We start from the raw sequence: 57,388 nt of genomic DNA, 5'->3' as shown, positions 1-57,388 counted from the left end.
ACCATCGCCTCCTCGGTGCTCATTTTTCGCGAAAAAATCCTGCGCCTGGAACTGACCGGGATTATCCTGGTTGTCGCCGGAATCATCATCTTGCTGCTGTTCTAGACACGCACGGAGGACCCACATGAAAGCGATCCAGATTCAGGCCTATGGCGGTCCCGAAGTCATCGAAGTCGTCGACATCCCCATCCCCGAACCCGGTCCGGGCCAGGTCCTCGTGAAGGCACATTCGCTGGGCGTGGGGTACCCCGATATCCTGCTGCGGACGGGTGTCTACAAGTGGAAACCGGCCCTGCCGACGATCCTGGGAAACGAGATGAGCGGCCATATCGCGTCGCTCGGCGATGGCGTGACGGATTTCGAGGTCGGTCAGCCGGTGCTCGTCTTCGGCACTGGCGGCGGTCGATATGCCGAATACAACGCGGTGGACACAGCGTTGGTCACGGCGTTGCCGGAGACAGTTGACCTCGAGGCCGCCGTCACGATCCCGAACTACCTGGTTGCTTGGGCCATGCTCTATGGCGTCGCGCGATCAGAGGATGTGAAAACAATCTATGTGAACGGCGCGGCCGGCGGGATGGGAACCGCGATCCTCGATTTGTGCCGCAGCGCCGGTATCGCCACCATTGCGGGCGCCAGCAGCGACGAGAAATGCGCATTCGCCTCTCAACTCGGCACATTGGGAACGGTCAATTATTCAACCGAAAACATCGTCGAGAAGGTCCGCGAGATCACGGATGGGCGCGGGGTTGATGTGAGCTTCGATCAGTTGGGGGGTCCTGGACTGGTCCGCGACCTGGATATGCTGGCGCCGTTGGGACTGGTAATTCTCTACAACGCACTCGCCGGTGCGCCGGATGAAGACCTGTTCGAGGGACTTCGGGCAAGACGTGGGCTGAGCATCGGCCTGCAATGTTTCTCGCTGCACGCCTTTGACGAAGATCCGGACCGGAAAGCTGATATTTTCGATGCGCTGGTTGCGGAGTTCGCGGAAGGCACGCTATCCCCGCCGATCTTCGACCGGCTGCCATTGTCCGAGGCGCGGCGGGCGCATGAACTGATGGACAGCCGTGCCATTCTGGGAAAACTGATCCTCAAACCCTGATCGGCGCATGGGCACAGGCTCAGGCGTGTGCCGGCTTAGTCGGCGGCACTGCTTTCGCTGCCATATGCGTCCGGCGTTTTGTGGAGGACCCGCGCTGCGGGGAACTGCACCGTCACGGTCGTTCCTTCGTTGACATTGCTCTCGATGGTCACGTCACCGCCGTGCATCTCCATCATCGACTTGACCAGGGCAAGGCCGAGCCCCGTCCCCTCATATTTGCGGTTCACGCCGCTATCGACCTGAACAAAGGGTTCCATCACGCTATCGAGTTGATCGGGCGAAATTCCAATGCCCTGGTCCACCACCCTCACCAGGCAGCTCCCGTCCTGATCGAGGGAGGCGTTCAATACAACGTCGCTTCCCTCCGCCGAGAATTTCACGGCGTTCGACAGAAGATTGAGCACGACCTGTCGAACCAGTCTTTCGTCGCCGTGAAGCCCGTGGATTTGCTCGGAGACCGTGACGTCGATTCGCACCTTGCCAGCATCCGCACGCTCACCCATCATTCGCGCGCAGCCTGTGAGGGTCTCGCGCAATTCAAAATCACTTTCAATCAATTCGATGCTGCCGGCCTCGATTTTCGACATATCGAGCACGTCATTGATGATTTCCAGCAGATGGCGCCCCGAACCATGGATATCGCCCAGATACTCCATATATTGTTCAGCACCGAGCGGACCATGGATCTCGTTCCGCATGAGTTCCGAGAAACCGATCACCGCATTGAGCGGTGTGCGCAGTTCATGGCTGATATTCGCCAGAAATTCGGACTTTGCGCGGTTCGCGGACTCAGCCTCTTCCTTGGCCGCACGCAAACCCGATTCGCGCTGCTCGAGCTGGTTCACCATCCGATTGAAACTTTTCGACAGTACGCGCAATTCGCGCGGCGCATGGGCGGGCAGCTCACCCACCCGCGTGTGCAGGCCGCCGGCCGCGACCTCGCTCGCGGCTTTGGATACCGCAACAATCGGGGCCGCAAGAAACTTCGAAAGGAGCCAGCCGATAACCGCGGCCGCCAGTATTCCGATCAGGGTCAACGCCACCGCCACGTTCCGGACACCGCTGGCGGCATCTTCAAGTTCACTGAACGGTTGCGGCACCATCACGCCCCAGCCGACATTGGAGACTGCGGTGTGGCCCGCGATCATATCGGCCTGCATTGGCGGTGAATAAAATGTCGCGACGCCCGTTTCTCCGTTCATCATCTTCTGAACGACGGATAGTCCCGATGCATCCTTCGATGTCGCTTCCCAATCACTGTTCGGATGCGCGACGACCTGGCCCTTGGCATCGACGATCATCGAATGTCCGCGGTCGCCGAACTCGATCGATTTCTGGACTTGCCGCAGGAATGTAGGCTCCAGAGCCCCCAACACGAGCTGCCCGTCCTCGCATTCGCGGACCACGAAGAATACCGGCTTGCCGTGGAAGCGCAGCAAATCGGAGATATGGACGTCCTTGTCCGATGTCTGAGCCAGGCTGCGCAGTTCCCCGAGCATCGACATCGGCATCTCGAAATCACCGTGCGGCACGGCAGGGTCAACGAGGAACTGCTCGAACTTGTCTGCCTCGTCCAGCACAACCACATAGTCGAAATTCAGGGATCGAAGCAGACCTTCCAAACCCTCGATTTCCTGATCGTTCGCGATATTCTTCGAGGCGACGCGAAAGGTCTCTCGTACATCCGACACATAGCGCTCCAGCGCGCCACTCAGATTCTGGGCAATCAGCAGATGCTTCTCGGTGACCGACTCGACTTCTTTTTCGAGGGCATTGTTCTGAACCCAGCCCGCGAGCAGGAAAACCGGCACCGCAGACACGAACACCAACGCGGAGAACAGTATGAGCTGAACGCGATAACCTTCGGCAATGCGCTTGGCCAGACGCCGGACCGCGCTGCGCGGGCGCGCAATCACGGTTGTCCGGTTTGCCTCGATTTCAGCGTTCAACATCTGTCCCGGCGGTCTGGCTATGAAATTGCGACGAGATTGTCATGGGTCGGCGTAAACGTCTGATCTACCGAAATAATATTGATACAAAAATGACATTAAGATCGCGTCAACACAAATTGCCGGACCGTGGCAAGGCGGACAAGCGGCTCCATAATCGCATAAACGGAGAATTTTTGAAAAGTGCCATGCCTCCAGAGCACATGTCCTCTGACAAATCACCCGATGCGGTTGATCGCGTCATTGACTAGCCTAGCTTCCACAAACCACATCAACTCCCCCATACTTGGAGAATCAGCATGCACATCCGTGTGATTGGCATTGTATTGGCCGCGCTTGTCCTTTTCGCAGCCCCTGTCAGCATTCCTACCGCTTACTCTCAAGACACCTTTGTCTTTACGGCGATCCCAGATCAGGACGAAGCGCATTTGCGCACTCGTTTCGGAAAGATTGCCGATCATCTCTCTGACGAACTCGGGATCAAAGTTGAGTACATCCCGGTAAAATCCTATGCCGCCGCCGTCACGGCCTTTCGCAACAACCAGGTGCAACTCGCTTGGTTCGGTGGTCTGTCGGGTGTTCAGGCACGCCAGGCAGTTCCTGGCTCTGTCGCGCTAGCCCAAGGCGTTGAAGACGAGAATTTTGTTTCCTACTTCATCGCGCATACCAGCACCGGCCTGACCGAAAGTTCCGATTTTCCTGCGGCAATTGCCGGGAAAACCTTCACATTCGGCTCGAAGGGCTCCACGTCTGGACGCCTGATGCCGGAATATTTCATCCGAAACCAGTTCAAGAAATCGCCCGAGGACGTGTTCTCTCGTGTCGGTTTCAGTGGTGATCATTCGCGCACCATTGCCCTTGTCCAGTCCGGAGCCTATGAAGTCGGCGCATTGAATTTCGCGGTGTGGGACAAGGAACTTAGCGAAGGGCGCATTGATCCGAAGAAAGTGCAGGTCATCTGGCGTACGCCGACCTATCCGGACTATCAGTGGACCATCCGCGGCGATGCAGATAACAAGTTCGGTGCCGATTTCACGAATCGTGTCCGTGCGGCGCTCCTCAACATCACGGACCCTGCCGAACTCAAGGCGTTTCCGCGATCGGGGTTCATTCCAGCCACCAATGACGACTATGAGCCCATCCTGCGCGTCGGCAAGGAAATCGGCATTCTCGACTGATGCACGTTCTTGACGTATCGGGTATCCCCGTCGGCTACAGTGGCCGGCGGGTACTCGAAGACGTACATCTGCGCATCGAGCCCGGCGAGCGTATCGCGATTGTCGGCGAAAGCGGTGCGGGCAAAACCACCCTCCTGCGTCTGATCCGCGAACATTGCCGTATGCCCACGGCAATCATCCCGCAGGACCTTGGTCTCGTGCAGGCGTTGTCCGTATTCCACAACGTCTATATGGGGCAACTCCACAATCATTCGACGCTTCACAATCTTCGGACCTTGTTCTGGCCGGTGACTAAAGATGTCGACGCAGTCCGCGAGACACTCGCGCCCCTGCGCCTGACGGAAGAACTGTTTGCCGCCGTGCGCCGACTGTCCGGCGGCCAGCAACAACGGACCGCCGTCGCCCGCGCGCTTTTCAATGATGCGCCCGTTCTGATCGGCGATGAACCGGTTTCCGCCGTCGACGACCATCAGGCACGGGAAGTACTCCAACTTGCCGGAACCCGGAAGGAAACGGTCGTTGTCGCGCTGCACGACCGGGCACTCGCCCTCTCATTCGCCGACCGGATTGTCGGCGTGCAGGACGGAAAAATCGCCATGGACACACCGTCCGCCGGATTGACCCCGGGCGATCTGGACAGGTTGTACAAGACATGAGCCCCGTCGCGGCGCTGTACCGGCGTTCGCCGCTGGCACGGACGCTGTTTTCATTCTTCACGATCGCGTTGGTGTTTCTGGCCTTCGCTGATATCGAGATCACAACAGTCGATCCGTGGAATGAGTTCAGACGTCTGCTGCTCGGCATCGTGACACCCGATTTTTTCGCTACCGAGAGCCTGTTCTCGGCCCTTGTCAACACGATGGCATTTGCTTTCCTGGGTGTCGCATTCGGAGTTGGTTGCGGTTTCCTTCTCGCCCTCGGATTTCACAGCCGCATTGTGCGAACCTTCTGTGCCGTTATCCGGGCGGTTCACGAACTTTTCTGGGCACTGATTTTTCTCCAGATATTCGGTTTGTCGCCGTTAACCGGCATTCTCGCGATCGGCATTCCCTATGCGGGCATCGTCGCCAAGGTGTTTTACGAAATTCTCGAAGAGGCCGACGACCGCGCCGTCGACGCCACTCCGTCGGGTGCGGGCCTTTTATCGACGCTGCTATATGTCCGGCTCCCCGATGTATGGGCCCATTTCAGCACCTATGCGCTATATCGCCTGGAGTGCGGTCTGCGATCGAGCGCCGTGCTCGGCTTCGTCGGGCTGCCGACGCTCGGATTTCATCTCGAAACGGCTTTCCGACAAGGCGAATATTCCCAAGTCTCCGCACTTCTGATTCTGTTCTATCTCATCATTGCCACCCAGCGGTTCTGGGCGCGCCGCAAGCTTCTGCCGCTCTACCTCATTGCCGCCTGTATGGTGCTGCCCTGGTCGACCGAAATCTCCGGCACGAACATCATCCGCTTCCTGACCGTCGATATCGTGCCTTTTCCGCTTCGCAACGGCGGCGGTATCGAGGGATTGGCGGACTGGTTGTGGACGCTGGCAACGACCCAGGCCTTGCCGGGCTCCATCGCGACGATCCAACTCACGATGATCGCGCTGGTAGCAACAGGACTGCTGTCGGCGCTGATGTTCCCGTTGATTTCACCACAGATGTTCGGCCGCCCTGCCCGCACTTTCGGGCACTTGGTGCTTGTCGTAACCCGCTCCACGCCGGAATACATCCTTGCCTTCGTGTTCCTGCAACTCTGGGGGCCCTCAATGCTGCCGGCGATTGTCGCGTTGGCACTCCACAATGGCGGCATCATCGGGCATCTGATCGGTCGCCATACCGAGACCCTGACATTGCGGGCCGATGCGCCGACCGGACTGAATCGCTATGCGTACGAGTTGCTGCCGCGTGTCTATCGCAACCTGCTTGCCCTGCTCTTCTATCGCTGGGAAGTCATCATGCGGGAAACGGCGATCCTCGGCATTCTCGGGATCGCAACGCTCGGCTTCTACATCGACAGCGCGTTCGCCGAACTGCGCTTCGACCGGGCGATATTCCTCATTGGTCTGACCGCAGCCCTGAATATTGCGATCGACGTGACATCACGCCGGGTCCGCGCCTACCTGCGGCTGCGCACGACGCTGGAGGGGCGCTAGAAGAGTTTTTCGCGCGCAACGCGGGCCGCGTCTTCCATGGTCATGAACTCGGCACCGTCGGCGATCAGCTTGTCCACCAGCTTCTCGAACGAAAACATCCGGAACCCGCGACCGATCACATAGGGGTGCATGGTGTAGGTCAGCACCCCCCATTCCTCGTTCGCCTGCATATAGACAAACTCGTCATACCAGCTGTCCATCACCTCGCGCGCCGGACGCAGGCCGGGCATGAGAAAATTCGGGGTGCGCATATACTCGAAATGCGGATGATCATCGAGAGTCCAGCTGATCGGCATCTCGATCAGGGAGGTGTCCTCGCCATACTGGATCGGCTTGCCGAGTTCCGCGACGTCGCCACGGCGCGCCATCATCGGAATATAGTCGCCCGCCATCAGGCTGCTGTCATACTCGAAACCCTGGGCCTCCAGCAGGTCCAGCGTGTTCTCGCTCAGATCCCAGGACGGCGACCGATAACCGCGCGCCTTTTTGCCCGTCAGCTTCTCGATCGCCTCGTTGGCGCGCAGCATGTCCTCTTCTTCCTCGTCCCGGCTCTGTTCGGCCGGTGGAACATGCGCCCAGCTGTGATGGGCGATCTCATGGCCTCCCTCGACCACCGCATCGCAGGCCGCGCGGTGGCTTTCGATGGTGAATCCCGGAACGAACCATGTCATCGGGATGCCACGTGATTTAGCCAGATCGAGAATACGGCGGGCACCGGTCAGGCCAAACTCGCCACGCGACAGCATGGTCGGGCTCGCGAGGCCGCGGGCGATGAACCCGCTCTCGGTATCAAAATCAAACGTCAGGCAGACGATATGGCGCGGCATGGTATTTCCCCCGAATTTCAAGGTCTTTGGTTAGCGCATTCCCGCCCGAGAGTGTAGATAAGACCGCAAAGAATTTGCGTGAGCGGGGGACATTTCCATGACGACCAGAACACTCGGTATCATTCTCAACGGCGCGACGGGCCGCATCTGCCGAACCCAGCATATTCGCGGCGGACTGGCGCAGATCCGCGCGGAAGGCGGGCTGCCCGTCGGTGATGATGTGATCATGCCCCGGCTGCTGCTTGCGGGCCGCAACGAGGCGCGCCTGGCCGACGTGGCCAAGGAATTCGGCATCGAGGAATGGACCACCGACCTCGACGCTGCCCTGGCCGACGCGGATTTTCCGGTGTTTTTCGACGCCGCCGCGACTCATCTGCGGCTCCACACGCTCAACCGCGCCATCGACGCCGGCAAGCACATCTACACCGAAAAACCCATCGCCCCGAGCGTGGCCGAAGGTCTCGGCCTGATGCGGCGCGCCGACGATAAAGGCCTGCGCCACGGCGCCGTCGAGGACAAACTCTTCCTGCCGGGTTTCCGCAAGCTGGCCCATCTCGTCGAACAGGGGTTCTTCGGTCGTATCGTCGGGTTTCGCCTGGAATTCGGCTGGTGGGTGTTCGATGGTGCCGAGGCCGAATCCCAGCGTCCCAGCTGGAACTACACCAAAGCCGGCGGTGGCGGATTGCTGTCGGATATGCACCCCCATTGGCGTTATGTGATCGAGGGCATCCTCGGCCCGATTTCACGCGTGGCCTGCGCCGCCTGGACTGCGCAGCCCGAACGCATCGACGAAGAGGGAAAGCGATATGACGTCGATGTCGAGGACGCCACCGCAACCCTGCTCGAACTTGAGAACGGCGCCCGGGGTGCAATCCTCAGCTCATGGGCACGGCGCGTGCGGGGCGACGATCTCGTGACCTTCCAGATCGACGGCACCGGGGGCTCCGCCGTTGCGGGCCTGCGCCAGTGCTGGGCTCAGTCCGCCGCGGATACGCCGCGCATCGAGGGATTCAACATGGGCCCCGACGCGGCGACCATGGATTTCTCGATGGACTATGACAGCCAGTGGAAGGAAGTACCCGAGACCGCGCCCTACAAGAACCCGTACCGTTTCGGTTGGGAGGGATTCATCCCCCATGTCGTCACCGGCGCGCCGTTCGCGCACAGCCTTGCCGCGGGCATCCGCGACGTACAACTGGCAGAAGCAAGCGCGAACGCGTCCGATAATCACAGCTGGGTGGACTTGCCGGAGCTGGCTTGACGCCGCCCCTCGCGCAAACTGCTATACTCGACTGCACTGACGATTGCCGGAGCCTACCCATGGCCGACCTACCCATCCTCGAACTTGGTGATGACCCCTATCAACGCGGCCTGACCCATGGACGTTCTCAACGCACCCAGATCGCAGAAAATATCGATACCTACCTGGCGCGCTTCGCCGCCGGGGGACTGGATGCCGAGAACGCCCGGAAGGAAGGCGAGACCTGGATCGGCGTCATGCGCGAGCAGAACGCCGACTACGCCGAAGAAATGCGCGGCATTGCCGACGGCGCCGAGCTCCCGCTGGGCGACATTTCCATGATCAACGCCCGCTACGAGATCACCTTCGGCCTGTTCGGCGACGAGGCGAAGGCCAACGACAACCCGGCCCTGGCCGACGACGCCGACGGCTGCTCCACCTTCGGCGTGATGCCGGAGGCGAGCGCCAACGGGCATACCATTCTGGGCCAGAACTGGGACTGGCTGGCGGGCGTGCACGGACGCTGCGTCGTGCTGCGCATCACGCGGAAAAACGGGCCCAACATGATCTGCTACACCGAGGCCGGCATCGTCGGCGGCAAGATGGGCGTAAACGAACACGGCATCGGGCTGGTCGAGAACGGGCTCGTGTCCGACCATGACGGCCGCAACGCCTATGAAAAACCGTTCCACATGCGCTGCCGGGAAGTCCTCGACGCCGAGACCTACGACATGGCGCTGCTTCCCATCCTTTCGACCAAACGCGTCTGCTCGGCGAATTTCGTGGTCGGCCATGCGGATGGCGAGATCATCGACATCGAGACCAGCCCGGACGCGGTGTCCTATCTCTACCCGCGCGACGGCCTCGTCACCCACTCCAATCACTTCATCGACCCGCGCCACGGTCCCTCCCAGATGGAGCGGCTGTCGACCAGCACGCTCTACCGGGCAAACCGACTCGACCGGCTGTTGCGCGACCATGTAGGAAAAATCGATGATGCGGTCATCCAGTCGGCTTTGGCGGATCATTTCGGCTATCCCAACGCGATCTGCCGGCATCCCGACGAACGCCAGCCCGAGGCCAAGCGGACCATGACCAACGCGGCGTTTATCTTCGACCTGAACGCGCGCAGCATGCGGGTCGCGAACGGCCCGCCCTGCTCTACGCCGTGGGCACTACATATGCTGGACGGCAACGCCGTCGAGCAGGCCGCCGAATAGCACGCGATTAGCCGTCTGCTCTAGACGCCCATCGGCGACGGCCCCAGGCGGTCACGTGGCGTACCCAATACCCGTTCGAACGCCAGCGCGATGCCGAGCGCCGTCTCTTCGTAACCATCGCGACAGACGATCTGCATCCCGACAGGCATGCCCACATCGTCGAGGCCAACCGGGAGCGTGACCGCACATTGGTGCAGCAGGCTGACCGTCACCGTGTTCTGCACGTATCGGGTATTGGCCATGAGATGGGCTTCGGGACTCTCGATTTCGCTCATCTTCGGCGGCGTGATGGGGATCGTCGGGCCGACGATGGCATCGAAGGGTCCGAATCCGGCGTCGGCCGCGGCGGCCATCCGCGCGACGTCGCGGACACGGCGCAGATGCTCCGCGGCCGTGTAGTTTTCCGCCGCCGCCAGGCGAATGGCGACGGCGGGGTCCAGATCGTCCTTGTAGTCGATCATCTCGTTGTTGATGAAGCTGGAGAATTCGCCGATATGCAGACCGCCCAGATCATTGAGCGCTGAGACATCATCCAGGTGAGGCAGCGTTGCGGAAGACAGCCGCGCACCCGCCTTCTCCAGTTCGGCCAGCGCCTCATGCACCCGCTCCGCGACGCCGGGATCGCAATTGGCGAAATACCAGTCGCAGACACCGATCCGGAAGTCCGACACATCCACGTCCGAGAGCACATCCAGGATACCCGAGACATCACCGCCAAGGATGGGGTCGATGGCCGCGAATCCGAACGCCAGATCCGCCGCGCTGCGCGCGATCGGCCCGGGGGTGTCCAGAGATGGGACCAAAGGCACGATTCCATCGACCGACCAGCGCCCCGGGGCGGGTCGAATGCCCGCCGTCCCCGTCACCGACGCCGGCATTCGAACGGACCCGGCCGTATCCGTACCGATGGCCAGCAGTGCGGAGCCTTCGTGCAGGCTGACACCGGCGCCGGAACTCGACCCGGCCGGGGAACGGTGTTCCTTCGCATCCCAGGGATTCCACGGCGCGCCCCAGTGCCGGTTCGCCCCCATGCCCCCGAACGCGAATTGCACGGTGTGCGCCTTGCCGGAGATAACCCCCAGCTGATGACGGATGGTCCGTATGACCGGCCCTTCGGATTGCCATTTCTCGGGCAGCTCCCGGGGGCAACCGGCGAATGTCGGGTAGCCCGAAACCCCGATCAGATCCTTGATCGAGACCGGGATCCCTTGCAACGGGCCGAGATCTATTCCCGCGGCGAGGGCCGCATCCGCCGCGGCCGCCTCGCCACGGATCTTTTCCGGCGACCAGGTCTTGTAGGCATGTAGTTTTTCACCACGCTGATCGTGGTTCTCGATCGCCCATTCGGCAATTCCGGTGGCTGTCCGGCTGCCGCATCGCAGTGCCGAAGCGATCTCCAAAAGTGATGCTGTCGCCAGGTCCGGTGCAGATGCCATGCTGTCCTCCCGTGTTTCGACCGCTATTGTTTCATCAAACGCCCCCGGGCGGCCACTCACCATTGCCGGATCACACCCAGGCCAATGAACGCAGCCGAATACACAGGAGACTATCGCTGCGCCCTTGTCGACCCCGCGCGGCCCGAGGCGGCGATCGAACTGATCGCCCGCGCCTTCAGCCGTGATGAACCGCTCGCCGTAACGGCGGGCCAATCGCATGAGGAACTGACGGCAATGCTTGGCTTGTTTCTGCCGGCGGCAGTGCATGATGGGCTGACGATGGGCGTTTACGACGACCGGAGATTGGTGGGCGCGGCGCTGACCACTGCCTTCACCTTCTCCCCGCCCCCCGAGGCCGAAGGCGCGTCACCCGGCTACCCGCCGATCGGCGCATTGATCGAAACCCTGGAACGGGACTTCGAACGCGCGAATGCCGCGCGCCTCGCCGGCTGCGCGCATATCCACATGCTGGCGGTCGACAATGCGGCACGCGGGCGCGGCATCGCTCAACGGCTGGTGGACGCGACCGCCCGAAATGCACAGGCAAAAGGATTCAGTGCGATTGTCGCAGATGCGACAAATCCCACGTCGCAGCATGTGTTCGCCAATCAAGGTTTCGAAACCCGCAACGAGATTCGCTACGACAGCTTCGTGCATGACGGCACCAGGAGGTTCGCGGCGATCGCGAACCTCGGTGCCATCAAGCTGATGGAAAAACGTCTCTAGAGCGCTTGTCCGTTCAGGCTGACCTTCACATCGGCCACCACGGAATCGGCCAGGGTCGCGTGCAGATAGCAGACGGTCGCGGCGATCTTCATGAGCTTCTCATGGGTCGCGTCGTCCTCGTCACCCGACAGGAACAGATGGGTGTCCGCCGGTTCGATATTGCCTTCCCACGAACCGTCAGCCGGATCGCCCGACAGGGTAAACGGCGTGTACTGCACCAGACGCGCGCCGCGAATGTTGAATTTCTGGTGGATCGTGTACCGCTCGACCTGGGTCAGGTAGCAAAACGCGATCCCCGCCGCGATCAGGGCCAGGCCGCTCGGCGCCTGATCGCCATCCACCCGCTCGTCGGTCTTGAACTTGAAATTACTCATGCCCGGCAGCCCGAGGACGGCATCCGTCTCGACCACGCCCGCGGGATCCAGCAGAACGCTGTTCCCGGCGATGGTACGCACGATGCGTTTGACCTTGTCGTCCGTACCGTTGATCGCAGGCTCGATCTCACCCTCATTGGCCTCTCCGGTCTTCCAGATGAGATCATCGAGTTCGTCCGAACCGTCAAGCGGTGACGGCACCGAGCTGTAGGTCTTGTAGGGATCAGACGCGTCCGGCGCATCGGAGTTCGGCAGCGATGTCACGACCCGGCGACGGCCGTTCACATAGATCGCGAACGTGCTGCTCACCGGGGTCTGCATGGTTGCCATCGCCGGCGATGCCTTGATCGCATCCTGCACCAGCTTCGAGATCGCATCGGCGGGTGCCGGCGAGGAAATCTCGGCATGAATGCGCGAAGGCTCCACATGCCCCTTGGCGTCACCGCGCACGAAGGAGCCGATGACGTAATAGCCGTTCTTGAGATCGAGCTTCAGGTCATCGATCTGAATTCCGCGCACGGCGGCGATTTTCAGAAGCCGGCCGATCAGGTCGGAGTGGAGGCCGGCATTGAAGAAGCCCAGGGGAAACGGCGCGATATCGGCGCCACCGAGATGCAGGCCTTCGTCGGTCGCCATCCGCCACTGGCTGCCGGTCTCGCCCTCATGGACGATGCCTTCCTTCTGATATCCGGAGAGTGCGCGGGCCTCGGTCACATAGACATCGCGGGCCGGTCCGGCACCGAGAATATCCGGCCGGGCCGTGCCCTGCCTGTATTTGAAGCCGATCGGAAATCCCGATCCCTCGATAGTTTCCACCGCTTCGGTTGTTTCCGCCGTGCTCATTGATCGCATCCCCCGTCTGGATAATTCTTTCTGTTCGGTTTGATCGCATGAAATCCGGGTCATGTCGATGTATGGCCGGATTGAACTTTGGGCATATCGCCTCCATCAGGCAACCGGCTCGCGCTTGCGAAACCAGTCCGGCAGGTCATCCTCGGCCGTGCCCGAGAAGATGCACTGGCGGATCGCCTTGGCTTCCTCGGCCGTTACCGACCCGACATCCTTTGCCGCATCCGTGCCCGATGTGAAGGCCGGCGGCGGTGCGAAGCAATCCGCACATCGCCGTTTGAGAAGTTTCAGTGGCGGTTCGCCCTTGAAAGTCTCCACCAGCTCGATCGCCGCGCGGACATCCGCGTCTTCGCCGGTGACCGAGATCACGACGGTGCCTTCCGACCCGGACACGCCACCGCCGCCGACATGCACGGCCGTGAGCCCGAACAGGATATCGAAGGCCTGTATTTCGGTGATCACCTTGGCATTTATCAGCGGCAACATGCCGATCTTGGTGCCGTAGAAGTAGTCGGCCTTGGCATGTCCGAGTTCGTTCGTCGCCGCCTTGATCGACGGGACAAGCTTCTCGAGTCCGACGGGTACGATGAGTGGAATTCCGGTGCCGCAGATCGCACCATAGGCCCAACCAATCGTACCGGCCGCGTGATGGGCGTTGAAGATACCGGCGTTGAACTCATGGTCGACCGCGTTCGCACCCTTGATAAAGAGGGACTTGTCGTCCCAGCCGGCAAGCGTTTCCTCCATCGTCGGGACCGGCGGCACGGGCTTGCCCTTGACGAGGCGCATCAGCGCGGGCTTTTCCTCGGGCTGGGTCTGACAAAGGGTGCCGTTGATCACCTGGCCGGAGACGTAACGATCACGCTCCGGGCAGTCACCCGTCACTTCTTCGGCCACGTAAACATTGGTCGAACCGTGGGCGATCACGATCTGGGCATGCTGCAGCGCGTACTCTACCTCTGGTAACGCGGCGACGGCCTTGCCGATCAGACGTTTGGATTCCCATGGAGTGAAGGCAAAGACGGCGCGCATGTCACGGCTCCCGTTCGTTTGATTTTATGCTTTTGAGATCACGTGACGATAGCAACAAAAACGCCGCCGGCAATCCCCGACGGCGTTCTATGCATGACTTATTTCCCGGTCGCGTAATCCCCGTGGTCAGGGTGTCCCGCGCTGATAGGCCTTCAGTTGCCGGACCGTCGGCTGGCCGCTGACAAAGGTGGCGACCTGAACATAGTGACCGATCGTCGGGTCGAAGTGGAACAGGAACTCCTCGCGACCATTGCGATTACACAAGACCGGCCAGGTCTCTGCCTTGCCAGCCGGGACCGTAATTTCTACCTTCGCCTGTACCGTGCAGGACCATTCAGCCCGCCAGACAGACGGCGGACGGTCGGCCTGCCCCTGAACATCGAAGGTCACGTTGTTGCCTTCCGCGATTGGAAACAACCCGCCCTCCTTGATCTCGATTTTACGCCGACCGGATTCCTGCGGCCCCGACCATTGAACGGCTGGCAGGAAGGGGTCGTAGGAGGTCAGCAACTCGTTGCCTGAATCGTCACGCCAGACGACATAATCGCCGGAATGATCCACGACCTCCCAGGTCGTGTCCGGGTTGGTAAAGGTGAAGCGCGTGCCGACATCCACCAAAGGCTTGTCGATGCCGTGATTCAGCATCGGCGCTTCGGCGTCAGCAAGGCTGATGGGCTCAAAACCAGTGCCCTCACACGCCGCAAGCCCGAGAGCAGCCGCACCAAGAACCAGCAAGTGCAAGTTGTGCGGACCATGCGCCCGCATCATCCCAGCTGCCATATTCGCCATCGACATACTGCCGCCCCCCTGAGCGTTCTATTTCGCCAACGAGGAAGCGAACATCTGCGTCTCGACAACGAACAGACCGGCCAACCAGGCAATCTTGTCGACATCCGCGTCGGACATCAGGCTGACCGTCATTGAGATGCCCGGCTCACCGCCGGGATTGGCACCATTTCCGGAAACCGAAGCGCGGCTGCGAAGGTTCGAGCCAATATGGTTCCACTCATTCATCTTCTCCATGGTCGCGTTCTTCGTGGGCGCATAACCGGCATAAAAAGTCAGGTCCTCACAGCCCCAGCTGCCGCAATCGGCAAAGAAAACGGCCATCTTGGCGATATTTCCGGGCTTGTCGGTAATGACGATATGCGGTTCACCCTCCGCGTCCTTGTGCATGCTGGTCGAATATCCGAGCTGGGCGATTGCCGTGGCCACCGTCTCGGCCTTCACCGATGTCGATGGGTCATCGCCGGGGCCTGCATGTGCGTTCAGGGTTCCAAGTGCGAGCATGGCTCCCGCTGTAATTAATGTCTTGATCATAGTGTTTCTCCTTTTGATATCTGGATTGTCTTAGAACAGGTGATGGAAGAAGTGACTGATCGCGTGTCCGGCCTTTTTGAGACCCTTGTCGATGTCCTTCGCGACAGTCACGACGCCCTTCTCGATTTCGTATCCGAGCTTCTCCAGCTCCTTGATGGCTTCCTCAATGAGGTCGCTGTTACCGCAGTCGGACTTGAGGCCGACATTGCCGATCATGATGCAGTTTTTCTTGCCCACCAATTCGGACAAACAACCGACCTTGCCAATACAGGCCGCCGCCGTGGCCGACTGATGTCCTGTACTCACATTGATCCGGGCGCCGTGATCCGCCTTTACATTGCCGATCTCGATACCCGAAAGGCCACCTAATGCGGCATAGATGCTCGAACTCAGATCGCCCGTGCTGATCTTGATATCGCTCGTGCCCTGGCTCTGTTTCATGACATTGCCGACATAGACGACGGATTTGGCGCTGGCCGCACCGCCCACCTCGTTATGAATATTACCTGTCCTGATCGAAGCTTTGACTGAACCGTGGGTGCCATCGGCGACAGTCCCGATATGAACCAGCGCCTGGCTTGAGATCGAAAAAGATTCGTTCTTGATATTGCCAACCGTAATTGTTTCCGTGACGCTGGCTTGACCTTCGATGACCGCGACATCTGTGGTTGCCACACTGCGCACGCCGATTGATTTGGTTTGAATTTCGCCCACTGTGACATCGAGAAGCGATCGACCCGACCCGCGGACAACGCCGACCTCGGTGGTGGCTGAAGACGACACGCCATATGCATCAGAATAGGCGGATCCGACATTGACGTTCACCCGGTCACCCGATGAATTCGCGGACCGGATTACGCCCAGCTGAACGACCGCCGATGTTCCTGGACCACCGGCAGATGCCGTGACCCTCCCGGTTTTTACGGAAATAAGGTCGTCGCGCGCGACATTGCCCGACAGATAACCGATCTGCTCAAGGCTGCTGCCCTTACCGAACACACCCACGGCGGTACCGGAAACCGAAGTTGCCCGAACATTCACAGTATCGTTGTCGGCGGTATGGGCATCAACAACACCAATTTGCTGGATTGACGAGCCGCTGCCCAGCAACCCGGCGCCGGCACTGCTGGCGGAGCTCAAATTCACCGTGATCTTGACCGCATCCGCGTTCTTGCTGTCGATTTCACCGATGACCTGGCTCGATGATGCCGCCCCTGCCAGCGCCCCCGCTGCGTTGATCAGGTCTCCCGACGCATCAACGGAAACGGAGCTATGCGAAATGGTCCCGCCCGTAATCTCGCCGATTGTCTGTACTGCCTTTGCAGATCCTGCAAGAGCGACACCGGCATTTGTGATGTTGCGCGCATGGACGGTTATGGAATCGTCATTTGCGGTCTTTGCGGAAACCACACCGATTTGCTGGGTCGCGCTCGCCGCACCGGCAAGCGCCGCGCCCGCGTTGGTGATGTTGTTCGCACGAACCCCGATAGTGTCACCTTTCGCATTTTGTGCGTTCAAAACGCCAATATTCTGGGTTGCTTTCGAACCCGCTGCGACACCCCCCGAGACATTTGTCGCGGTATTCAGATTGACGGTGACAGAGCTATTGTCTGCCTCGCCACCGCCGATGAAGCCGATCGTCTGATCGGCCGACGAAGCGCCCGCCAGCGCGCCACTTGCATTCGTCGCCGACTGGAGCGTGACGTCGACCTTATCGTTCTTGGAACGGGTCGCGGCGATGACGCCAATGTCCTGGGTCGCTGTTCCGCTGCCGGCAAGCGCCCCGCCGACATTGGTCAGCGTCGTCGCCTGCACGGATGCTGAATCGCCCGATGCGTTGCCACCGCCGACGACCCCGATATTCTGTGTCGCCTTCGATGCTCCCGCAAGCGTCGCCCCGGTGTTTGTCGCCGTTGTGACGTCAACATCTGTACTCGAATTCGACGACCGGTCGGCGTTGATGACACCGACATTCTGGGTCGCCTTTCCGCTCCCGGCGACGGTCGCGCTTGCATTCGTCAGGGTCGTGGCCCGCACGGATGCGGAATCACCCGCCGCCTTTGATCCGGAGATGGCCGCGACCTCTTGGGTGACAGTCGCCGCACCGGCAACCCCCACGCTCGCATTAACCGCCGTCTTGACCGTGGCCGAAAGACTACTTTTTGATACGGAATCGGCATCCGCAGCGCCTATTTCCTGCACCGCCTTCGAAGAGCCCGCGAGGCTGCCACCCACATTGACGGCGTTGGTCGCATTCACCGTTTCATTGAGGCCCGAGATATTCTTGGCTTCTGTTGAGCCGATGCGTTGGATGGCCGTGGCCGTACCGGCGACCGTGCCGCCGACATTGACGATCCCACCACGGCCGATTGTGACATTGATGTCCGCCCCATTGCCGAGTGCCGGTGCCGTCTCTGCCAACGCCATCACCGGCTCAAGCAATGTTGCCGTTGACAACATCGTTGCCCCGAGGAGACCTCGCGAAAGGGTTATACGGCGGGGCTGCGGCGTCATTACTTCCCGATCGGTACGGCTACGCTTGCGGCCGTCCCATATGGCGCGCCGAGCTTGCCCACCTTCGGATCGTCTTCCCACCACTGCACATAGGGCAGATCGCGCGACGGGGTGTATAGGTTTAAAAGCTTGAAGGTATCGAAATTTATTCGTCCCGTGGCGAGGACGTTATGCTGTTGCTGGTAGGCATCAACCGCCTTCATGGTGGCATCGTCGGCAGCGCCGGTGATCGGGCCCTCATAATAGCCGCTATCCTTGAGCCCCTGTTGCACAACACGCACCAACGTCGAGCGATCCGTGGCGTTGAGCTCATCATACCGCTCCAGCAACTGCCGATCGCGATTCTCCGCAGCACCCGCATTCGCCAGACAACGCCAATAAGGCACATTCTGCAGACGCCCGATCAACTCAACCGCGCCCACCTGAACCAGCGCCCGGTAGACCATATTGAAATCGCGGCTGATGTTTTCGCTAAGCGAATAGCTGAACCCGAGATCACCCAGCGTGAGATCTGCTGTGAGTGAGGTGCCCTCGGAGTTTTGCATTGCCAATGTGTTCGACGTGACCGCCCCCGGCACGATTTGGAGGTTCGATATGAACCCGGCGCTCATGTCTACCGTCAGCGAACCGTAACCTCCGAGTAGTGAGAAGCTCGCCGTCGCTGAATCGTCGCCTCGGAATTCAGACGATGCCCCCGCACCCTCCTGGCCGGACCAAAGGTTCTTGTTGTGCTGCGTTACACCGCCGCGAATGAAATAATCCGGCACACGGAAATCACCCTTGTCCGGATGGGCCCCCTGAAGATCCAAGATGTCACGGATGTCGGATCCAAACGAGACGAAGCGCACGCCCCGGCTTCGATTTGCCATCTGTGTGAGCGCCGTGATCAACATTTCCTTGCCACCGGCCGATATGGACCGATCGGAAGTGAAATTGTTGAGCCCCTGGGTTGTCACATAGATCGGCTGGGACTGATGGATCAGCATCAGATTATCGAGACAGACCAGCGCCTGGTTGAAGTTTGTGACGGTTGCACGGGGCGCCGCCGCCGGAAACTCGCGTTGCAACTCATCGGGCGGGGTCGGCGGAATGCCCGCACAGGCAGTGAGAACCAGCGTACCGGCCACGAGAGAAAGCTGCAGGGCGCGCCGGCCCAACCCATCAGAAGTGAAATGCATGACGACGCTCAGCAGGAGTTGTTGGAGTTAATGATGTTGCCCTGAACGATCACCGTGGTTTCATGCTGACGGTGATCGCCTGCGACGGGGCGCACATTGCCCAAGGCGATCCCGCCGCAACTGGCTTCGCTGCCCAGCGTCCCCAGCGCGCTGCCTTGGAGCGCACGCCGCTGGTTCTGCTGATTACTCGCAGAGTTCCGACGGCTCGAGAGCTGCCCGGCCGCCCGGTTCGCCAGGATCAGCGCATTGGCGTCATTATCGATGATCTCGGCCGATGCCGGCACCGACGCAGCAAATGCTACAGATGTGAAAAGAACCACAGCACCTGCGGTGAATGCGATACGCATAACAAATCCCCCCGAATTTTCGGAATGTGGGTTAGCTGCAATCGCTGCCGACAGTACCAATCGACTGACAAATGTCTGCCTTGCCGCCTTCGACATTGCCAGCGTTCACCACGCCTGCCTCACCGATTTTTACATTGCTCTTGAGGGTGCCGGAGATGTTGCCGGAGATAACGGAGCCAATCCCCTGTTTGATGTTCGCGACACCGCCCTCGACATTGCCGGCGTTGATAACACCACCCTTGCCGATGCTGACATTGATGCTGGCGCCGCCACCGATCTTCGGCGCGTCACCCGCGTTGGCAACCGAACCGGCGGCAAAGAGAAATGCGAGTGCGATCGCACCTGTGTGAAGAATTTTCATGGCGTACCTCATCGTTGTTTGTTCGTTTTCGCGATAGACTTTCCATCACTATACAAAAGAGGCTCGAACTTGGGCAGAAATTTGCGGCCAGTATGGTCTTTTGTCGGCGCCGTCGGCATGGCAGGGGGTACAATCGTACTCGCCGCCCTGTCCGGCGACGATCTTGCGGCTCAGGCGCAGAGCGACGCGCCGACTCTCATCTGCGACGAGCCAGCGGACATCAGGGCCTCGCGTACCGGCGCGTCGGGGCGCGCCTACCCCTGTTACACGCTCGAGCGCGCGGTGAATATTCCGGTTGGCCGCACCACCGTGCATTGTGACGAGGAAGGCCCGGCCTATGCGGCGCGCAGTGGCAGGTCGGGCCGATATCACGCCTGCTATGTTCTGGGTCAAATCGCAGAGTTTCGCTACCTCGGTGCCATGATCGCGTGCGACATCGACCATGGTCGTGATTCCACGCGTCTCGGTCTCAGCGGTCGCCGCTACGATTGCTACGCGCTGAGCCCGGTCCCCGACAGCGCGAGATAGCGAACGCCGCTTGTTCGGTGCACCGTCATGGCTGCATGATACAGGTTGAACGAAACCGGCAGAGACCGGTCGGGGGAGAAATTTATGTCCAAAGCCAACGATATTCTGATCCGGGGGAACGACTATGAGTTCACCCTGGAAATGGCCGGCACCTACGAAGACACGCCCATCCGCTATGAACCGGGCGTACTCGAGGAAATCTACGCCAAGGTCCTGAACAACCAGCCGTTCCAGGCGTGCGAATTCTCGCTGTCCAACTTCACGATGATGCGTGACCGCGGCGCCGACTGGCTGGCGGCAATTCCTGTATTCGCCAATCGCGATTTTCGCCACTCGATCATCTGGGTGCGCAAGGACAGCCCGCTCGAATCCGCCGCAGAACTTGCCGGCAAACGGGTTGGCGTACGCGACTACACGATGACCGCAGCGGTCTGGCTGCGCGGCACCCTGCTCGACGAGTACGACACGGATTGGCGCGACATCAACTGGTTCGCCAACGCCGAGCAACGCTTCCCGACCCTCGAAGGCGTACCACTGGAGCTTGTCGACGGTGACCCGGAAGCGATGCTGCTCGCGGGCGAGCTGGACGCGTTCATCTCGCCACGCCCCCGCGATCTGCAGAAGGCACCCGCCGATCGCGAACTGCGGACCATCTTCCGCGACGTGCAGAATGTCGAAAAGCAGTATTTCGAACGAACCGGGATATACCCGATCAATCACACGGTGGTGATGCGCCGCGAGTTGCTCGACGACTTCCCCGACGCGCCCGCCGCCATCTTCGCCGCCTACTGCCACGGAAAGAAACGCGCGCTGGCCCGGCGCATCGGCGCGAGCTTCGTCCCCTGGGGCAAGGAATATTGGACCGCGACCATGGCCATGTTCGACGGCGACCCCTTCCCCATGGGACTGACAGAGAGCAACCGCAAAAATGTGGGTACGCTGCTGCGCTACCTGCACGAGCAGAAGCTGATTTCGGATCTGCCGGAAATCGAGGAGCTGTTCCTGCCGGGTACGGCCGGTTTCGTCGAAGGCTAGGCGCAGCAATGTCCGATGACCCAAGTTTCGACTACATCGTTGTCGGCGCCGGAAGCGCCGGTGCCGTCCTGGCCGCCCGGCTGACCGAGAACAGGCGCCACACGGTCCTGCTGCTTGAGGCCGGCCCCGAGGACAAGAACCCCTGGATCCATATCCCTCTGGGCTACGGCAAGCTGTTCTCGAACGCCGCCTACAACTGGCTTTATTCAACGGAACCCAATGTCGAACAGGTGAACCGCCGCGTGCCCCAACCGCGCGGCAAAACGCTCGGTGGAACGAGTTCGATCAACGGCATGGTCTATATCCGCGGCCACGCCAGCGACTACGACCAATGGCGGCAGTTCGGCAATACGGGCTGGAGCTATGACGATGTCCTGCCCTATTTCCGCAAGGCCGAAGACCAGGCGCGCGGCGAGGATGAATTTCATGGGGTCGGGGGGCCTTTGGCCGTTTCCGATGTCTATGAAGAGCACCCGCTGGCCGCCGCCTTTATCGAATCCGCCATCGATGCAGGACACCAACGAAACGATGATTTCAACGGCGCCGAGCAGGAAGGCTTCGGCTATATGCAGTGGACCATGCGCAACGGACGGCGCTGCTCGACCGCGGTCGGCTATCTGAAGCCGGCGCGCAAACGGGCGAACCTCACGGTAGCGACGAACGCCCATGGACTGCGCATATTGTTCGATGGCCGCCGGGCCACCGGCGTCGAGTATGCCCAGGCCGGGGAGACAAAAACCGCCCATGCCGACGGCGAGATGATTGTCTCCGGTGGCGCGATCAATTCGCCGCAACTGCTGCAACTATCGGGGCTCGGCCCCGCCGATCTCCTTCGGTCACACGGCATCAACGTGATCGCCGATATGCCCGGTGTCGGCAGCCACCTGCAGGACCATATCAACGGCCCCCTGATGTTCCGCCTCAACCGGAACATCAGCGCCAACGACGTGGTCAACAGCTTTAGCCAACGCATGCGTACGGGCTTGCGTTACGCGCTTACCCGCAAGGGATTTCTCGCCATGGGCGTGTCCGTCGCCGGCGGATTCTTCAAGGTCGACCCGGCAGCGGTCGCACCGGATATCCAGTCCCAGGTCATGCTCTTCAGCTCCCATGATGTCGGCGGGATGCCGCACCCGTTCCCCGGTGCGACCGTCGTGAACGCGCTGTTACGGCCGGAAAGCCGCGGGCACGTCAATATCACCTCGCCCGACCCGTTCACGGCACCGGAGATTCAGCCCAACTACCTCACGGCACAGAAAGACCGGGACATCCTGATCGGGGGCATGAAGATCGCCCGCGACATCGTCATACAATCACCCTTCCAGGAATTCGTCACCGAAGAGCATGAGCCGGGCCTGGACTGTACCAGCGATGCCGATTGGCTGGATTATCTCCAGCGGCGCGGCCGGACGAGTTATCACCCCTCCAGCACGTGTCGCATGGGGTCCAACCCCGACGACGTGGTGGATGAAAGGCTGTGCGTACACGGCTTCGACGGCCTGCGCGTGGCCGATGCCTCGATCATGCCGTCACTGGTCTCGGGCAACACCAATGCCCCGACGATCATGATCGGCGAGAAAGCAGCCGACATGATTCTGGCAGACGCACGGTAGCGCCGGGGACAAGCCACTGATCCAACCATGCACGACTGCCCTTAGTCACAAGGAGAAACGCAATGCTGATCGTCGATTCACAGGTCCATATCTGGATCAACACCACGATGGGGGCCATCCACCGGCAGATCCCGAATTTCACGGCCGAGGATCTGATCGCGGAGATGGACGAGGCCGGCGTCGACCGGGTGATCCTGCACCCGCCGGGCGTGGTCCCGAACGGCAATGAAATCGCCGTCGCCGCCGCCAACGCCCACCCGGACCGGTTTCGGGTTCTCGGCTGGGTGCACATGGATCAACCGGAGTTGAGTGCGGCCAAACTCGCCGGCTGGCTGGACACGCCGGGCATGCTGGGGCTGCGGTTCCTGTTCATTGCACCGGGGCGCGAGTCCTGGCCGACGGACGGCACCATGGACTGGATCTGGCCGATTGCGAATGAGCAGAAGATGCCGGTCGGATTGCTTGCCCATGAGTTCCTCCCGACGGTCGGAGAACTCGCCGAGAAATATCCCGACATCCCCTTCCTGATCGATCACCTCGGGGCAAACCCGTTCAAGCCGGGGATCGAATCGTTCGACACGCTGCCGGAGCTCGTCGCATTGGCCAGGCATCCGAACGTCGCCGTCAAGATGTCCGGTGCCAACGGCAACTCGACCGAGCCGTATCCGCACACGGAAATCCACGACAAGCTGCAGCAAATTTTCGACGCGTTCGGGCCGGATCGCTGTTTCTGGGGCACCGACTTGTCGCGCATGAAATGCAGTTACAAGGAATGCGTCACGCTGTTCACCGAGGAACTGCCCTGGCTCAAGGGCCGCGATCTCGAACTCGTGATGGGCGAAGCATTGTGCAACTGGGTCGGCTGGGATTTACCTGCCTGATTGATCACCTCAAATCCTCGGAGCCACCGATGATCTATCTGATGCTGCGCCGCGCCCGCCTGTTGGGCGTGGCCGCCCTGTTCCCGCTAGCCGCTTTCGCCATGACGCCGGCAAACGCCGGCCCCGGCGTGGCGCTTGCCCAGGCACAGACCCCGCCGGCTGCGGTAGACGAGGCACAACTGGAAATTTTCGTCACCGCTGCGCGCTCGATCGTCAGCCTGCGCCGCCAGTATGAGCCACGGCTGGCCGCAGCCGGCTCGCAGGCCGAAGCGGATGCCTTGATCGAGGAGGCGCGAGGTCTGATGGCGACAGCGATCACGGATGCCGGCATCAGTGTCGATAACTACCTGGCAATCGCGAACGCCGCACAGGCCGACCCCGCATTGCGCAAACGCATCGAAACCGCCGTCGGGGCGACGCGCTAGTCCGCCGCGTTTGCGCCGGTTTAACCTGCACCGGCATCCGGTAATCTGATAAAAGATCGGTCGGACCAACACCGACCCCTTTGCCGGAGCCAAGACATGTCCACCATCACAACCGTCGAAGAACTCGCGGCGCTTTATGGCGCGCCCGTCGAGACCTCGCTCGCCAAGGAAGTTGACCGGATCACCCCTCACTACCGGGCGTTGATTGAGGCCTCCCCGTTCGTCGCATTGGCCACGGCCGGGCCCGAGGGCCTCGATTGCTCGCCGCGCGGCGACAGAGCGGGTTTCGTGCGCATTCACGACGAGACAACCGTGATGCTGCCCGATCGCCGGGGAAACAACCGGGTCGACTCCCTGCGCAACATCGTGCGCGACCCGCGTGTCGGGCTGCTGTTCCTTTTGCCCGGCAGCGGCAGCACACTGCGCATCAACGGCAAGGCCCATCTGTCCATCGATCCGGATCTGCTCGAATCCTTCGCCGTCGACGGCAAGGCGCCGCGCTCCGTCGTCGTGATCGAGGTCGAGACGATCTATTTCCAGTGCGCGCGGGCGATCATTCGCTCCGAGTTGTGGAACCCTGATCGCTTCATCGATCCGGCATCACTCCCGACACCAGGGCAAATCCTGGCAACGCTGAGTGAGAACAAGCTGGGTGGCGAGGCTTACGACAACAGCTGGGCCGACAAGGCCAGGGATTCTATGTGGTAGGAACCACCCATCAAAAAATTCACGACAAACCCGAATGGGGAGACGATGATCATGGACGTCATTCGAATAATCATTTCACTGTTCATTCCGCCGCTGGGGGCCTTCCTCAAGGTCGGCATTGCCGGCCATTTCTGGCTCAACATCCTGCTGACAATCCTCGGGTTCATCCCCGGCGTCATTCACGCCATCTGGCTGAACGTCCGCAAATAGCCCGGACGGGCTAGCCGCCCGGCGTCTCAATCTCCCAACGCTGCCGGTCCGCGTCGGCGGCCGTGCAATCGGCGAGCCCCAACGAACGGGCGACATGGCGCGACGGCAGTCGGCGACCGCCCGGGGTCAACTCGGACGGTTCCGGCCCGACCGTCAGGCACAGGCGGTCCTGCGCCGCCGACACCAGACGTTTATCCGTGTATTTCCACCGTTGCCCCGGCGAACCGTCACAGTTCGCAAGCGCCACCTGTGCACCCGCGCGCGTATCATTTGCCGCAACGCACATCCCGTATTCGGGCATATGAAGAATCCCGTTTTCAAACGGGGCAGCGGCGAATCGTTCATCCAGATTCCAGATATCCCGCTTGCAGGTGTGCACGGTGAGATTCCGCGTGACATCGACCCGATCCGCATGCCCCGGGATGTCGAGACACAGGCCATGCGGCTCGTCGAGCGGCGCATCGGCCAGGATGAATATCTCCCCGCTTCCCTTAGTGTCTTGCGCATGCGCGGGTGTGGCGACAAACGCGAACGCCAGAATAACCGCAGAAAAACCGGCAGTCCTAACCCAGAACAATGTGCCTCTCCGCCTCGATTTCAAAGGTGCCGCCCGGCCCGTCGCCCCGAACCACAAAGCGCACCCGGTACGCGCCCGGCGCCCAGTTGCCGCCTTTTCGGCGGGTTCCGGTGAACGCATAGAAACGCGCCCGGTCTTCGTCCAGAGTACGCCGGTTCTCGAAAATCCGCTGCCCGTTCGGGCCGGAGATGATCGTATCCACGGTCGTACCGGCGATGACGCCCAGCACGACGATATACCCGACGAGCGCGTCCGCACTGACCGACGCGGTGTCGGGATAGCCATCGAACATAACCCGCTCCCGGTCCGGCGGGCCGGTGGTGATCCCCGCCCGGTAGATCGAAGACGGCGCATATTCAGAGATTTCCGCGCGCACCGGCGGCTGCCACAAGGCCAGATCCGTCGTCCCCGTCGCATCGCATTGCGGCGGTGTGACTGGCCGCATCCCGTTGAAAGGATCGACCTGCTGGCCATCGCGTTCGACCTGGAAATGCAGATGCCGCAATTCCGATCGCCCGGAACTGCCGATCCAGCCCAGTATCTGCCCGGCCGTGACGCGCGCGCCCCGGCGAACGGTCACGCTGCCCCGCGCCAGATGGCAATACTGGCTTGTCCAGCCATTCCCATGATCGAGGCGAACACCGTTGCCGCACTGCGCCGCCATGCGGAAATCATCGCGCACCCGCATGACGCTATCATCCATACCGTCGCGCGCGCCCAGCACAACCCCGTCCGCCGCCGCAATCACCGTGACAGGGGCGTCGGGGTTAATCGGGGCGATGTCGGTGCCTTTGTGAGCATTGTAGGTCCGCAAGCCACACATATGATCGCGGTAGGCATCCGACGGGTCATGGTCCATATAGGCGAAGAACCAGCAATCGCGTCCGATCTCGCATCCCGCCGGAAACTCGAACTTCGGGTCGGCACTGGGTCGCGTCGTCTCCTGCGCGTGGACGTGCCGCTCGCTCGCAAACAAACCGAGCAACAAGCCGGCCGATAGGGCATACACAAGTGAAAGATGAGACGGCATTCGGCGGGGCCCGGATGGTTGCCGGTCGATTTTGCGCGGCGTCCAGCCGCCCGTAAACCACAAACAAGCTCATTGGACCCGGCGTGGACCGCCGTTTAACCTACCAACACCTTTTTCTTTGCTCCGGAGAACCTTCATGCCCGACCGTTTTGGCCCTCGCGGGGTCTTCGCGATTCTGATCCCGCAGCAGAATTCGACCCAGCAGCCCGAGTATGACGCCATGCGTGTCGATGGCGTTTCCCATCAGATCTACCGGTTCGAACTCGTGAGCCAGGCAGACGTCGCCGGCGCCGTGCTCGATTCCATTCCCGGCGCGCACGGTTGTTGGCCGGACCTGATCATCGGCGGCAATTCCCTGGAAATGCGCACATGGTCGATCGCCCGACAGGCGCGATATCGCGAGGAATTCGCGGAGCGCGCCGGAGATGTGCCCTTCATCACCGCAACGGACGCGATGGAAGCCGCACTGCGCAAGGTCAACGCCAGGCGATTTGCCATGTGGGTACCGCTCTACGAGGAAACCCTGCAAAGCGCCCGGGGCTACTACGAGGAAATCGGATTCGAGATTCCCTATTCAGGCTGTCTGGGTGTCGAGCATCCCGTGAATTCCATCAACATCGAGCTGTCGGATGTCGAGGCGGCCTTCGCGAAGCTCGATCATGACGACGTCGACACGCTGGTCCACATCGGCGCGTCCATCGGGATTGGCGACATGGTCGATCACATGGAGCAGAAATTCGGAAAACCGTTCCTGTCGGTCAATCAGGCGACCTACTGGTATGCGCTGCGCACCCATGGGATCACCGATCCCGTTCCGGGACACGGCAGCCTGATGCTCGAACCGTCGATAACCTGAAGCGGGTCCGAACCTAGCCGAACATCGTGTTGGGCAGGATCAGCGCGATCTCGGGAAACAATACGAGAATCGCCACACCGAGCAGCATTGCGAACCAGAAGGGCCAAATTCCCCGGAAGATGGTGTTCAGCGGGACCCCGTCGGCGATGCCCTTCACCACGAATACATTCACGCCGACCGGCGGCGAGATCAGCCCCATCTCCAGCGCGATGACCATCATCACGCCGAACCAGATCATGTCGACCCCGAGCGGCTCGATGATCGGTTGAATCAGCGGAACGGTCAGCACCAGGATCGCGAAGCCCTCGAGAAAAGTGCCGAGCACGATGAACATGATCAGGAATGCGATCACGATCTCCATGCCCGTGAACCCCTGCTCGCCGACCCAGGTCGAGAGCGCGAAGGTGATGCCCGTGAAACCGACGAAGGTCTTGAACACGAACGCGCCGAACAGGATCATGAACAATGTGCCCGACGCACGCAGTGTCGAGTTGAAGACATCTTTCATGTTCGGCCAGGTCACGGCCCGGCGAATGACCGTGACCACGAAGGCGAGAGCCGCGCCGATGCCCGCGGCCTCGATCGCGGAAAAGACGCCGGTGTAAATGCCGCCGATGGTCATCACCACAATCCCGATGATCCAGCCCGCACCGGCTAGCGCGCGCAGCCGCGCCCCGATGGGCACGGCTTCGGCGGCCTGGGGCGCCTTGCCGGGATCGCGTTTCACGACGATCCAGATCGCGATGACGAACAATATTGTCAGCATCAGCCCCGGAAAGACCCCGGCGAGAAACAGGCGCCCGATGCTTTCCTCGGTCAGGATGGCGTAGATCACGAAGCCGGCGGACGGCGGAATGAGGATGCCGAGGGTTCCCCCCGCAGCGATTGCCCCGGTCGCCAGGCCATTGTCGTAATTGTAGCGCTGCATTTCGGGCAGCGAGACACGGCCCATGGTCAGCGCCGCCGCGAGCGATGACCCCGACAGGGCGGAGAACCCTGCGCAACCGACGACCGTCGCGGATGCAAGTCCACCCTTCATGTGGCCGAGCCAGGCGTTCGCGGCGCGATAGAGATCCCGGCTCATGCCGGACACCCCGGCCAGGTTCCCCATCAGGACAAACAGCGGGATGATGATGAGCGGAAAGTTCGCGGCCTCGGCGAATATCTCGCCGGCCAGGGTCGGGACGGCGGCCACCGGGCGGATCAGATAGATCCCGACCGTGCCGATCAGCATCATGGTCAGCCCGACCGGCATGCGAATGAACAACAGAATAAAGAGCGCGACAAACCCCAGTATCGCGACGGTTTCGCTCTCCATCAGTCCGCAGTCTCGTTCGGGTCTTCCCCGTGCCAGTGCGCAAAGCCAACCAGCAGCATGACCAGCAAATGCAGCGCATAGAAACACAGCGCCACACCGAGGAAATAGTAAAACCAGGTATGCTCGATGCTCAGGTTTTCAGTGATGCAGGCTTCCTCGAAACCGCAGGCCTTGGTCCAGAGGGCAAATGCCGCCAGCCCCGTGATACCCAGCGCCAGGATACGCATCACGGCATCCGTATAGCGGGTCGCCGAACGGCCGAAGAACTTGGTGATGATATCGACCGACACGTGCGAGTTGTTCCGCGCACCGTAGGCGACCGCACAACCGGCGAAGACGGCGAGCACCATGACCGAGACGTCATCGATGCCGAATATCGGATCGTTGAGCGCATAGCGCCAGAACACGGCCACAAGGATATTGACCATCAGCAAGCAGACACCGATGGCCCCTACAATGGCGAACAACCCGGCCACCCGGCCGAGTTGTTCGTCGGCCCATCGGAGCGCCTTGTGCTGCGGCTCGGGCACCTATCAGCTGCCCGAACCCGTCATCTTCGCAATCATCTGACCGATCGTGCTGTCACCCACCGGCTTGGAAGCCAGCTTGGCCATGACGTCATCGACCCGGGCCTGGAACTTCGCCTTCTCGGCATCCGACAATTCAATCAACTCATTGCCGTTCGCCTTGGCGGCCCCGATCCCGCGCGCCGATGCGGCGTCATACGCCTTGCCCGCGCCGAGCGAAAGCTCCGCGCTCGCGGCCGCGTCGACCCAGCCTTTTTCCTCGGCCGAAAGCTTGTTGTAGACGTCCTTATTCATCAGCAGGACGAAGGCCGAGCCCGACCCCGGAAACCAAGTCGTTACATAATTCGCCGGTTCGAACAGCTTGAAGGCGCCGATAGCCGAAGGATCGATCATGATCCCGTCGATCACGCCATTCGCCAGATTCTGGTTGATCACCGTCACCGGTTGGGCGACGGCGCTGGCGCCGAGAGCCTCGACGATCGGCACATCCGATTTGGACGTAACGCGGATTTTCATGCCCTTGAGGTCTTCGAGGGTGCGAACGGCCTTGTCCCTGGTGATCAGCACCGGTGGTGCATTCGCCCAGATAGCGATGACCTTGGCGTTGTATTCCTGCTCAAGTTCGCCACGCACACGCTGCATGGCCTCGGTGCAGGAAAGGGCGGAATCACAGACACCCGGAAGCCCCATCACGTTCGTCTTGGGAAACACATCGGCCGTATAGCCGGGCAATGTGAAGATGACATCGGCCACCCCCGAAAGCAGGATCGAGTACTGCTTCGGCGGCACCTTGTTCAGCGCGCCGCCTGGAAACTGCTTGATGGTCAGTTTGCCGCCCGACAGCTCGGCGAGCTTCTCACCGAACGGCGTCATGACACCGGCATTCATCGGGTGTTTCGGGCCCATGAAATAGGCCAGCGAAAGTTCATCGGCAGAGGCCGTAGTGCTTACGAATGCACCGGCCGCGGCAATGCCCGCCGCAAGGGCGACTGCTTTGAACGTTTTCATGAATTCCTCCCAGTTATGGCACCGTCGACATCGCGCCGACGGTGCAATATTACAACAACCAACCGACCAGTTGACCCTACCAATTATTGATGTAGCGAACTCGTGAGCGGTTCAGGCGAAAGGGGTCAGCTGCTTTTGCCGGTCATTTTGTCCATCATCTGGCCGACGGTGCTGTCGCCGACCTTTTGCTTCCGGATTTCGCCCATCACACCATCGATCCGCGCCTGGAAACGTGCTTTCTCGGCGTCGGAAAGCTCGATCAGCTCATTGCCGGCGTCCTGGGCGATTTTCAAGCCCCGGCCCGAGACCCGGTGATAGGCCTGCCCCGCGCCCAGCGAAAGCGCACTGCTGGCTGCCGCATCTACCCAGCCCTTTTCCTCATCTGTCAGGCCGTTATAGACATCCTTGTTCATCAACAACACGAAGGCCGCCCCGGAGCCGGGGAACCATGTCGTCACATAGTTTGCGGGCTCATGAAGCTTGAAGGACCCGATGGCTGAAGGATCGGTAATGATGCCGTCGATGACACCGTTGGCGAGGTTCTGGTTCACAACGGTGATCGGCTGCGCAATCGCCTGGGCACCGAGGGCTTCGACGACAGGAACACTCGCCTTGGCGACGACACGTAGCTTCAACCCCTGAAGGTCCTCAAGAGTCCGCACCGGTTTGTCCCTCGTGATCAGGACTGGCGGCGCATTGGACCACATGGCGATGACCTTGGCGTTGTATTCCCCCTCCAGCTCGCTGCGCACACGCTGCAGTGCCTCGGTACATGTGATCGCCGAATCACACACACCCGGCATGCTGACGACGTTGGTCTTCGGAAACACATCAGAGGTAAAGCCCGGCAGCGCGAAGACGACATCCGCGACACCCGACAGAAGGATCGAATACTGTTTCGGCGGCACCTTGTTCAGCGCACCACCGGGAAACTGCTTGATGGTGAGCTTGCCGCCCGAAAGTTCGGCGAGTTTGTCACCGAAGGGCGTCATGACACCCGCATTCATCGGGTGCTTGGGGCCCATGAAATAGGCCAGCGAAAGTTCGTCGGCGGAAGCCGTCGAGGTCGCGAAGGCGCCTGCCGCGGCAAGTCCTGCGGCAATGGCAACTGCTTTGAATTTGTACATCATTTCCTCCCGGTTCATGTCGCGGCCTGGCTCTGACGGCCACGGTTGCACGACTTGTCTTGTTGTTGACTGGTACCTTCATTCACCACAGCACCAATGCGCAAGGCCAAATCCGCACACGCAGGTTCACGCCGGGACGGCTTTTACCTGTCCTCGGGGACCTTCACCGTGTCGACCGATGCCAATAAGACCGGCGATCAGGCATCTTTGCGCAACGGCTTGTAGCTGGCGTCGATATAGTCGGTCATATGCTGGATGAATGTCTTCGGCTCGAACCGGGGCGGGTTGTCATCCGAAACACAGGTGTCGAGCGGGTCTGCGACGGCGTCGTCCGCCGGATTGTAGTGAAAAGTCAGCGCATAGCGGTCGCGCGTCGGGATGATGACCCGGTGCGGGATGGCGCGAAACACGCCGTTCGACCAGCGGTTCAGAAATTCACCGGTGTTCACGACGATCGCGCCGGGCACAATCGGTGCCTCGACCCAGCCGCCCGACGGGCGCTCGACCTCCAGCGCCGGGACAGCCGACATCGGCAATAACGCCATGAAATTATGGTCCGTGTGCGCGCCGATCGAATGCTGGCCTTCTTCGGCGGCGGCGGCCGGGTAGTGCGAATTCCGGTTGTAGTAGTGGGCATCCTCGAAGAACGGATCGAAATAGCCGGCCGGTTTGCCCAGCGCGAGCGCGTAGATCGGCAGCAGGTTCCGACCGAGCTTCTCCATCGCCGCATGATAGGCGAGCATCGTCTCGCGAAACCCCGGCAGGCCATCCGGCCACTGGTTGCGTCCGCTGAACCGGACCCCCGCCATGACCTTGGGGTCCTCCGCCGCGCGTTCGCGCATGAAACCCAGCCCCTCATTCGTGTCGGGCTTCTTGTTCGAGTCGGTGAGCGCCGTTTTCATCACGCTGGCATGGGGCGGGACGTATCCGATCTGGTGCTCGTTCACTCGCAGCTGGAGCTTCTCTTCCATCGATAGATCGAAGAATTTCTCAAGCTGAGCAAAACTCGAATCGATCAGGGACTGATCCACACCGTGATTTTCGATGTAGTAGAAACCGAGACGCCGCTGGATGTAGCGCACATCGGCGGCGGCCTGTTCCAGCGCACCCGCCTCTCCGGCCAACACGGGCCCGATATCGAGGAGCGAAACGCCCTCACGGTCTACGACCGATGTGATTTCGGAGGACGGTTTGGGAAGCGCCGCATCGATTTCGGTCATGTCATTCCTTTCCAACTGGCTTGATCTGGCGAATTCGGCTGCCCGAACCGGCACACCGCACAGGGCGTGCCGGCCCGGAATTCTTGCTGTGGGCCTGACAAACTGCTCGCCCAGTCAAACATAATGCCTGGGCTTATCGTCTGGCCTATTCGCGATCCCAATCGCGCGCGATCGGCTGATTCGCGGCGCGCAGGGAACCCATATAGGCCTTCAGAACCTCAGTCCCGGGGAGGCCCTGGCCATCGGCCCGTTCGGCCCAGGTCTTCGCCAGATTGGGAAGTGCGGCGGCCCATTTCTTGCGGTCTTCCTCGGACACTACCGTCACCTCGGTACCGTACTGGGTCTTGCAAATCTCAAGCCCCGCCTTGTTACCCTCAATCACGAGATCCATTATTTTCTCGCGCCAGGCGACGGCCCCTTTCGCCATGGCGTTCCGGACCTCGCTCGGCATGCTGTCCCAAGCGTCCTGATTCACCGTCAGGCTGTAGCCATTCACCGCGCCCATGCCGGCATCCAGGATGTAGGGAGCCGGCTCGCAAAGCTTGAACTTGGCTGCGGCATCCGCGTAGATGATCACGCCCTCGAACAGGCTGGTTTCCAATCCCAGGTAGAAATTCGGCAGCGCTCCGGGGACACCGGTCGCGCCGACTGACGTCACCCAGGGAAGGTTCACGCCCGCAGCGCCGATCTTCATGCCCTGCAGATCGGAAGACTGGGTGATCTTGCGTGACGTGAACAGAATATAGTTGTCGAGAACACTGGCGGGGCTGAGGCTGACCTGGTTGAACTTCGCCCATCCCTCGGCAAACTCGGGGAACGTCTTCTCGAGATTGACATACGCGTCCGCGACGACAGCCATATCCTTGGTCGAGAACGGCGTGACGAAGGGAAAGTTGTAGAGCGGGAGCTTGTCAGGCGTGAAAACGGTGCCCACGAGGCCAACTTCCCCGAGTCCCGCCGAAACGGCCTCCAGTTCCTCTCGCGGCTTGGAAACGGTACCGCTAAACGCCTCGTTCCAATCGATATCGTAGTTTCCCGTCTTTGCGAGCTCGGCCTTGACCGTTGGCTTGAAGGCCTCCAGGAAGCCCGCAACCCAGGAGAGACCGGTCGGATAACCCGAAAGAACGGTAAGTCTGAGCGTTTCGGCCGCCTGGACAGGGCTGCTGGCGGCCGCCGCGGTCAGGATCGCGATTCCGGCAACTGTCGCCAGGAGTTTGGATCGTATGGGTCTGTTGTTCATGCGTATTCTCCCCATTGACGTGTTGTTGAAGGCGGTGTCGTTCAGAATTTCAGTGTCGTTTCGATGTAGTCCCATTGTGAAAACCAGCGCTGCCATTCGCTTCGTGGCGGCTGGGGCACCTGCACCTCGAGCCAGCGCACGGGCTGGCCCGCCTTGGGAAAGAAGCCATGGCGGCTGCCGACGCCGGTCCAGGCATAGTCCCCGGCCTCGAGGCTGTAGCGTCGGCCGTCCATCTCGCATTCGACCGCACCTTCGAGGATGAAATACGCTTCCTCGAACGGGTGATCATGGTGGTTGCACATGCCGCCATCGGGAAAGTTGATGATGAACATGAAAAAATGCGTGGCCCCGAAATTGCCGTCCATCAGCATGCGCATCGAAAAACCGTAGAGATTGTCCGGGACCATCTCACTGGGCGGCGGCAACTGGCTGTTTGCATATTTCCCGATGCCGGTCGTACGGATATCGGCCAGGTCAGGCGCCGGCGCGTCTGTCGGCCACTCCGTCGGCCCGGAAAACCAGGTGTCGCGCCAGGTATCGGGGAGCTTCGGTTGGGGTGATTCCACCATGACCCAACGGGCCGCCGAATCGGTTGGGCTATGAAACGCGTGGGTGGTCCCGGTGGGAACCAACGCGTGATGCCCTTCTCCAAGACGATGCACCTGCCCGCCAATCATCAGGTCGAGCGTCCCCGACATCACAAACACACCCTTCTCGTAGGCGTGGAACATGGTGTCGCTTCTGGCGCCCGGGGCGAGTTCGAGAACGCCGAAATTTGTATGAACGGAGCCGGTCCTGCGGGTCACGAACGGCGCGTAGGTCAATCCCGGCGCCCGCGCGCCATAGATCGGATGGGGCAGCAAGTCACCGTCCGTGAAACGTCCGACATGGTGGAGTGCCGAGAGCGGGTCGGCGGCTTCATCGGGTCGGCGATCGGGATGCTGACTCATGATGCGCGTTCAGGCATCGGCCGGGGTCCAGCCATGTTTGTCCAGGCCATGATCCAGCGCGAATTGCATCGGCTTGTCTTCCAGCGTGACGTCCAGATTGTCGTTGAACCTGTTCATGAACCCGAAGAACGAGACCACCGTCACCATCTCGACAATCTGATTGTCGCTCCAATGCTTGCGGAGTTCCGCAAAATGCGCATCCGTGGCACCGGACGGTGTCATGGAGGCCACCTGCGCAAACGCCAGCGCGGCCCGCTCGCCTTCGCTGAACAGATCCGAGCGTTCATAGTCCCAGATCGCATCGACCTTCTCCATCGGCACACCAAAATCATAACCGTTGCTCAAGGTGTGGGCCGTGCAGTAGCGGCACCCCGCCGACAGGCTGGCCAGATGGGCGATCATCCATTTGAGCGGCAGGCCAATGGTGCCGTCTTCACACATGATGACGATGGCCAGGCGGCCGACATGACGGAGCACATCGGGGCAACGCGCCATGATCATGTTCGCGGTCGGCTTGAAACCCATCGCCTTTTCGACCGGCTCGAAAAACTCTGCGAACTCCGAGAGTTCTTCTTCGGGTAATGGTTCGATTCGCGACATGGCAGCTCATCCGTGGTGATTTCGCGAGACGGTTGCTCGACCGGCGAATTTTCATGCGGTCGCTGCAAACCGGCAAGCCGACAACGGTCATTTTTCCACTAAATGAAAAAACTATCTAGGCTTCGCTCGCCCTGTACTCGGCAATCATGCGCGCCACGACCTTCGTGCGGGCCAACGCCCGTTTCCGCCAGTTCGACGTGAAGGTGCCGGTCGGGCACACCACCCAGACCGCGAGATACGCGTCGCCGGCGATATTGATAATGGGCACGGCGATACCCGACATACCGGAGACGAGTTCCTCGTTCTCCACGGCATGTCCAGTGGCCAGCACTTCCGCCAGATCCTCGGCCAGTCGGGTGATGGACGTTACGGTGTTGGCGGTATGACGCGGCAATGTCTGGTGGACATACTGCGCGTCGAGATTGCCCGCGACCTGGTAGGCCAGCAGCACCTTTCCGATGGCACAGGCATGCGCGTCGACATAGGAATCGACGGCGTTCAAGGTACGGTTGCCGACTTTGGCGCCATCCAGACGATCGAGTATCTGAACCCGAATACCATCCCGGGCACCGATAAAGACGTCCGCTTCGAGATCTGCAGCAAGCCGGGCGAGCAAGGGTTTGGCGCGTGCGCTGGTGATCTGCATCGCCGGCCCCGTCGCGCCGATGCGGAACACTTCAAATCCGAGCGTGTAGCGGCGTGTCGACGAATTCTTGAATACAAACCGGCGCCCGACCAATACTTCCAGCAAGCGATATGTCGTACCGACGCTGAGTCCGACGCCTCTTGCGATATCCGTGATGCGCATCGGCTGCCGGTGAACATCCAGATATTCGAGGATGTCGAGCGCACGATCGACCGACCTGTTGGCATACTTCTGAGACATGGGCGTCTTCTGATCTCACGGACTTTTGCGGGCCTAAATCAGATTATACGCACCGGCAAGCCCGCAACCATATGGCGGGCCGAATGTTGGTTAAGCGGTATGACCATGGACGGGTCGCATCACAAATTGCATGGCCCCACGCGCTGTCGATCTGGCCCCGTACCGGTTCCCACGCTAGGGTTCAAACGAACGCAAACACGAAGGAATTCAGAGATGGCCGAGATCTTGGTGCCGTACGAGTATGACGGTCGGCAGTTCGAGGGCGCGGTGGTGTGGGACGATAGCGTCAACGACCCGCGCCCCATGATCTTCATGCAGCCCGACTGGTTCGGTGTGTGCCGGCATACTCTCGATATGGCCGCGGAAGCGGCGGGCAAGAACTACGTGATGCTGGTCGCCGATATGTACGGCGTGGGGTATGGCGAACGGGACAAGGACTTCGACGAACTCCTGGCCAGCGCCCAGGGCGCGCGCCGCGACCTGCCGCTCGTCCGTGACGGCGGTACGTCGGCGCTGAAGGCGCTGCTCGCGGTCGCGCGTGAACAGGCGCCTGTCGCCGATGGCCCGCTCGGCGCGATCGGTTTTTGCATGGGTGGCGGGATCGTCCTCGAACAAGCCCGTGCCGGGGCGGATTTCGCGGGCACGGTGATCTTCCATGTGACGCTGCCCAATCCGGTCGACGAATCTGCCACACCCGACTTCAGGGGCCGTGTGCTCGCGATCCACGGCCGCGCCGACCCGGTGACGCCGAAGGACATGATGGATGCCCTCGAAACCGAACTCACAACCGCTGAAGTGGATTGGCAGACCATGACCTTCGGCAACGCGACCCATGCGTTTTGCGTGCGCGGTGAGAGCAATCCCCCAATGACCCGGTTCGATGAAGAACTGTGCGGAAAATCCTATCGGATGATGCACGAATTCTTCGCGGAAACGCTCTAGCACCCGTCACCATGTCCACAACCGTTCCGACAGAAATGACGCCGCGCGCGCGGCTGACGGCAATCGGCATCATGTGCCTGGCGTCGCTGTGCTTCATCGCCATGCACGGCTTCATCAAGACGGTGCGCGGCGATGTCCCGATCGGGATGATCATCTGGTCGCAATATACAATACAGGCCGTGCTGTTGACGACACTTCTGGCACCACGCCTGTCGCGTGTCGTGTCGACCCAGCTTCTCGGCCTGCAGGTATTGCGCGCGCTGGCGCTGATGGCGGCGGTCAGCGGAATGTTCATCGCGGTCGGCCTGATGCCCCTGGCGGACGCCATCACCATTGGCTTTGTCGCGCCGCTGATGATCACCGCCGCGGCGTCATGGCTCCTGAAGGAACACGTCACGCGCGGGCAGTGGCTGGCCATTCTGATCGGGTTCGGCGGTGTGCTCATCGTCATCCGGCCCGGCAGCAGCATCTTCGACGCCGCCTCGCTCGTGCCGCTGGGCGCGGCGATCTGCGTGGCGCTCTATCAGACCCTGACCCGGCCGATCAGCCAGGCCGTGGCACCGGTCTCGATGCTCTATACCGCAACCATTGTCGGTCTGGTCGTATCGACGCTGGCGCTCCCGCTATTCTGGGAAACGCCGGACCTCCGGCAAATCGGCTATCTCGGCGCCGCGGCCTGCCTGGGAGCGGCGGCGCATTTCCTGCTGATCCGCGCCTACCATGCCGCGCCGGCGTCACTGGTCGCACCCTTCTCGTACAGCGAGATCGTCTGGGCGTCGGCAATCGGCTTCGCCGCTTTCGGCGATGTGCCTGATGGCGCGACGCTCATCGGTGCCGCTGTCCTGATCGCGAGCGGTCTGTATTTGCTGCGCGGCCCACGGACCCAGGCCGCCCGACAATTGTAATCGTCGATAACCCTTGCATCGCACGAGGCGTCCAAGCATGACAGTGCACGTCTTTCACCTGTCCCGACGGCACTCGCGCAACTGGATCATCCCATGAAGAAAATCGGCTTCCTGTCATTCGGACACTGGTCTGCCGGACAAGGCTCGCAAGTGCGCTCCGGATCAGATGCGCTGCTCCAGTCCATCGACCTCGCCGTTGCGGCCGAAGAGCTCGGCGCGGACGGCGCCTACTTTCGGGTGCATCACTTCGCCCGTCAGCTGGCCTCGCCTTTCCCCCTGCTGGCCGCCGCCGGGGCGAAGACCAGCCGCATCGAGCTCGGGACCGGCGTCATCGATATGCGCTACGAGAACCCGCTGTACATGGTGGAGGATGCCGGCGCGGCCGATCTGATCGCCGACGGGCGGCTTCAGCTCGGCATCAGCCGCGGCTCGGGCGAACAGGTGAACGATGGTTGGCGTTATTTCGGCTACCAGCCCGCCGAGGGCGAAGACCATGCCGACATGGCCCGGCGACACACCGCCGCCTTCCTCGAAGTTTTGAAGGGCGAGGGTTTCGCGGAACCCAACCCGCAGCCGATGTTCCCCAATCCCCCCGGCATGCTTCGGGTCGAGCCCCACGCCGAAGGCCTGCGGGACAGGATCTGGTGGGGCGCGGCGTCGAACGCGACCGCCGTGTGGGCCGCCAAGATGGGCATGAACCTGCAGAGCTCGACCCTCAAGACCGACGAGACCGGCGAGGCCTTCCACGTGCAGCAGGCCGAACAGATCCGGGCCTACCGTGCCGCCTGGAAGGAAGCCGGCCACAGCCGGGAACCGCGCACGTCGGTCAGCCGCAGTATCTTTGCGCTGATGAACGACATGGACAGAGCCTATTTCGGGCGGTCCGGCGAGAGCGAGGACCATGTCGGGTTCCTCGACCCCAATACCCGGTCCATCTTCGGGCGCAGCTACGCTGCCGAACCGGAAGTCCTGATCGAACAGCTCGCGAAGGACGAGGCGATAGCCGAGGCCGACACGCTTCTCTTGACCGTGCCGAACCAGCTGGGCGTGGAGTACAACGCCCATGTGATCGAATCGATCCTGACCCACATCGCGCCGGCGCTCGGCTGGAGATAACAGAAGCCCGGCCTACCCTGCCTCGGCGGCGGCCTGCGCGGCCTTGCGCTGCTCGATCTCGGCAACCTCGGCGGCGGTCTTGCCCCACAGCGGCGGGTCTTCGAGATAGGCCTCTTCCCCCGGCGTATTCACCCGCCCCAGAAACTCGTTGCGGTGCGGAAAGCGCCCGAACTTGCGTATCGCTTCGCGATGGGCCAGCGCGGCCTCGTAGGAGCGTTCCTCTCCGAGCGGTTCGTAGAGCGCGCAGGCGCGGTCCTGATCGGCCAGATTTTCGCTGTGTTCGAACGGCAGATAGAGGAACATCTTGTGCCAGTTGGCCATCCCCCGGTCATGCCCGAGATCGAGTGCCATCCGTGCAACCTCGCGCGCCTTCGCGTCGGTCGCGAAGGCACGGGGTGTGGCGCGATAGATATTGCGGGGCACCTGATCGAGGATCACGGCGAGCGCGAGACAATCGGCGGGGTTCTCGACGAAATGATCGAACGCGCCGCCACCCGCGCGCTCATGAACCTCGCGATAGCGCGCGGCAAGCTCGGCATCGAACTCGAGCGTGGAGCGAAACCAGATATCGCGCTTCTCCATATCCCTGGTGAGGTCGGTGTCGCCAAACCAGAATGTCAAAACATCTATGCTCAGAGAATCCATATCAAACCACCACGCCACATAATATCCTGGAGCATATTATATCAGCGCGCCGCGCAGTGAATTCCCGGCACGACGTTTTCACCAAGGAAGCAATATTTCATGCCAGATCGGTTCGGCCCACGCGGCACTTTCGCGCTCTTTATCCCCCTGCAGAACGCCAACATGCAACCCGAATATGAAATGCTGCGGCCCGAGGGGATCAACAACCAGATCTACCGCTTCACGCTCGAGGTGCCCGACAAGGTGCCGGACGCCATCTTGCGCGTCGTCGAGGGCGGGCTCGGCTGCTGGCCGGACCAGGTGATCATCGGCAACAATGTCGAGATGCGGGTCTGGACTCCGGACCAGCATGCGGAGTATCGCGGCAAGCTGCAGGAAGCGATCGGCGACATCCCCCTCGTGACCGCGACCGACGCCGCCGTGGCCGCCCTGAAGACCATGGGTGCGAAGCGCATTGCCGCGCTGTCACCCATGTCCGACGTCTATTCAAAGAGCGTGCAGAACTACTACGAGACCATGGGTTTCGAGGTGCCCTATCACGCCGGTCTCCAGGTCAAGAAACCGGAAGACATCATCAAGGTCACCCTGGAAGACGCGCTCGCGGGCTTCCGAAGTCTCGACCATGACGATGTCGATACCTTCCTGCATGTGGGCGCGGCATTGGGCATCGTCGATATGGTCGAGGAACTGGAAAAGGAACTCGGTCGGCCCGTCGTTTCAACCAACATCGCGACCTATTGGTACGCGCTTCGCCGCCACGGCATCACCGATCCCCTGGAAGGCTTCGGCCAGTTGGCCATGAAACCCGCGATCGGTGATTAAACCAACGCACGAAGTGTTACCCGATATCGATGACGAGGTTGCCGAGATGGCTGGACGCTTCCACCATTTCGTGCGCCTCGACGATCTCGTCGAGTGAAAATCGCCTGGCGATCGTGGTCTTGAGGGTGCCGTCCGCCAACATCTTGTTGAGTGCCGCCACCCCCTCGTCGCGCTCTTCATCGTTGATCGTGTAGATGATGAACCAGTTGAGTGACGCCCATCGCACGATGAAATCATGGGCGGGAACCGACGCCATATCGTCGTCGGTGCTGTAAATGACCGCCTTCCCGCGGGGCGCGAGAATCTGGCCGTACATCGGGCCATTCGCCGAGAGGTTCGTGTCGACAATACGGTCGGCACCCTTGCCGTCTGTCAGCGCCTGAATGCGCGCCGGTACATCTTCAGTCCGGTAGTTCACCGCCTCGTCCGCGCCGGCATCAAGCGCATACGCGGCTTTCTCGTCCGAGCTGATGGTCGTGATCACACGCGCGCCATTGGCCTTGGCGACCTGGATGGCATGGTGACCCACCGCACCGGCACCGCCCTGCACGAGAACCGTCAACCCATCGACAGCGCCATTGAACATGACGGCCCGGTGGGCGGTGAGGAAGGGAATGCCGAAGCATGCCGCCTCGGCCATATCCACACCATCCGGCAGGTCGATGACGTACTTCGATTCCATGCAGATATATTCAGCTGCCGTCCCGAACGGACGCATCCAGTTGCCGTTCATCAGCCAGACGCGATTGCCCACGCGGCTGGCGTCCACACCGTCCCCCACAACGTCGATCACCCCTGCTCCATCGCTGTGCGGGATAATCAACGGGAAGGGTATGCCGCCGCCCCGGCCCCGCCACCGCGCCTTGTAGTCCGACGGGTTCACGCCCGACGTCTCCAGCTTCACGCGGACCTCTCCCGGACCCGGTTCCGGCGTGGGCTGCTCACCCACCTGCATGACATCTTTGGCGTGTCCGAGCTTGTCGTAGAATGCAGCGCGCATGAAATTCTCTCTTGGGTTTTATGTTGTGGTCCGAAGGCAGGTCGTCCAGATCTCGTGCGCAGCTATTCCGGCGCGGGACCAAATTCTTCAATGGTGCGCAGAGAAGCTTCAGTGAATTCAGCTTCGGGGAATTCGCCGCCGATGACAAACTGCATCAGCGCCTCTTCCTCGCCCTCGGGCGCCTCGAGGCAGGAGAACCGTCGAACGACGCCCGGCGGGAACGACACAACATCACAAGGCCCGACATCGACATACTCGTAGTCGTCACCCTCGTTCCAATGGCAGCGCCATTTTCCGGTGATCGGCATAAATGTCTCGTTGGTGTCATGGTTGTGATTCAGGGGCCCCTTGCCCGGCTTGCACTTCACGAAACCCAAATTGAACCCCTCGAAGATGTCGATGGCAGACGCCTGCGCCTGATCTTCACCCACAGGGGAGAAGGCGCGGTTGTCTTCCTCCGGCGGGCGGAACCCGATCACATTCATCAGCTCCTTCTCGCTCTGCGGCAGGTGACTGTCCGGCAGACCCGTCTTTGAACCGTTCAAGTCCTTGAAGAAGGCCACGCGTTTCATCATTTCGTCGCGGGTCCAAACCCGTTTCTCTGGCATCATGAGATGTGCTCCCTATCGTGTGGAGATTGTCATCCAGTCCGTCGCAGCGGTTAGCCCGACGGACAATCGGCAGAACGATAGAGGCGGCCAAACAATCCAACAATTATATAATTATCATTATATCCATCGAATAATTAGATGGATTGAGGCCGACGCTTGTCAGTCCGGCAATACCGCCGTCGGCCAGTCACCCGCGCTCACCATGTCAGCCGTTTCCTCGTGAAACATGGCAACCAGGCGATGGGTTGCCTCAGATACCGGCCGGCCCCGGCCTGTAGCGATCAACCAGGAAAGGGTAAGTCCCTCTATACGCGCTGCCGACAAAGTTCCTGCCGCAACCCTTTCACCCACGGCACTGTAGGGCATCACCGCATAGCCGAGACCAAGCTCGATGAGATGAGATATCAGGCCGACTGTGGTTGCCTCGATGACGGGGTTGGCCCGCACACCTTTCTCCCGCATGGCCTTCACCATGATCTTTCGAAGACTGTTGGGGTGTGGTGTCACGATCTGCGGCAATTCGGCCAATGCTTCGACCTGAACCACATCCGCGGCGCAAATCTCGGCGCCGGCGGGTCCCACGAGCATTAAAAAGTCAGTAACCAGCGGCGCGACGTGCAAGTCGCCGACCGGCTCGGCCGTTGAAAACAGGGCCACATCAGCGTCCCCGGCAACCAGGCGTTCACGCGAATCATTCGTGGTCCCCTCATCGATCCGCAGATACACCTTGGGATACTCACGCCGATAGCGGCGCAGAACCCGCTCCCCCACCATGAAGATCATCGAGGGAGGTACGGCGAGGCGGACTTCGCCCGAGGGCTCTGCCGAGCGAGTGGCGATATCATGTCTGGTCGTCTCGACTTCGCCCAGAATGATCTTTGCCCTGGCACGCAACACCGCGCCCGTATCGGTCAGTTCCACCCCTCGCCCGTGCCGGTCGAACAATGTTGTCTGCAGTTCTTCCTCAAGCAAGCGTATCTGGCGACTGAGGGCGGACTGGGAAATTCGTACAGCGTCGGCGGCCCGGCTGAAGCTGCGTGCATCCGCAATCGCCATGAAATATTCGAGTTGCTTGATATCCAAGGGGCACCCCTGTTCCGCCATGGTTTCTTCATCGAATTACTAGATGATATACACCGGAACCATACCCTTTTTAGATGCCAAACGGACGTTATGCTTGCAACGCCTTCGGCAGTGCGCCCGCACCCGCGAACACGGCGTCCCCGCCGAGAGATTCTTCGATACGCAGGGCCTCGTTCCACTTGGCCAGGCGCTCGGACCGCGCGATGGAACCCACCTTCAGCTGGCCGGTGTTCCAGCCCGTCGCCAGATGGACGATCATTGTGTCTTCGGTCTCGCCCGATCGCGCGGAGACGACCATCCCCCAGCCGGCCTCTTTGGCGGCCTCCATCGAACGGCGCGTGCGCGTGATCGTGCCCGCCTGGTTGGGTTTCAGTAGAACCGCGTTGCATTCCTTGTTTTCAATCGCGGACTTCACCTGTTCCGGGTCGGTCACCAGGAAATCATCGCCGATAATCTGAACCCGGTCGCCTACGGCCTCCGTGAACGCGCGCATGCCTTCGGGGTCATCCTCGCCGACCGGATCCTCGATCGAGAGGATCGGATAGCGATTGACCCATTCACAGAGCGTGTCGACCCACTCACCGGTATCGAACTCCCGGTCCTCGAGCGCCAGACGGTAGATGCCGTTCTCGCCGAACTCGGACGCGGCGATATCGAGCGAGATCATCACCTCGCCGTTCTTGTAGCCCGCCGCCTCGATCGCCTGTGTCAGCCGGTCGAGCGCCTCTTCGTTGGTCGCGAAGTTCGGCCACCAACCGCCCTCGTCGCACACCCCGGACAAGGCGCCGCGTTCTTCCATTAGCGTGCCGGCCGCAAGGTAGACCTCGGCCGTCATCACCATGGCCTCGTCGAAGGACTTCGCGCCAACCGGCATGATCAGGAAATCCTGAATATCGACCCGGCGCCCGGCATGGGCGCCGCCGCCGAATATCTGTATCTCCGGTAATGGCATACGCACCGCAGTGTCACCGGCCAGATAGCGCCAGAGCGGCAATTCACGCGCGTTCGCGGCCGCCGAAAGTGCGGCCATCGATGTGGCGATGGAGGCGTTGCCACCGAGCAACGCGAAGTTCTCGGTGCCATCGAGTTTTGTCAGCGTGTCGTCGATATTTTCCTGGTCGGCAGCATCGAGCCCGACCAACGCATCGGCAATGACGGTGTTGACGTTCCCCACCGCCTTCGAAACATCGAACCCACCGAGCAAGTCACCCCCGTCGCGCAGGTCGATCGCCTCGAACCGGCCACGTGATGCGCCAGCCGGGGCCATGCCGCGTCCGGTCTTGCCATCGGCCAGCGTGATATCGACTTCCACGGTCGGGCGACCACGTGAATCCCAGATACGGCGACCGTGGACGGCTTTGATTTCGGAGTTCATGGCAACCATGGACGCTCTCTGGATTAGGCGTTGAAGATCTGCAGAATCTCTCCGGGGAAAGGATCGCGCAACAGGCCGTAAACGCCTACGGGAGAGAGGGAAAGGTCAGATCGGATTCGGGGGCTGTCATACCATCCGCGGTTCCCTGGACGACGAAAAATCAAGGGAAGCAGGATTTAGTCATTCCCTTCGAGAGTTGTATAACCACGCATGCAACTTACCGCTTCGGCGAAATAGAGTCCGCCAAGACCAGCCGCTTCAGGCACCGTTGGCGCACCTCCAATGCCACAACCGAATTCCAAACTGGAACAAACCTTGACGCCTTCACAGTCCGATATCGATCGCCCGTTGGGCACCGACGCGCAGATATTGTGGCGCATCATACGGCTGTGCCTGCGCTATCGCGGCCGCGTCGCCATCGCCGTCGGCGCAACCGTGATCGCCGCGTTGTTCCAACTTACCGTACCACCGCTTCTCGGTAGTGCGGTTGACGACGCGCTGGGCCTGCTCGACACCGAAAACGCCACGGCGGCGGCGGCCCGCGCCGCATTGTTCCAGACCGCAGCGCTGCTGCTCGGGGTCTCGATTCTGCGCGGCCTGTTCACCCTGATGCACAATTACATGGGCGAAGCCGTTGGCCACAGGATGGCCTACGACCTCCGGCTTGCCTTCTACGACAAGCTGCAAAGTCTGAGTTTCTCGTTCCACGACAGGGTTCACACCGGAGAATTGATCACCCGCGGAATGCTCGACCTGGAAGGCGTGCGGATGTTCGTGAGCACCGGTCTGGTGCGCCTCGTGCTGTTGTGCATTCTGATAGGCGGCGGCACTTACCTGCTGCTCTCGGCCGACCTGCTTCTCGGCGCGATGAGCCTCAGTTTCGTGCCGTTCGTGGCCTGGCAGTCCGCCGTCGCGCGACTCAAACTTCGGTCCCTGTGGCTGGCCTTGCAGGCGCGCATGGGGATCATCGGCCGAATCATGGACGAGAACCTCACGGGTATCCGGGTGGTGCGGGCCTTCGGTGCCGAGACCTATGAGCTCGCCAAGTACGGGGAAGCGGCGGACACGGCGATGGCGCTCGCCGAACGGCGCATCAAGACCCGCGTGGCGTCGACCACAATCATGACCTTCGCCTACTTCATCGCCATGGGCCTTGTTCTGTGGGTGGGCGGAACGCAGGTACTTGACGGCCGTTTGACCGTGGGTGAACTCACCGAATTCCTCACTTTCATGACGATTCTTCAATTGCCGGTCCGCCAACTGGGCCTGCTGGTGAACTCGTTCGCCCGGGCCTCGACAACCGGTCGCCGGCTTTTTGCGGTCCTCGACCTGGAGCCGACGATCGCCGACCGGCCCGGCGCGAAGCCGCTGAAAATCAAGGATTCCGTGGTCCGCTACGAGAATGTGTCGTTCGGCTATGACGGCGATGATGTCCCCCCCACACTCCACGACGTCTCGTTCGAGGTCCGCCGCGGTCAATCCCTCGGCATCGTTGGGCCGCCGGGCAGCGGAAAATCGACGATCGCCCAACTGCTGACCCGCTTCTACGATGTCACGGACGGCCGCATTACGCTGGATGGGCAGGATGTGCGCGATGTCACCCTGGAATCGCTCCGCCGCCAGGTGTTGACGGTCCCCCAGGACCCATTCCTGTTCACGACATCGCTGGAGAACAACATCGCCTATGGCGACCCCTGGGCGGAAGACGAGGCCATCACCAATGCGGCCGCGTTGGCGCAGATCGATACGTTCATCGGCAGCCTTCCGGAAGGCTACGGCACCCTGGTCGGCGAGCGCGGTGTCTCCCTGTCGGGAGGGCAAAAGCAGCGTATCGCCATTGCGCGCACCGCCATGCTCGAACCGGCGGTGCTGATCCTCGACGATTCGACGGCGGCGATCGACGCCGGCACCGAGCAGCAGATCCGCGAACTCCTGAAAGCGCCGATGCAATCCTGCGCAACGATTTTCATTTCCCACCGCCTGAGAACCCTGCTCCATGCCGACGAGATCATATTCCTCGAGGCAGGTCGGATCATCGAGCGGGGTACGCACGATAGCCTGGTGGCCCTGGATGGCCGCTACGCCGAACTCCATGCACTGCAAAACCGGCTCGACGACGAGCTGACCAATACCCCCACCGGCTTACAGGGGGCGACGCAATGACCGCGACGACCGACGGCCCCCAGGGCACCCCGGGTACCCGACAGCCGCCGGAGCGCGGCCGGCCACCACGCGCTTATGTTGGCTCGCAGATCAGTCTCGACGAGGAGATGTTCGGTGCGCTGTTCGATGGCGGCGTGGTGCGCCGGTTCATGACCTATGTGCGCCCTTACCGCAAACAGCTCTGGCTCGCGATTGCCGCCGTCCTCGTCGTCACCGCGGCGCAACTGGCCATACCGCTGATTATTCGGTTCGGCATCGACGATGTGCTTTTGGCCGACGACGGCGACACCGCGGGCCTGTTTCTGGTGGTCACGGTTTTCGCCGCCGTCATCACGGTAAATTATGGCGCCAGCTGGCTGCAGGACCGTTTGATCGGGATCACCGGCGAGCATGTCATCTTCGATTTGCGCCGGGCCATGTACGCCCATCTCCAGAATGTATCGCTGTCGTTCATGGACAAGACCGAAACCGGTCGCATGATGTCGCGTCTCACCGGCGATGTGAATTCACTGCAGGAGTTTCTCGACAACTCGGTTACCGCATTCGGCGATCTGGTCCTGCTGGTCGGCATCATCGTGATCATGCTGACGTTGGATTTCGGACTGGGCATCCTCACCCTGTCGGTCGTGCCCACCCTGTTCCTTGTTCGGATCGTCTGGCTGCCCCGCGCGCGGGTGGCATTCCGCCGCGCGCGCGAAACCAGCTCCACCGCCAACGGCGCCCTGGCCGAAGGGATCCGTGCCGTGCGGACCGTCCAGAGCATGCGGCGCGAGGCGGTCAATTTCGATCTCTACGACGAGAAGGTTCAGGACAATCTCGATGCCCACCTGAAGTCCGCCAAGATGGCCCAGGTCATGGTACCGATCGTCGACACCCTGACCGGTGCCGCGATGGGGGTCGTGATCGTGGTGGGGGGGCTCCAGGTTCTCGACAGCACGCTCGATGTCGGCGTCATGGTCGCCTTCCTGTTTTATGTGCAGCGATTCTTCGACCCGATCCGGTCGCTCACCATGCAGTATTCCGTGATGCAGCGTGCCATGGCGTCGGGCAAACGGATCTTCGAAGTCCTCGACGTGCCGCTCGCCATCGACGACGGCCCCAACGCCACCCACCCGGATGCCATCGAGGGATCGGTCGAGTTTCGCGACGTGACGTTCAGCTATGTCGAGAACCAGCCGGTATTGCGGAACGTGAGTTTTGCTGTCAGCCCGGGCGAGACTGTGGCCCTGGTCGGCCCGACGGGCTCGGGCAAGACCAGTATTACGTCACTACTGCACCGGTTCTACGAGGTGAACGAGGGCGCGGTGCTGATTGACGGTCACGATGTGCGCGACTACGCCAAGGCGGCATTGGGCAGACACATCGCCATGGTCTTGCAGGACCCATTCCTGTTCACCGGATCCATATTCGAGAATATCCGCTACCGGACCGTCAACGCGACTCGCGAGGCTGTCGAAAATGCCGCGCGCGCGGTGGGCGCTCATGATTTCATCACGCGGCTGGGCAACGGCTACGACACCATGCTCGAGGAACAGGGCCGCAGCCTGTCATTGGGCCAACGTCAGTTGCTCAGCTTCGCCCGCGCCCTGGTCGCCGACGCCAGGATTCTGATACTCGACGAAGCGACCGCGAATATCGACAGCCATACCGAGCGCCAGATCCAGACGGCCCTCAAACGTCTGCTCGAGGGCCGCACCGGCATCGTCATCGCCCACCGGCTCGCCACCGTGCGCGGTGCTGACCGGATTGTCGTCCTGCAGGACGGCCGCGTCGTCGAAACCGGACCCCATTCAGAACTGGTCGCCCAGGACGGCCTCTACGCGCGTCTTTACAACCTCAATTACGCCTCGTTCGACGATGTGCCGGAAGAACAGTTTCCGGAATAGGGCGTCGCGGCAGAAGCCACTAGATCGCCAGGTCAAACAGGTTGTAGTTACGGATCACCTGATCACGCGCTTCACCGCCAAAGCGAAACTGGTCCTCCCGTCCGACAAAGGGCTGGTACCGGAAGGGCCGTTCTTCCGGAAACCGCTGACGGCGCGCGTCGATGGCGACTTGCACAACTGCAGAGCGCCGTTCGATCCGCGTCTCGTCCATCGGCTCCGTCTGGCCTTCCATGACGAGCGCCGGCATCTGGCCGAGTACGGAGCCGCGTCGATGGAAGCCAAAAGTGATCGACATACGCATGTCGGGTGAGGAATTCGCGAAAGAGCCGTGCAGCGCCTGCCGGTTAACGATGGTTACGTCGCCCGCATCGCAGACCAGAGGAATGGCATCCGGAAACTGATCACTACCGCCATTTTCCGCCTCCATGCGCTTGATATCGGCTTTGCCGTTTTTGTGTGAACCCGGCACGACCCACAGCGCGTTGGCCGACGTGGTGGGGAAAAGCTGGACCTGATAGTTGAAGCCGTGAATGTCCTCGTCCCAGTCGGGACTATCCCAATGAGTAACCCCGTCCTGATGCCAGGACACGGAAGGGCCAAGCCCTGGCTGCTTGACGAAGATCACGTCATTGAACGGAACGAAATCCTCCCCGTTCACGGCCTCCGCGACAGCCAGCAAATCCGGGTTGCCATAAATCCGCAGCGCCGCCGGGATCGCCTGGCACATGCCATACATGCGCAAGACCACTTCCGCCGGCGCTTCCGCATCGGCCAATGGCTCGTTCATACGGGTGGGGTGCCTGCCACCCAGATCGCTGGTGCCGCCATGGGGATCCGACAGAGGCTTGGTCATAAAGTAGGCCGACCGGCCGAGATCCTAGCCGAAGGCGGGGCGGCCCCTGGCATCGACATCCGCGCCGCTTCGCACCGGTGCGCGCTCCAGCATGTCCATGCAGCCGTCGCGAAGTTCCGACAACTCTTCCGGGCCGACCACCCCCTCGAAGATATAGTAGCCATGCCGGTGATAGGCCGAGATGATAGCCGGATGCACCTTGCCGTCTTCGCCAAAGCGCAACGGGCCCTTGTTGCCGATTTCGGCGGCCAGGCGTCTGCCTTCTTCCTGATAGGACCGCATGCTGTCCGCATGTTCAGCCCGGCTGAGGCGTTTGCTCACGGGCCCTCCGGCAACTTCGTTCATATCGGTTCTCCGGCACGATCGCGGTCTGGGTCGCCAGATATCTGAAGACGAAGCCGACGACCAACAGATTATGAATATTGTTAAGGACGGTGCCCGTCCAATGCAAACCAGTCACCGATTCTGCCGCTGGCGCATACTCATGCGGTCGGTGCTGCCGCCATGGTCGCGGGTTCGAATATCGAAATCAGAGAAAATGGCCGAGGGAGAGGGACTTGATCGTTAACAGGCTTTCCGTCCGTTGTCGTAAAGCTGTAAAAAACAGGAGTTTTAATTGGCTCTGAGGCGGCGCCGGAGTGGCGCTTTTGGATTAGGTGACCGGCCCCCATGTTCTGTGCGATTGCAGACCCTGGACGTCGCAAAATGACGGCGTAAACCGGTCCTGGAATCAGACTGCATTCTGGATAATCTCAGGTGATGAGTTGAAGTATCGTAAGCGCTATTGCGCTCGCTGAGACGAGAGAGGCCTATCCGGCCTCAAGCCGTTTTGCTCTTCCCACTGCCCTTCCGCCCCATCTTGAAACCAGCAGTGCGCCTAGCGCTCGCTGAAACCCTGATCAACCGAGGCGTAGAGAGGCTTGAGAAGATACTGCAACACGGTTCGGCTTCCGGTTTGCACATCAACCTCAACGGTCATGCCTGGAAGAATAAGGTTCTGCGTCTCGGACTCACCCACATGCAGTTTGTTCAGACGGATTCTGGCCTTGTAGTAGAGTGAGCCGTCATCATTCTCAAATGTAGAAGGTGATATCCGATCGAGTATTCCGTCAATTTCCCCGTGCCGGTAAAAGTCATAGGCGCTGACTTTGACGGATGCCACCTGACCTTGACGCAACTGGCCTACATCCTCTGGCGCAATCTGCACTTCAACGATCAGTTCCTCCTCCAGAGGTACGATCTCGGCAACGAGACTCCCCGGCGGGATGATCCCACCAATCGTGTTGGGGACTACACTCTTTACGATTCCGCGCACCGGTGCACGGATTTCCAAACGGGAAACTGCGCCCTCCGACTTGGAAGCTTGCCGCTCAAGGCGTGCAATCTCGGCTGACACTTCGCCCATTTCGGCAAGAGCCGCACTTTCGAGAGAAGAAGCGAGCTGAACCAGCTTCCCCCTTGCCTCAGCAATCGCCTGTTGCACCCGAATGGTTTCGGAGGTGTTCTTGCGTGCCTGTCCCTGCAACGTCACTTGCTGCTGCAATGTACCAAGATACACCACACGGGAAATCAAACCCTTGTCCAGCAACGTCTTACGCATTTCCGTAACCTGAGTGACAATACCGAGCTCATCGGCAATCGTTGCCTTCTCCCCCTGCAGGGATAACAGCTCTGATTGCCGCTGCTCGATCGCATGTATCAGCACCTGCAGCTCGTTCTCACGGTTGCGCACTTGAAACTCGTATATCTGATTCTGGTCGGCGATAAGCCCGGCAAACACCGGGTCGGGAACCACAGATGTGAACGCGGGCAGGCGTCCTTCAGCGAATGCTCGCAGACGTTCAGCGCGCAGCTTCAAGGCCGCGATTCGGGTTGTTTTCTCTTCATGGTCGGCCGTCGCGCTTATCGGATCGAGAACCACGAGTACGTTTCCCGGCTCAACTATCTCACCCTCTTTGGCCGGGATCGCCGATACGATTCCACCCTCAAGATGTTGAACCGCAAGCACCGAGCCATTCGGAACCACTTGACCGACAGCGCTGACCCTTTCGGCAAGCGGCGAGGCATAGGCCCAACCAAGAAAAGCAAAAAGTGAAACTGCCACAAGGACGACAGCGGACCTCAAAGCTTGGGGTGGCCCCACCTCTTCGAGGAGCAACGACTGCGAAAGATATCGCGTCTGCTTGCTCCAGCGGCGGTGCTTGCGCTGGGTAAAGCGAACCTGGGTGGCTGACGTACTCATGCTGCATCCACCGCGCGTGAGTTCAGTACTTTCTCAGGCGGACCTGCGCTGGCAACCTTGCCGCCCTTCATCACAATGATCTGATCGGCAATTCGAATGTGGCTGGGTCGATGCGTCACGATGACGACGGTCGATTTCCCGCGGAGGTCCCTGATAGCCTTCATGAAAGCCCTGTCACCCTCTTCATCAAGACCTTGAGTGGCCTCGTCGAAAATGACGATAGGGGAACGACGTAAATATATCCTTGCGAGTGCCAACTTCTGTTTGAAACCGGCAGACAGCTTGCACAACACATCCTCGGTCAGACGTGTATCGAAGGCCTCTGGCAACGCAAGGATCTCTTCAAGAACACTCGCCTCCCTGGCGGCGGCGAAAATTTCCTCATCCAGAGCCGTTGGCTCCGCGAGCCGCAAATTTTGAGAAATTGTTCCGTAGAAGAGGTGAGTGGGATGAGACACAACCCCGATCGATTGCCGTAAATAGACCGGGTCGATCTGGCGAATGTCGACCCCATCCAGTAAAATTGCGCCGGCCTGCGGCCTGTAGAGTCCCGTGAGAAGGTTGATGATCGTTGATTTGCCGGAGCCGTTCGGCCCCACAAGGGCCACAACTTCACCCTTCTTCGCTTCGAAGGAAACGCCGAAAAGAACCGGATCTGTGTCCTGGGAATATCTATGACTGACCCAGGAAAACTGAATATGGCCCTTGAGATTTCGTTTAGAACGCGCGTGGCCGGATTGCTCCGTCGGCTGAAGGATCAACGCATGTAGCTGCCGAATGGAACTGATAATCGTATCCAGTTGCGACAGGACCACCACCATCATCTGAAAAGGTGAGAGCACCCGCCAGCCCAGCACCATGATCGCAACAAGCGCGCCGGTCGACATTGTGCCGTTCATAACCTTCAGTGCCCCGAGACCAAGAATGGCTGCACCCGTCGAGAAAACGAGGACCTGTGAGATGACAGCCGCCTGGTTGTTCACTGCCGCTTTTTCATAGTCTGCAAATGCGGACGCCGCGGAGGCCTCACGAAAACGCTCTATCCATCGAGGCGCGGCACCGGAGTATTTGATGGACCGCAAGTGGGACACGGCTTCGATCATAAATCGCTGCATCCATGATTGTGCGCGGACGGAACGTTTGTTCACACGCGAAAGGCGCGGCGCGAGAACGAAACCGGCGACGACAAAAAGGACCGCGACAGTCACCGGAATAAAGACAATCGGGCCGCCCAGAATCGCAATAACGATAATGAATATCAGCACGAACGGGATATCGAGCACCGCTTCGGTGATTGGGCTCGAGAATAACTCGCGAACGAGTTCGAACTCCTCAAGGCGCGAAATTTGTGAAGCCACAGGCGCATTTTCGGTCTGACGCGCCGGCAGAAACAGCAATCGGTTGAGCGCAATGTTGCCAACAATGTTGTCAATTCTTCCCGCCGCGTAGGCGATTGCTCTCGCCCGCTCGACCCGAAACGCAATTTCGAACAGAAGTGCCACGCCGATCCCGCCCAGCAAGTAATAGAGTTGGACCGTCGATTCCGAAGGAATCAGAACATCGTAAATGGACATAATGAAGAGCGGCGTCGCGAGACTCAGGATATTAACGAAGAACGTAATCACCAGCAGGCGCGTCACGGTGCGACGGAACCGGTGTACCAAACTGTTGATCCAATCCCCCGCTGTCGTTTCATCAGCCAGGGGATCGTCGGCAGATCTCACAAAAACCGCTGTTCCAGTAAGTGAATGGACAGCGGTATGACGGACCCGCTGCATCCAGCCGTCAAAGATTAGAAAATCGCCGTCCTCGATGGCGAGGACAACCTGCGCTGCACCCTGATCAGTCAGAAACAGGCATGGCAGCAAACTTTCGTCGATATCTCCAAGCTTCATCCGAAGCTCGTGACTGTCGTAGTTCAGTTGTGAAAGTGTGTTTCGAAAATCTATCAGGTTGAGGTCATCGACATAGTGCGGCATCGCTTCGGCCAGGTCGCGAGGGTCGCCGCGCCAAGCCAATGCTTCGAGAAGCGGCTTGAGGCAGTTGACGAGTTCAGAACGACCCTTAAACCGGTCAAACCAGTCCTTCTGCCGAGATATCCCTTCTTGGACGCCGGAACGCAACAGGATGTCGGAATGCTCAAGTGACGTCATTCGGCTATATCCCGGTTAAGCGCCTCAATCAGGTCCTTAGCACCGCCGACACTGCCTTCCAGATTCCCGTCGCGCAGAACAAAAGTCCGGTCCGCTTTCGAGAGCAAAGAGGGTCGGTGTGTCACCATCAACATCGTGGTTTTGCCGGTAATCTCGGCAATCATCTGCTGCAATTCGGAATCGCCAATTGCATCCAGGTGGGAATTGGCCTCGTCGAAAATCACCAGCTTGGGCTCCGGGACCGTTACGAAGGCGCGCGCAAGGGCAATTCGCTGCACTACACCCGTCGGCAGCCCGTCGCTTGGATTATCCCGAAACTCGGTCTCATACCCATCGGGGAGTGCACCGACAATCTCTGACAGTCCGATCTTCTCGACGATTTCAGCTGCATGATCGGCCAATTCAGGCCGGTACAGCGTAAGATTATCCAGAAGTGTGCCCTGGAAGAGGACGCCGTCTTGAGGCAGGTATGCGATATGGCGATGCAGACCTTCATACGAATAGTCGCGGACATTTACCCCATCTATGGCCACACGGCCTTCAGTGGGGCGCAGCATACCCATCATCAACCAGAGAAGCGTGGTCTTGCCGGCACCGTTCCTGCCGGTAACCCCGATTAATTCACCGGGCTCTATATCCAAATGCACATCACGAAGGACCGGCTCATCTTCTTCATCATAAGAAAAGGCCACATGCTCAAGACTGACCCGCCCCTGGATATCTTCGCCATCAATGGTGCCGCTTTCTTCCAGCGGGATGGCGAAAAGCTCTTCAACCTGTTCATGCGCAATGCGGACGCTCTGGAACCTCGCCCAGATGCCCATGGCACGAAGCAGGGGTTGCGCTGTTCTTCCCGCCAGAAAAATACATGCTGAGAGCGCGCCGAGCGAGATCTCGCCCTTCATCGCCATGCTCCCGCCATAGGCCGCGACTGAAACAATGGAAATCTGGGAGGTCCCACTTCCGACGATCCGGGCGACGGCGCTGTTCAACGCGACCGCATAGTTGAAAAGTGCGGACGTGGACTGCAAACGCTCATAGCGTCGCAACATCAGGTTTTCCGCGCCAATTGTCTTGATCGTGTGAATGCCGCGCAACAACTCGATGATGAAGTTGTGCCGCAGGTCATCGCCCGCAGCGCGCCCCTCAAGTGCGCGGCGAAGAAACATGCCCGAGAGGGCAGCTGCCGACACAAGCGTAACAATCACAACGAGCAGAACGCCCGCAAGTTCGACGGAGATTATGGCAATCAGGGCAATGAATATCCCGGCGAACGGAAGATCCACGAGCAGATGCATTCCCTGACCGGACTGAAAGGAACTCAGCTTGGCTATCTGGTTCAGACGCTGCAGTTGAACGCCGGGTCCATCTTGTTCGAAGGACTTAAGATCGCTGTCGAGCAGCCGCTTGACGCTGGCGCAGCTGGCCAGATGCTGCAGACGAATGGCGCGCCATGCCGTAATACGGCTTCGAAGCAGCGTAAGCATCGCATCCAGAATGAGTACAGCCACGAGCCCAAGCAACAACAGCGCGAGCGTGTTGAGAGCGGCATTCGGGATAACCCTGTCGTAAACCTGCAAAATGGCAATCGGCAGCGCGAGCGAAAGAATATTGGAGACTGCAGCCGCGATAAACATTTCGAACCGGCCGCCAACACGGCTTGAAAGGTCTCGCAGGCTCCGGACATGAATATCTCGCAATGGCAGACGTTCATCTCTTATTTCCGGGAGCCCATAGGCGGCCATATTGGTCATTGACGGTGTCTCGAACGGTTTCTCTGACTGTCCAGAGCAAACTGCGGCTGGCGAAATCGACCGTGAGTATCGTCAAACAAGCTTAATTTTGACCTAACGGATTATCCTTGGCCCACCTTCTTTCTGGCGTTGTCAGCAATCCACTTCCTCGCAACCCCAAGCGCTGTGGGGATCGCTAAAATTTTAGCGATATTTGACCGGTTTTCGTTTCAAGGGTGCGGTGATTTCCCCCGGTTTTCCAGCTGTTTCTGAAGTTTTTGCAAAGGATTTATTATCCTTTTGCGGGCTAGTCTTTCGGCATTCACGCGGACCCTTTCGGTCTGCGGCACAGAAACATCCGAGCCGGGGAACTGAAAATGGCTGACGCAAAGAACCCAGATGCCGAAGGTGCGGAAGACGCGCTCGCGATCGAGCTCCTGAATGCCGGCGGGGCTGCCAAACCGGATATGGAAGAGGCACAGGGCACATTCAGCGCGGGTGGCGAAGCATCAACGGAAAGCGAGATGGGTGGCGGCCCGGAAAGCGTGTTCTACTCCGCCATGATGGACGATTTCAGTCCTCGGGACTCAACCACGCTCGAAGAGACAGCGCTCAGCACGGATGATGCACAATCCATAGAAATCACATCCAATGATGTTTTGGGGCGCCGCACCGACGAGCAAAGAGCAGAAGACGGCGAAGACAATTCCTCTTCGGACAACGCCAATTTGTTCGACCAGGGTAGCAATCGCCAGCAGAACGACCATGACGGGTCCCTTTCTTCGTCAGGTGATGCCACGAATCCGGCCGTCACGGGCGATTCAGCCGGAAACGCCTCGTTCGGCACGAACGTCGATGAATCCCCTGATTCGGCCCAACTTTCAGGTGTCGAGAACGAGTTTGCCCAGGGCGCACCGCTCTTCACACAAGCTCCCGCAGGCGCAGTAGGCAACGCAGGACAGGCAACAGTTGCAAATGCGGCAGTTGCAAATGCGGCAGTTGAAACTGCAGCAGAGGCTGCAGAAGCAGAGGCCACAGAAACAGAGGCCGCAGAAGCAGAGGCCGAAGAAGCAGAGGCCGAAGAAGCGGAGGCGGCAGCCAATACACCCGAAACTGAAGAAGAAGCTGTTGCTACGCCAGAAACGACGGCTGAGGCGCCTATCGATTCCGTCGCCGATGCCCCCTCACTCACCGTCGCAGACGTCGCCGGCATCGAGGACGGCGCCATCGCACTCAACATCACCAGCGCGCTGACTGACCTCGACGGATCCGAGACCCTCGCCATCACCATCGACGGCGTCCCCGCCGGTGCCGCACTCTC

Annotated in this window: 55 protein-coding genes (1 of these 55 cut by a window edge); 23 read left to right on the top strand and 32 right to left on the bottom strand. The window is 60.5% G+C overall.

What is annotated here, in order from left to right; all coding sequences use genetic code 11:
* Together ABJ363_00275 and ABJ363_00270 are read left to right on the top strand one after the other, a co-directional pair.
* A protein-coding gene (locus ABJ363_00275; protein ID MEP4377405.1) for a DMT family transporter crosses the window boundary here: on the top strand, positions 1–105 show its 3' portion. It extends 801 nt beyond the left edge of the window; only the last 105 of its 906 coding nucleotides appear in the window; its start codon lies beyond the left edge, outside the window; it ends in the stop codon at positions 103–105.
* 19 nt (positions 106–124) lie between these two features.
* Positions 125–1,105, top strand: a complete 981-nt coding sequence (locus tag ABJ363_00270) for a zinc-binding dehydrogenase (protein MEP4377404.1) — start codon at positions 125–127, stop codon at positions 1,103–1,105.
* Between the two features lie 35 nt (positions 1,106–1,140).
* Here the strand turns inward: ABJ363_00270 and ABJ363_00265 are convergent, their stop codons facing one another.
* Positions 1,141–3,057 (bottom strand): sensor histidine kinase, encoded by a 1,917-nt coding sequence (locus tag ABJ363_00265; GenBank protein ID MEP4377403.1) that lies wholly within the window; start codon positions 3,055–3,057, stop codon positions 1,141–1,143.
* A 296-nt stretch (positions 3,058–3,353) separates the two neighbouring features.
* On the opposite strand from ABJ363_00265, the gene ABJ363_00260 reads away from it, so the two are divergent.
* From ABJ363_00260 to ABJ363_00250, 3 genes are read left to right on the top strand one after another with little or no spacing between them, the layout of a single operon-like run.
* The gene (locus ABJ363_00260; GenBank protein ID MEP4377402.1) at positions 3,354–4,232 is read left to right on the top strand and encodes a putative selenate ABC transporter substrate-binding protein; all 879 of its coding nucleotides are present in this window, start codon (positions 3,354–3,356) and stop codon (positions 4,230–4,232) included.
* On the top strand, positions 4,232–4,888 hold the full coding sequence (locus ABJ363_00255; GenBank protein MEP4377401.1) for an ATP-binding cassette domain-containing protein: 657 nt from the start codon (positions 4,232–4,234) through the stop codon (positions 4,886–4,888). The genes ABJ363_00260 and ABJ363_00255 overlap by 1 nt, the downstream gene beginning before the upstream one ends.
* Positions 4,885–6,375 carry an ABC transporter permease gene (locus tag ABJ363_00250; GenBank protein ID MEP4377400.1) on the top strand — a complete coding sequence of 497 codons (1,491 nt, stop codon included), beginning with the start codon at positions 4,885–4,887 and terminating at the stop codon, positions 6,373–6,375. The genes ABJ363_00255 and ABJ363_00250 overlap by 4 nt, the downstream gene beginning before the upstream one ends.
* Here the strand turns inward: ABJ363_00250 and ABJ363_00245 are convergent.
* Positions 6,372–7,202 (bottom strand): polysaccharide deacetylase, encoded by an 831-nt coding sequence (locus ABJ363_00245; protein ID MEP4377399.1) that lies wholly within the window; start codon positions 7,200–7,202, stop codon positions 6,372–6,374. The genes ABJ363_00250 and ABJ363_00245 overlap by 4 nt on opposite strands.
* A gap of 97 nt (positions 7,203–7,299) precedes the next feature.
* On the opposite strand from ABJ363_00245, the gene ABJ363_00240 reads away from it, so the two are divergent.
* Both ABJ363_00240 and ABJ363_00235 read left to right on the top strand, forming a co-directional pair.
* The gene (locus ABJ363_00240) at positions 7,300–8,463 is read left to right on the top strand and encodes a Gfo/Idh/MocA family oxidoreductase (GenBank protein ID MEP4377398.1); all 1,164 of its coding nucleotides are present in this window, start codon (positions 7,300–7,302) and stop codon (positions 8,461–8,463) included.
* 59 nt (positions 8,464–8,522) lie between these two features.
* A complete protein-coding gene (locus tag ABJ363_00235) occupies positions 8,523–9,662 on the top strand; it encodes a C45 family peptidase (GenBank protein MEP4377397.1) in 1,140 nt (379 codons plus the stop codon).
* A gap of 20 nt (positions 9,663–9,682) precedes the next feature.
* Here ABJ363_00235 and ABJ363_00230 read toward each other — a convergent pair whose 3' ends face one another.
* Positions 9,683–11,098 carry an amidase gene (locus ABJ363_00230; GenBank protein ID MEP4377396.1) on the bottom strand — a complete coding sequence of 472 codons (1,416 nt, stop codon included), beginning with the start codon at positions 11,096–11,098 and terminating at the stop codon, positions 9,683–9,685.
* An 84-nt stretch (positions 11,099–11,182) separates the two neighbouring features.
* Here ABJ363_00230 and ABJ363_00225 point away from each other — a divergent pair, with 84 nt between their 5' ends.
* The gene (locus ABJ363_00225) at positions 11,183–11,824 is read left to right on the top strand and encodes a GNAT family N-acetyltransferase (GenBank protein ID MEP4377395.1); all 642 of its coding nucleotides are present in this window, start codon (positions 11,183–11,185) and stop codon (positions 11,822–11,824) included.
* Here the strand turns inward: ABJ363_00225 and ABJ363_00220 are convergent.
* The 8 genes from ABJ363_00220 to ABJ363_00185 form a co-directional block, all read right to left on the bottom strand.
* Positions 11,821–13,041: an OsmC family protein gene (locus ABJ363_00220; GenBank protein MEP4377394.1), complete on the bottom strand. Its 1,221-nt coding sequence runs from the start codon at positions 13,039–13,041 to the stop codon at positions 11,821–11,823. The two genes, ABJ363_00225 and ABJ363_00220, sit on opposite strands and share 4 nt — an antisense overlap.
* 105 nt (positions 13,042–13,146) lie before the next feature.
* Positions 13,147–14,079: a hypothetical protein gene (locus ABJ363_00215; protein ID MEP4377393.1), complete on the bottom strand. Its 933-nt coding sequence runs from the start codon at positions 14,077–14,079 to the stop codon at positions 13,147–13,149.
* A gap of 126 nt (positions 14,080–14,205) precedes the next feature.
* Positions 14,206–14,874 carry a hypothetical protein gene (locus ABJ363_00210; GenBank protein ID MEP4377392.1) on the bottom strand — a complete coding sequence of 223 codons (669 nt, stop codon included), beginning with the start codon at positions 14,872–14,874 and terminating at the stop codon, positions 14,206–14,208.
* A gap of 21 nt (positions 14,875–14,895) precedes the next feature.
* The gene (locus tag ABJ363_00205; protein ID MEP4377391.1) at positions 14,896–15,399 is read right to left on the bottom strand and encodes a YbjN domain-containing protein; all 504 of its coding nucleotides are present in this window, start codon (positions 15,397–15,399) and stop codon (positions 14,896–14,898) included.
* A gap of 30 nt (positions 15,400–15,429) precedes the next feature.
* Positions 15,430–17,859 (bottom strand): hypothetical protein, encoded by a 2,430-nt coding sequence (locus ABJ363_00200; GenBank protein ID MEP4377390.1) that lies wholly within the window; start codon positions 17,857–17,859, stop codon positions 15,430–15,432.
* A gap of 53 nt (positions 17,860–17,912) precedes the next feature.
* A complete protein-coding gene (locus ABJ363_00195) occupies positions 17,913–19,091 on the bottom strand; it encodes a peptidoglycan-binding domain-containing protein (protein ID MEP4377389.1) in 1,179 nt (392 codons plus the stop codon).
* A gap of 8 nt (positions 19,092–19,099) precedes the next feature.
* Positions 19,100–19,438 carry a hypothetical protein gene (locus ABJ363_00190; GenBank protein MEP4377388.1) on the bottom strand — a complete coding sequence of 113 codons (339 nt, stop codon included), beginning with the start codon at positions 19,436–19,438 and terminating at the stop codon, positions 19,100–19,102.
* Between the two features lie 31 nt (positions 19,439–19,469).
* A complete protein-coding gene (locus ABJ363_00185; GenBank protein ID MEP4377387.1) occupies positions 19,470–19,799 on the bottom strand; it encodes a hypothetical protein in 330 nt (109 codons plus the stop codon).
* Between the two features lie 117 nt (positions 19,800–19,916).
* Here ABJ363_00185 and ABJ363_00180 point away from each other — a divergent pair, with 117 nt between their 5' ends.
* The 7 genes from ABJ363_00180 to ABJ363_00150 all read left to right on the top strand — a co-directional run bounded on the left by ABJ363_00180 (position 19,917) and on the right by ABJ363_00150 (position 25,199).
* Entirely contained in the window at positions 19,917–20,327 is a 411-nt protein-coding gene (locus ABJ363_00180; GenBank protein ID MEP4377386.1) for a hypothetical protein, read from the top strand.
* Positions 20,328–20,411: 84 nt separating this feature from the next.
* On the top strand, positions 20,412–21,362 hold the full coding sequence (locus tag ABJ363_00175; protein MEP4377385.1) for a hypothetical protein: 951 nt from the start codon (positions 20,412–20,414) through the stop codon (positions 21,360–21,362).
* Positions 21,363–21,370: 8 nt separating this feature from the next.
* Positions 21,371–22,975, top strand: a complete 1,605-nt coding sequence (locus tag ABJ363_00170; protein ID MEP4377384.1) for a choline dehydrogenase — start codon at positions 21,371–21,373, stop codon at positions 22,973–22,975.
* A 62-nt stretch (positions 22,976–23,037) separates the two neighbouring features.
* Positions 23,038–23,856: an amidohydrolase family protein gene (locus ABJ363_00165; protein ID MEP4377383.1), complete on the top strand. Its 819-nt coding sequence runs from the start codon at positions 23,038–23,040 to the stop codon at positions 23,854–23,856.
* 29 nt (positions 23,857–23,885) lie between these two features.
* Entirely contained in the window at positions 23,886–24,281 is a 396-nt protein-coding gene (locus ABJ363_00160) for a DUF4168 domain-containing protein (protein MEP4377382.1), read from the top strand.
* Between the two features lie 96 nt (positions 24,282–24,377).
* Entirely contained in the window at positions 24,378–24,989 is a 612-nt protein-coding gene (locus tag ABJ363_00155) for a pyridoxamine 5'-phosphate oxidase family protein (protein ID MEP4377381.1), read from the top strand.
* A 51-nt stretch (positions 24,990–25,040) separates the two neighbouring features.
* Positions 25,041–25,199 carry a YqaE/Pmp3 family membrane protein gene (locus ABJ363_00150; GenBank protein ID MEP4377380.1) on the top strand — a complete coding sequence of 53 codons (159 nt, stop codon included), beginning with the start codon at positions 25,041–25,043 and terminating at the stop codon, positions 25,197–25,199.
* Between the two features lie 10 nt (positions 25,200–25,209).
* Here ABJ363_00150 and ABJ363_00145 read toward each other — a convergent pair whose 3' ends face one another.
* Positions 25,210–25,776 carry a ricin-type beta-trefoil lectin domain protein gene (locus tag ABJ363_00145; GenBank protein MEP4377379.1) on the bottom strand — a complete coding sequence of 189 codons (567 nt, stop codon included), beginning with the start codon at positions 25,774–25,776 and terminating at the stop codon, positions 25,210–25,212.
* A complete protein-coding gene (locus tag ABJ363_00140) occupies positions 25,763–26,806 on the bottom strand; it encodes a M23 family metallopeptidase (GenBank protein ID MEP4377378.1) in 1,044 nt (347 codons plus the stop codon). The genes ABJ363_00145 and ABJ363_00140 overlap by 14 nt, the downstream gene beginning before the upstream one ends.
* A 136-nt stretch (positions 26,807–26,942) precedes the next feature.
* Between ABJ363_00140 and ABJ363_00135 the strand changes: the two genes are divergently transcribed.
* A complete protein-coding gene (locus ABJ363_00135) occupies positions 26,943–27,662 on the top strand; it encodes a hypothetical protein (GenBank protein MEP4377377.1) in 720 nt (239 codons plus the stop codon).
* A gap of 13 nt (positions 27,663–27,675) precedes the next feature.
* On the opposite strand, the gene ABJ363_00130 is transcribed toward ABJ363_00135, so the two are convergent.
* The 9 genes from ABJ363_00130 to ABJ363_00090 all read right to left on the bottom strand — a co-directional run bounded on the left by ABJ363_00130 (position 27,676) and on the right by ABJ363_00090 (position 36,538).
* Positions 27,676–28,980 carry a TRAP transporter large permease gene (locus tag ABJ363_00130; protein ID MEP4377376.1) on the bottom strand — a complete coding sequence of 435 codons (1,305 nt, stop codon included), beginning with the start codon at positions 28,978–28,980 and terminating at the stop codon, positions 27,676–27,678.
* On the bottom strand, positions 28,980–29,510 hold the full coding sequence (locus tag ABJ363_00125; protein ID MEP4377375.1) for a TRAP transporter small permease: 531 nt from the start codon (positions 29,508–29,510) through the stop codon (positions 28,980–28,982). The genes ABJ363_00130 and ABJ363_00125 overlap by 1 nt, the downstream gene beginning before the upstream one ends.
* Before the next feature lie 3 nt (positions 29,511–29,513).
* Positions 29,514–30,515 (bottom strand): TRAP transporter substrate-binding protein, encoded by a 1,002-nt coding sequence (locus ABJ363_00120; GenBank protein MEP4377374.1) that lies wholly within the window; start codon positions 30,513–30,515, stop codon positions 29,514–29,516.
* 125 nt (positions 30,516–30,640) lie between these two features.
* Complete coding sequence (locus ABJ363_00115) at positions 30,641–31,642, bottom strand: TRAP transporter substrate-binding protein (protein ID MEP4377373.1); 1,002 nt, start codon at positions 31,640–31,642, stop codon at positions 30,641–30,643.
* Between the two features lie 197 nt (positions 31,643–31,839).
* Positions 31,840–32,862, bottom strand: coding sequence for a 2-oxoglutarate and iron-dependent oxygenase domain-containing protein (locus ABJ363_00110; protein ID MEP4377372.1), 1,023 nt, complete (start codon positions 32,860–32,862; stop codon positions 31,840–31,842).
* A 145-nt stretch (positions 32,863–33,007) separates the two neighbouring features.
* A complete protein-coding gene (locus tag ABJ363_00105) occupies positions 33,008–34,102 on the bottom strand; it encodes a C4-dicarboxylate TRAP transporter substrate-binding protein (GenBank protein ID MEP4377371.1) in 1,095 nt (364 codons plus the stop codon).
* A 41-nt stretch (positions 34,103–34,143) separates the two neighbouring features.
* A complete protein-coding gene (locus ABJ363_00100; GenBank protein MEP4377370.1) occupies positions 34,144–35,052 on the bottom strand; it encodes a cupin domain-containing protein in 909 nt (302 codons plus the stop codon).
* Positions 35,053–35,061: 9 nt separating this feature from the next.
* The gene (locus ABJ363_00095) at positions 35,062–35,652 is read right to left on the bottom strand and encodes a carboxymuconolactone decarboxylase family protein (protein ID MEP4377369.1); all 591 of its coding nucleotides are present in this window, start codon (positions 35,650–35,652) and stop codon (positions 35,062–35,064) included.
* 115 nt (positions 35,653–35,767) lie between these two features.
* Entirely contained in the window at positions 35,768–36,538 is a 771-nt protein-coding gene (locus ABJ363_00090; protein ID MEP4377368.1) for an IclR family transcriptional regulator, read from the bottom strand.
* 213 nt (positions 36,539–36,751) lie between these two features.
* On the opposite strand from ABJ363_00090, the gene ABJ363_00085 reads away from it, so the two are divergent.
* From ABJ363_00085 to ABJ363_00075, 3 genes are all read left to right on the top strand, one after another.
* A complete protein-coding gene (locus ABJ363_00085; GenBank protein MEP4377367.1) occupies positions 36,752–37,480 on the top strand; it encodes a dienelactone hydrolase family protein in 729 nt (242 codons plus the stop codon).
* A gap of 11 nt (positions 37,481–37,491) precedes the next feature.
* Positions 37,492–38,385 carry a DMT family transporter gene (locus tag ABJ363_00080; protein ID MEP4377366.1) on the top strand — a complete coding sequence of 298 codons (894 nt, stop codon included), beginning with the start codon at positions 37,492–37,494 and terminating at the stop codon, positions 38,383–38,385.
* 93 nt (positions 38,386–38,478) lie between these two features.
* Complete coding sequence (locus tag ABJ363_00075) at positions 38,479–39,501, top strand: LLM class flavin-dependent oxidoreductase (GenBank protein MEP4377365.1); 1,023 nt, start codon at positions 38,479–38,481, stop codon at positions 39,499–39,501.
* A 12-nt stretch (positions 39,502–39,513) separates the two neighbouring features.
* Here the strand turns inward: ABJ363_00075 and ABJ363_00070 are convergent, their stop codons facing one another.
* Positions 39,514–40,146 carry a DUF924 family protein gene (locus ABJ363_00070; protein MEP4377364.1) on the bottom strand — a complete coding sequence of 211 codons (633 nt, stop codon included), beginning with the start codon at positions 40,144–40,146 and terminating at the stop codon, positions 39,514–39,516.
* Between the two features lie 99 nt (positions 40,147–40,245).
* Between ABJ363_00070 and ABJ363_00065 the strand changes: the two genes are divergently transcribed.
* Positions 40,246–40,968 (top strand): hypothetical protein, encoded by a 723-nt coding sequence (locus tag ABJ363_00065; protein ID MEP4377363.1) that lies wholly within the window; start codon positions 40,246–40,248, stop codon positions 40,966–40,968.
* Positions 40,969–40,984: 16 nt separating this feature from the next.
* On the opposite strand, the gene ABJ363_00060 is transcribed toward ABJ363_00065, so the two are convergent.
* The 4 genes from ABJ363_00060 to eno form a co-directional block, all read right to left on the bottom strand.
* Entirely contained in the window at positions 40,985–41,968 is a 984-nt protein-coding gene (locus ABJ363_00060) for an NADPH:quinone reductase (protein MEP4377362.1), read from the bottom strand.
* Between the two features lie 62 nt (positions 41,969–42,030).
* Positions 42,031–42,579 carry a cupin domain-containing protein gene (locus tag ABJ363_00055; GenBank protein ID MEP4377361.1) on the bottom strand — a complete coding sequence of 183 codons (549 nt, stop codon included), beginning with the start codon at positions 42,577–42,579 and terminating at the stop codon, positions 42,031–42,033.
* 159 nt (positions 42,580–42,738) lie between these two features.
* The gene (locus ABJ363_00050; protein MEP4377360.1) at positions 42,739–43,662 is read right to left on the bottom strand and encodes a LysR family transcriptional regulator; all 924 of its coding nucleotides are present in this window, start codon (positions 43,660–43,662) and stop codon (positions 42,739–42,741) included.
* 88 nt (positions 43,663–43,750) lie between these two features.
* A complete protein-coding gene (eno, locus tag ABJ363_00045) occupies positions 43,751–45,046 on the bottom strand; it encodes a phosphopyruvate hydratase (protein MEP4377359.1) in 1,296 nt (431 codons plus the stop codon).
* A gap of 360 nt (positions 45,047–45,406) precedes the next feature.
* Between eno and ABJ363_00040 the strand changes: the two genes are divergently transcribed.
* Positions 45,407–47,200, top strand: coding sequence for an ABC transporter ATP-binding protein (locus ABJ363_00040; GenBank protein ID MEP4377358.1), 1,794 nt, complete (start codon positions 45,407–45,409; stop codon positions 47,198–47,200).
* A complete protein-coding gene (locus tag ABJ363_00035) occupies positions 47,197–49,086 on the top strand; it encodes an ABC transporter ATP-binding protein (GenBank protein MEP4377357.1) in 1,890 nt (629 codons plus the stop codon). Before ABJ363_00040 ends, ABJ363_00035 begins: the two co-directional genes overlap by 4 nt.
* Before the next feature lie 19 nt (positions 49,087–49,105).
* On the opposite strand, the gene ABJ363_00030 is transcribed toward ABJ363_00035, so the two are convergent.
* The 5 genes from ABJ363_00030 to ABJ363_00010 form a co-directional block, all read right to left on the bottom strand.
* Positions 49,106–49,861: a phytanoyl-CoA dioxygenase family protein gene (locus ABJ363_00030; protein MEP4377356.1), complete on the bottom strand. Its 756-nt coding sequence runs from the start codon at positions 49,859–49,861 to the stop codon at positions 49,106–49,108.
* 102 nt (positions 49,862–49,963) lie between these two features.
* Positions 49,964–50,284, bottom strand: coding sequence for a hypothetical protein (locus ABJ363_00025; protein ID MEP4377355.1), 321 nt, complete (start codon positions 50,282–50,284; stop codon positions 49,964–49,966).
* 532 nt (positions 50,285–50,816) lie between these two features.
* Positions 50,817–52,181 carry an HlyD family type I secretion periplasmic adaptor subunit gene (locus tag ABJ363_00020; protein MEP4377354.1) on the bottom strand — a complete coding sequence of 455 codons (1,365 nt, stop codon included), beginning with the start codon at positions 52,179–52,181 and terminating at the stop codon, positions 50,817–50,819.
* The gene (locus ABJ363_00015) at positions 52,178–54,334 is read right to left on the bottom strand and encodes a peptidase domain-containing ABC transporter (protein MEP4377353.1); all 2,157 of its coding nucleotides are present in this window, start codon (positions 54,332–54,334) and stop codon (positions 52,178–52,180) included. Before ABJ363_00015 ends, ABJ363_00020 begins: the two co-directional genes overlap by 4 nt.
* Entirely contained in the window at positions 54,331–56,088 is a 1,758-nt protein-coding gene (locus ABJ363_00010) for an ATP-binding cassette domain-containing protein (GenBank protein ID MEP4377352.1), read from the bottom strand. The genes ABJ363_00015 and ABJ363_00010 overlap by 4 nt, the downstream gene beginning before the upstream one ends.
* A 356-nt stretch (positions 56,089–56,444) precedes the next feature.
* On the opposite strand from ABJ363_00010, the gene ABJ363_00005 reads away from it, so the two are divergent.
* Positions 56,445–57,388, top strand: a 944-nt coding sequence (locus ABJ363_00005; protein ID MEP4377351.1) for a hypothetical protein, incomplete at its 3' end; no start/stop codon positions are given.

This window comes from Alphaproteobacteria bacterium (genome assembly GCA_039980135.1).
In the GTDB taxonomy this organism is placed as follows: Bacteria; Pseudomonadota; Alphaproteobacteria; order UBA6615; family UBA6615; genus UBA8079.
Note: the sequence above shows the minus strand (reverse complement) of the source record. Positions and strands in the feature narration are given on the sequence as shown.

Excerpts from the sequence above, each read along its gene's own strand:
- ABJ363_00270 (MEP4377404.1), top strand. The coding sequence starts at position 125 with ATGAAAGCGATCCAGATTCAGGCCTATGGCGGTCCCGAAGTCATCGAA.
- ABJ363_00155 (MEP4377381.1), top strand. The coding sequence starts at position 24,378 with ATGTCCACCATCACAACCGTCGAAGAACTCGCGGCGCTTTATGGCGCG.
- ABJ363_00205 (MEP4377391.1), bottom strand. The coding sequence starts at position 15,399 with ATGATCAAGACATTAATTACAGCGGGAGCCATGCTCGCACTTGGAACC.
- ABJ363_00015 (MEP4377353.1), bottom strand. The coding sequence starts at position 54,334 with ATGACGTCACTTGAGCATTCCGACATCCTGTTGCGTTCCGGCGTCCAA.
- ABJ363_00060 (MEP4377362.1), bottom strand. The coding sequence starts at position 41,968 with ATGCGCGCTGCATTCTACGACAAGCTCGGACACGCCAAAGATGTCATG.
- eno (MEP4377359.1), bottom strand. The coding sequence starts at position 45,046 with ATGGTTGCCATGAACTCCGAAATCAAAGCCGTCCACGGTCGCCGTATC.
- ABJ363_00225 (MEP4377395.1), top strand. The coding sequence starts at position 11,183 with ATGAACGCAGCCGAATACACAGGAGACTATCGCTGCGCCCTTGTCGAC.
- ABJ363_00055 (MEP4377361.1), bottom strand. The coding sequence starts at position 42,579 with ATGATGCCAGAGAAACGGGTTTGGACCCGCGACGAAATGATGAAACGC.
- ABJ363_00075 (MEP4377365.1), top strand. The coding sequence starts at position 38,479 with ATGAAGAAAATCGGCTTCCTGTCATTCGGACACTGGTCTGCCGGACAA.
- ABJ363_00160 (MEP4377382.1), top strand. The coding sequence starts at position 23,886 with ATGATCTATCTGATGCTGCGCCGCGCCCGCCTGTTGGGCGTGGCCGCC.
- ABJ363_00175 (MEP4377385.1), top strand. The coding sequence starts at position 20,412 with ATGTCCAAAGCCAACGATATTCTGATCCGGGGGAACGACTATGAGTTC.
- ABJ363_00110 (MEP4377372.1), bottom strand. The coding sequence starts at position 32,862 with ATGACCGAAATCGATGCGGCGCTTCCCAAACCGTCCTCCGAAATCACA.
- ABJ363_00035 (MEP4377357.1), top strand. The coding sequence starts at position 47,197 with ATGACCGCGACGACCGACGGCCCCCAGGGCACCCCGGGTACCCGACAG.
- ABJ363_00200 (MEP4377390.1), bottom strand. The coding sequence starts at position 17,859 with ATGTTGTCAACGGCAACATTGCTTGAGCCGGTGATGGCGTTGGCAGAG.
- ABJ363_00025 (MEP4377355.1), bottom strand. The coding sequence starts at position 50,284 with ATGAACGAAGTTGCCGGAGGGCCCGTGAGCAAACGCCTCAGCCGGGCT.
- ABJ363_00220 (MEP4377394.1), bottom strand. The coding sequence starts at position 13,041 with ATGAGCACGGCGGAAACAACCGAAGCGGTGGAAACTATCGAGGGATCG.
- ABJ363_00115 (MEP4377373.1), bottom strand. The coding sequence starts at position 31,642 with ATGTACAAATTCAAAGCAGTTGCCATTGCCGCAGGACTTGCCGCGGCA.
- ABJ363_00240 (MEP4377398.1), top strand. The coding sequence starts at position 7,300 with ATGACGACCAGAACACTCGGTATCATTCTCAACGGCGCGACGGGCCGC.
- ABJ363_00190 (MEP4377388.1), bottom strand. The coding sequence starts at position 19,438 with ATGCGTATCGCATTCACCGCAGGTGCTGTGGTTCTTTTCACATCTGTA.
- ABJ363_00235 (MEP4377397.1), top strand. The coding sequence starts at position 8,523 with ATGGCCGACCTACCCATCCTCGAACTTGGTGATGACCCCTATCAACGC.
- ABJ363_00130 (MEP4377376.1), bottom strand. The coding sequence starts at position 28,980 with ATGGAGAGCGAAACCGTCGCGATACTGGGGTTTGTCGCGCTCTTTATT.
- ABJ363_00165 (MEP4377383.1), top strand. The coding sequence starts at position 23,038 with ATGCTGATCGTCGATTCACAGGTCCATATCTGGATCAACACCACGATG.
- ABJ363_00230 (MEP4377396.1), bottom strand. The coding sequence starts at position 11,098 with ATGGCATCTGCACCGGACCTGGCGACAGCATCACTTTTGGAGATCGCT.
- ABJ363_00180 (MEP4377386.1), top strand. The coding sequence starts at position 19,917 with ATGGCAGGGGGTACAATCGTACTCGCCGCCCTGTCCGGCGACGATCTT.
- ABJ363_00265 (MEP4377403.1), bottom strand. The coding sequence starts at position 3,057 with ATGTTGAACGCTGAAATCGAGGCAAACCGGACAACCGTGATTGCGCGC.
- ABJ363_00245 (MEP4377399.1), bottom strand. The coding sequence starts at position 7,202 with ATGCCGCGCCATATCGTCTGCCTGACGTTTGATTTTGATACCGAGAGC.
- ABJ363_00140 (MEP4377378.1), bottom strand. The coding sequence starts at position 26,806 with ATGCCGTCTCATCTTTCACTTGTGTATGCCCTATCGGCCGGCTTGTTG.
- ABJ363_00065 (MEP4377363.1), top strand. The coding sequence starts at position 40,246 with ATGCCAGATCGGTTCGGCCCACGCGGCACTTTCGCGCTCTTTATCCCC.
- ABJ363_00080 (MEP4377366.1), top strand. The coding sequence starts at position 37,492 with ATGTCCACAACCGTTCCGACAGAAATGACGCCGCGCGCGCGGCTGACG.
- ABJ363_00010 (MEP4377352.1), bottom strand. The coding sequence starts at position 56,088 with ATGACCAATATGGCCGCCTATGGGCTCCCGGAAATAAGAGATGAACGT.
- ABJ363_00090 (MEP4377368.1), bottom strand. The coding sequence starts at position 36,538 with ATGTCTCAGAAGTATGCCAACAGGTCGGTCGATCGTGCGCTCGACATC.
- ABJ363_00150 (MEP4377380.1), top strand. The coding sequence starts at position 25,041 with ATGGACGTCATTCGAATAATCATTTCACTGTTCATTCCGCCGCTGGGG.
- ABJ363_00195 (MEP4377389.1), bottom strand. The coding sequence starts at position 19,091 with ATGCATTTCACTTCTGATGGGTTGGGCCGGCGCGCCCTGCAGCTTTCT.
- ABJ363_00250 (MEP4377400.1), top strand. The coding sequence starts at position 4,885 with ATGAGCCCCGTCGCGGCGCTGTACCGGCGTTCGCCGCTGGCACGGACG.
- ABJ363_00070 (MEP4377364.1), bottom strand. The coding sequence starts at position 40,146 with ATGGATTCTCTGAGCATAGATGTTTTGACATTCTGGTTTGGCGACACC.
- ABJ363_00215 (MEP4377393.1), bottom strand. The coding sequence starts at position 14,079 with ATGCGCGCCGTCTTTGCCTTCACTCCATGGGAATCCAAACGTCTGATC.
- ABJ363_00105 (MEP4377371.1), bottom strand. The coding sequence starts at position 34,102 with ATGAACAACAGACCCATACGATCCAAACTCCTGGCGACAGTTGCCGGA.
- ABJ363_00085 (MEP4377367.1), top strand. The coding sequence starts at position 36,752 with ATGGCCGAGATCTTGGTGCCGTACGAGTATGACGGTCGGCAGTTCGAG.
- ABJ363_00210 (MEP4377392.1), bottom strand. The coding sequence starts at position 14,874 with ATGTCGATGGCGAATATGGCAGCTGGGATGATGCGGGCGCATGGTCCG.
- ABJ363_00255 (MEP4377401.1), top strand. The coding sequence starts at position 4,232 with ATGCACGTTCTTGACGTATCGGGTATCCCCGTCGGCTACAGTGGCCGG.
- ABJ363_00095 (MEP4377369.1), bottom strand. The coding sequence starts at position 35,652 with ATGTCGCGAATCGAACCATTACCCGAAGAAGAACTCTCGGAGTTCGCA.
- ABJ363_00260 (MEP4377402.1), top strand. The coding sequence starts at position 3,354 with ATGCACATCCGTGTGATTGGCATTGTATTGGCCGCGCTTGTCCTTTTC.
- ABJ363_00020 (MEP4377354.1), bottom strand. The coding sequence starts at position 52,181 with ATGAGTACGTCAGCCACCCAGGTTCGCTTTACCCAGCGCAAGCACCGC.
- ABJ363_00170 (MEP4377384.1), top strand. The coding sequence starts at position 21,371 with ATGTCCGATGACCCAAGTTTCGACTACATCGTTGTCGGCGCCGGAAGC.
- ABJ363_00100 (MEP4377370.1), bottom strand. The coding sequence starts at position 35,052 with ATGAGTCAGCATCCCGATCGCCGACCCGATGAAGCCGCCGACCCGCTC.
- ABJ363_00185 (MEP4377387.1), bottom strand. The coding sequence starts at position 19,799 with ATGAAAATTCTTCACACAGGTGCGATCGCACTCGCATTTCTCTTTGCC.
- ABJ363_00120 (MEP4377374.1), bottom strand. The coding sequence starts at position 30,515 with ATGAAAACGTTCAAAGCAGTCGCCCTTGCGGCGGGCATTGCCGCGGCC.
- ABJ363_00135 (MEP4377377.1), top strand. The coding sequence starts at position 26,943 with ATGCCCGACCGTTTTGGCCCTCGCGGGGTCTTCGCGATTCTGATCCCG.